We start from the raw sequence: 56,278 nt of genomic DNA, 5'->3' as shown, positions 1-56,278 counted from the left end.
CTGCGGATCGAGGCGTTCGTGATGCGCCAGCCGGACGAGCGCCGCGAGGAGCTCTGGGCCTGGCTGTTGCAGCGCAACGCGCGGATGTACGCCGTCTCCTTCTCCATCGACGCGGTCGGCGACATCTACCTCACCGGCCGGGTCAACCCCGCCGGAGTGGACGCCGACGAGCTGGACCGCATCCTCGGCGCGGTGCTCAGCTACGCCGACGAGTCCTTCGACACGATGCTGGAGATCGGCTTCGGCAGCTCGATCCGGCGGGAATGGGAGTGGCGGGTCAAGCGGGGCGAATCCACCGCGAACCTCGCGGCCTTCGCGCATCTCTTCGAGCCGTCGGGGCAGACCCCTGCCGACACCCCGGCAGCCGACGCTGGCGCGGCTCCGCAGGGTGGCGCAGCTCCGGAGAGTGGCGCGGCGCCGGAAGGTGGCGCAGCTCCGGAGGGCTGCGCGGCGCCGGAAGGTGGCGCGGACCGGCCTTGATCGGGGGTCGCCGCAGGGGAGTTGGCAAACGCGTTCACCGTGACGTGGTTTAGCTCGCCGCTACGGGGTAAGCCGCACCGCGCGGTGCGGCTTTGGGACCCGCCGCGCGCCGAGACTTCAGTGTCGAGGAGCGTGAGCGTCCATGGCTCAGCGAAACAGCGCGGGTCGCGGCGGGACCGCGACCAGGACCAAGCGGCAGGCCAGCAACCAGACCCCGAACACGCCACGGATCTCCGAGTCGGAGATCTCCCGGATGCGGGTGGACGACATCCGTGGCCAACTCCGTCGGTACGGGGTCTCCGGCATCTCCGCCCTACGCAAGCCGGAACTGGTGAAGAGGCTCGCCAGTACGCTGCGTTCGGGTGGGGCGGCGCGCGGCAGCAGCGGACCGGCCGGCCGTGCCAGCAGCACGAAGACCACCGCGACGAAGCAGTCGGCGTCGGCTCGTACCGCCACGGGACGGGCGAAGGCCGCACCCGCCAAGCGGACCGGCCCGGCGCGGACGGCGTCGACGGGCACCGCCCGTACCGCCGGCACGGCCCGCACGGCGAGCACCGCCCGTAAGGCCAGTACCGCCCGTAAGACGACGACGGCGGCGCGCAAGGCCAGCACGGCCCGCAAGACGACAGCGACCGCGCGGACCACCGCCGCCGGGGCCAGGAAGGCGGCCCCTCGCAAGACGGCGTCGGCCGCGAAGACCGCGCCGGCCGGCAAGACCACCGCCGCCCGCAAGACCGCGCCAGCCCGCACGGCGACGTCGACGGCGCGGACGACAGCGGCCGGGGCCAGGAAGGCGGCTCCCCGCAAGACCGCAGCGGGCAGCACCGCCAAGACGGGTACGACGACGCGCGCGGCCACCCGGCAGGCACCCGCCCGTGGCACGGCGAAGACGGCACCCGCCTCCCGTGGCGCGGCGAAGACTGCACCAGCTCGTGGCGCGGCGAAGACGGTATCCGCCTCCCGTGGTGCGGCGAAGACGGGCGCAGCGGGTGGCGGGGTGCGGACCGGGAGATCGACGGCCCGTTCGACGCGGTCGTCGCAGATGATCTCGTCGTTGCAGGACCGGCCGGAGCGCCCAGGGCGGAGCCTGGTCACCACCAACCACGACGTGATCCAGCGGTGGGCCCGGGAGCGTGGCGCGAAGCCGGCGACGATCAGCGGGACCGAGCGGGACGGCCGGGCCGGTGTGCTGACCTTCAACATCCCGGGTTACCGGGAGAGCAGCCGGATCCGCGAGATCACCTGGGACGAGTGGTTCCACACCTTCGACCTGCGCCGGCTGAACCTGATTTACCAGGAACAGCTGCGGGACGGTCGGCAGAGCAACTTCTTCCGTACCGAGTCACCCGATCGGGAGGACGCGTGAGGGTTTGCGGGAATCGCCGTCGGGTATGCGCTGTTAGCCGTGAACGAAGCCCCATCAAGCAGCCCAACGGGACACGGGCGCGCTGTGACGGGCGAGACAGCCAACCAGGTTGAATCCGTCCCATGGGGCGAACTAGCGTTATTGCACCGCGCCACGCTTGGAACCGTTCGGGGGAGCGGCGGATCGATCAGATCTGTGCACCAAGCGAGGTGTCGGGGGACGGGTGGATCCACCGTTGGGGGACGGTGCCCGCCTGTTTGGACCGGCGGCGCGAGCGGGCGTCGCTTACGGGGGTGAGTGCCGCCCGCCGCCGCCGGTCGTAGCGATGAACCGATGTGCCCGGTGCCCACGTGCCGGGCACATCGTCTTATCCGGCGCGACCCATCGCCGTTACGCCGAAATGGTGGTTACCGGGGTATCCGGTATCCGGTAACCACCATTTCGCCGAAACCGTGTTGATCATCCGGCAGGGCGGCCCGAGCGGGCTGGGGTCTTCAGTTGGGCGCTGGGTGGAGGGTGGGTCCGAGTGGCCTCGTCCGCGGCCGGGGTCGCGGAGGTGCGGCGCAGGGCGGCGACCCGCCGCTCGCGGGGTGGCCCGGCGAGCAGATGGCCACCGGCGGCCAGCAGGCCCAACGCGCCCATGATCAGCCAGTGGCCGTCGCCCCACGATTGCAGGCTGAATCCGCCGAGCGTGGGCGCAATGAATGACGCCGCCGGGAAGGCCAGGTAGAACACCGACTGGTAGCGCGCCCGCAGGGCCGGTGGGGCCAAGTCCGCGTTGATCTGCGCGTTGGGGGGCGCGGCCAGCATCGAGCCGACCGTCCAGACCACGCAGGCCCCGAGGTAGAGGACGAGGTCGTCGGCGACGGCCAGGGCGCCGAAGCCGACCGCGAGCAGCGCGGTGGAGACGGCGAGTACGGTCCCCCTGCGCCGCCGGTCGATGAGTCGGGGTACGAAGAGTTGCCCCAGCACGATCAGCACCCCGCCCAGGGCCACCACCGTCCCGTACGCCGACGGGCCGAGCCCGTCCGCGCGCATCGCCAGCGGCATGATCGTCGACGCCTGCATGGTCAGCACGGCCAGCACGAAGGTCAGCCCGACGAAGACCATGAAGTGCCGATCGGTCAGCGCGGTGTGCAGCCCGGGCCGGCGGCCGGCGGGAGACGGTTTCGGCTGCCCGTACGCCCGCAGGGTGGGTAGGGTCTCCGGCACCTTCCACGCGATCAGCACCGCGGTGGCCAGGGTGGCGCCGGCGTCCACCAGGAAGAGCGCGACGTAGCTCGCCTCGGCCAACAGGCCGGCCAGCAGCGAGGCCACCGCCATGCCCAGGTTGAACGCCCAGAACTGGAGGTTGAACGCGCGGGACCGGCGTTCTTCGGGCACCACGTCGACGATCGCCGCGACGAAGGCCGGGCTCGGCATCGAGTGGGTGACGCCGACCAGCAGGGCGAGCGTCGCGATCACGCCGAGGTGCTGACTCAGCGCCAGCGCGACCATCAGCGCGGCGGTGACCAGGTGCGCCGCCACCAGGGTCGAGCGTCGTCCCCAGCGGTCGGCAAGCACGCCGCCGAGCAGCACCCCGGCCGCTCCGCCCGCGCCGTAGGCGCCGACCACCACCCCGGCCAGGGACTCGCTGGCACCCCGGGCTGCGGTCAGGTAGAGCGACAGGAAGAGCATCGCGAACGCGCCGGCCCGGTTGATCAGCAACCCGGCCCAGAGGTACCAGAAGGTGGCGGGCAGCCCGCCGGCGGTGTCGGCGAACCACCCGCGTACGGCTGTGGCCACCCGACGCTCGCGCACCCCGCCCTCCGGATCTGTTCGGTTACCTAACAGATCTTGCCTGACCGGAGTTCGGGCTTCTCTGCGGGCCTACCCGCCGGTGGTCGCGACCGGCTCGGCCGCCTTCGGCGCGGCCGGCTGGGGTGCGGTCGACTGGGGCGTGACCACGGGCGGGGCCCCGGCGGTGCGCAGCGCGAGGGCCCGCCGCTCCCGGGCGGGACCGGAGAGCAGATGGCCCACCGCCATCACCAGACCGATGACGGCACAGCCGAGCCAGAGCGCGGCGTTGCCGGCCTGTTCCCGGACCAGGCCGCCGAGGATCGGCGCGGCGGCGCCGGCCAACTGCCAGGACAGCGAGAAGACCCCCTGGTAGCTGCCGCGCAGTTCACTCGGGGAGAGTTCGGCGATGAGGGTGGCGTTGGACGGCGAGTTGAGCATCTCGCCGAGCGTCCAGATCAACACCGTCAACCCGTAGAACCAGGCCACGTCGGCGAACGCGGTCAGCCCGAAGCCGACGCCCACCACCACCGCCGCCAGCGCGAGGACGTGCGACCGGCTGCGCCCCCGGATCAGTCGGGGTACGAAGAGCTGGCCGATCACGATGAGGACGCCGTTGAGGGCGATCACCGAGCCGTACGTGGCGGGGCTCAGCCCGGAGTCGGCCATCGCGATCGGCAGCATCGAGATGTGCTGGAGGAAGACCAGCGCGCCGAGCAGGTTCAGCGCCACGAACCCCAGGTAGACCCGGTCGTTCAGGATCGTGCGGAGCGCGCCGACGGAAGCGGCGCCGACCCGCGTGCTGACCGTGATCGTCCGGGTCTCCTTCACCTTGACGAAGATGATCACGGCGGTGACCAGCGTGGTGCTCGCGTTGACCGCGAAGAGCAGGAGATAGCCGGCCTGGGCGGCGAAGCCGGCGAGCACCGCGGCGCAGGCGAAGCCGAGGTTGACCGCCCAGTAGTTGAGCGAGAAGGCGCGCAGCCGATCCCGTTCGGGCACCACGTCGATCATCATCGCGCCGAACGCGGGGCGGGCCGCCTCGGCGAACAGGCCGAGCAGCAGGGCGCCCAGCCCGACCGCCCACAGTTCGTGGGCGAAGCCCAGCGCGAGCATCATGACCGCGCCGCCCAGATGGGCGGTGAGCAGGGTCGGTCGCCGCCCCCACCGGTCGGTCAGGGTGCCGCCGACGGTGGTGCCGACCGCGCCGCCGGCACCCCAGAGGCCGAGCACGAGGCCGGCCTGGGTGGCGGAGAATCCGCGCTCCTGGGTCAGGTAGATGGCGAGGAAGACGAGGACGAACGAGCCGAGCCGATTGATCAGCGTGCCGGTCCAGAGGTACCAGAAGGTCCTGGGTAGACCGCCGGTGGTGTCCCGGAACCAGCCCCGTATCGCGTGCACTCCGGCGTCCCCGTCCGTAATGAGTGATGATCTAGCCGACCCTTACAACCTAGTGGCGCGCCGAGAGCAAGGTCATCCCGTTTTCCACGTGGTGGTCGTCACCACCCTTCCCGCGCGAGCGATCCCGGGTTACGGCAGGATGATCGGCATGACAGCTAGCGAGGGACCCACCGTCGGGACGCTGGTCCTGTTGCGGCACGGCGAGAGCGACTGGAACGCCAAGAACCTCTTCACCGGCTGGGTCGACGTGGACCTGACCGAGAAGGGTGAGAACGAGGCGCGCCGCGGCGGCGAGCTGCTGCGCGAACACAACCTGCTGCCGGACGTGGTGCACACCAGCGTGATGCGCCGCGCCATCCGTACCGCCGAGCTGGCGTTGAACGCCGCCGACCGGCACTGGATCGCGGTGCGTCGGTCGTGGCGGCTCAACGAGCGGCACTACGGCGCCCTGCAGGGCAAGAACAAGAAGCAGACCCTGGAGGAGTACGGCGAGGAGCAGTTCATGCTCTGGCGCCGCTCGTACGACACCCCGCCCCCTCCCATCGCCGACGATGACGAGTGGTCCCAGGTGGGCGACCCGCGGTACGCGCTGCTGCCGACCGAGCTGATGCCCCGTACGGAGTGCCTCAAGGACGTCGTCGAGCGGATGCTGCCGTACTGGTACGACTCGATCGTGCCGGACATCCTGGCCGGCCGGACGGTGCTGGTGGCGGCGCACGGCAACTCGCTGCGCGCCCTGGTCAAGCACCTGGACCAGATCAGCGACGAGGCGATCGCCAAGCTGAACATCCCGACCGGGATCCCGCTGCGCTACGACCTCGACCCGCTGCTGCGTCCGCAGACCCTGGGCGGCACCTACCTCGACCCGGAGGCGGCCAAGGCGGCCGCCGCCGCCGTCGCCAACCAGGGCCGCTGACCCGGCCGTCGTTCTGTTGTTAAGAAGGGCCCCCTGCTATACGCGAGGCGTTAACAGAGGGCCCTTCCTTGCGCCTCAGACGGTTTCGCCGGTGATCAGGTAGACGACGTGCTCAGCGCTGTTGACCGCGTGGTCGGCGAACCGTTCGTAGAAGCGGCCGAGCAGGGTGGCGTCGATGGCGGTCTCCACCCCGTACGGCCAGTCCGCGCCGAGCAGCACCCCGAACAGGCCCTTGTGCAGCTCGTCCATCGCGTCGTCGTCGCGGTCCAGCTCGGCGGCGAGGTCGGCGTCCGGGCGGGCCAGCACCGCCGCGATCTTCTCCGCCATCCGGTCGGCGATACCCGCCATGTCGGTGAAGACCGGCCGCAGCTCCGCGGGCACGGCGGGCGAGGGGTGCCGGCGCAACGCGGTCTTGGCGACGTGGTCCGCGAGATCACCCATCCGCTCCAGATCCGCTGCCACGTGCAGCGCGGTGATCATGGCTCGCAGGTCGGAGGCGACCGGCGCCTGGCGGGCCAGCACGTCACACACCCGCTCCTCGACCTGCCGGTAGAGCGCGTCGATCCGGGCGTCCTGCTCGATGACGGTCTCGGCGGCCTGTCGGTCGGCGGTGAGCAGGGCCCGGGTGGCCTGTCGTAGTGCCGCCCGTACGCCTTCGGCCATCTCCACCAGCAGCTGGCTGACGGCCTGCAGTTCGGCCCGGAACTCGTCGCGCATACTCACGTCCTGTCGATCGTCGGTGCGCCCGCGCCGTTCGGTTGCATCAGCGCAGGTCGCCGCCAAAGTAGGGCGGGCGGGAGGCGCGGAGGTGAACGCCGGTGAACTAAGCCGGACGCGAAAGTGAACTTTCCCGGAAGTGAGCGTGCTTCGTCCTATTTTCGCCCGGTAGTCGAGCGAGGATTGACCCTACGATCACCGAGTGACATGGGCGGTGGCGGTGAGCGTGGCCGGGGCTCTGGCGGCCGGAGTGGTCGTCGGGTTGTGGCTGGCCCGGCTCGTTCCCGACGCACGTCGTACGGGCAGTTCCCGCCGGAGCGGGTCAAGCCGGCTCCGGTTCGGCAAGGGGAGGCACACGATCGTCGAGGATGTGCAGGTCGGGCTCGGCCGACGAGCGATCGACTCGCTGCGCGTGGGGGTCGTGGTGCTCGACGCCGAGGACGTGCCGGTGCTCGTCAACCCCGCAGCGCGGGCCCTGGGTCTGCTGCGTACCGGCGCTCGGCCGGGTTCGGTCATCGCCCATCCGTTGGTCCGTACCCTGGCCGGGCAGGTCCGGCGCACCGGCGTGCGTCGCGAGATCGAGCTCGACCTGCCCCGGGGCCGCGACAACGGCGGGGAGAACCCGCTGGGCGTGCACCTGCGGGCGATGGGGCTGGGCAACGACCACGTGGCGGTGGAGGCGGTCGACGTGACCGAGTCCCACCGTCTCGCCCGGGTCCGCCGCGACTTCGTCGCCAACGTCAGTCACGAGTTGAAGACGCCGATCGGTGCGCTGCAACTGCTCGCCGAGGCGCTGCTCGACGCCACCGAGCCGGCCGGGGCGGGGCCGCCGGACCGTTCCGAGGACCTGGTCGCCGCCCGACGGTTCGCCGAGCGGATCCAGCACGAGTCGACCCGGCTGGGACGGCTGGTGCAGGAGTTGCTGGAGCTGACCCGGTTGCAGGGCGCCGAACCACAGCCCGCCCCGGAGCCGGTCGCGGTGGACTGGGTGATCTCCGAGGTGATCGACCGCACCCGGACCGCGGCGACGGCCCGACGGGTCACCGTGACGGTGGACGCGAAGCGCGGGCTGACCGTGTACGGCAGCGACAGTCAGTTGGCCACGGCAGTGGCGAATCTGGTGGAGAACGCCGTCAACTACTCGAGCGAGGACACCACGGTCCTGGTCACCGCGCGGGCCACGCCGGAGCATGTCGAGATCGCCGTCACCGACCAGGGCATCGGCATCGCCCCCACCGACGTGGACCGGATCTTCGAGCGGTTCTACCGCGCCGACCAGGCGCGTTCCCGCGCGACCGGCGGCACCGGGCTCGGGTTGGCGATCGTCAAGCACATCGCCAGCAACCATGGCGGACGGGTCGAGGTGACGAGCACTCTTGGTGGTGGGTCGACGTTCACCCTCCGGCTGCCGGCCCGTCCTCCGGACGACCTGCTGTCGACACTGCCGTCGGTTGGTATCGAGCCTGGTCCGGCCGAGGCCCGGCAGAGCTGAGTGGAAAGGAAAGGCCGTTGAGCCGCGTACTGGTGGTCGAGGACGAGGAGTCGTTCTCCGACGCCCTGTCGTACATGCTTCGCAAAGAGGGCTTCGAGGTCTCCGTGGCCGCCACGGGCACCTCGGCGCTCACCGAGTTCGACCGGGCGGGCGCCGACATCGTGCTGCTCGACCTGATGCTGCCCGAGATGTCCGGCACCGAGGTCTGCCGCCAGCTGCGCCAGCGCTCGCACGTGCCGATCATCATGGTCACCGCCCGGGACAGCGAGATCGACAAGGTGGTCGGCCTGGAGATCGGTGCCGACGACTACGTCACCAAGCCGTACTCACCCCGTGAGCTGGTCGCTCGGATCCGGGCGGTGCTGCGCCGGCAGAGTCCCGAGACCGTCGAGTCGGGCACGGCGGCGTTGGCTGCCGGGCCGGTCCGGATGGACATCGAGCGGCACGTGGTGACCGTCGACGGGAGCACGGTGCAGCTGCCGCTCAAGGAGTTCGAGCTGCTGGAGCTGCTGCTGCGCAACGCCGGTCGGGTGCTCACCCGGGGGCAGTTGATCGACCGCGTCTGGGGCGCCGACTACGTGGGCGACACCAAGACCCTGGACGTGCACGTCAAGCGTCTGCGCTCCAAGATCGAACCGGAGCCGTCCTCGCCGCGGCACATCGTCACCGTGCGTGGTCTCGGCTACAAGTTCGAGCCCTGATCCCAGCGGCCCGGCCGGTCAGGCCGGGTCGGCGGGGTGCGGGGCGACCATGCCCTGCCGCAGCCGCGTCGCGCACAACTCGGCCAGCTTCGCGTACGCGGGCGCGCCGATCAGCGCGGTCAATTCCGGGCCGTACGACAGGTACATCGGCTCGGTCCCGACGTGCGCGTCCGTCGACGAGGTGCACCACCAGTCGAGGTCGTGGCCGCCGGCACCCCAGCCCCGGCGGTCGAACTCGGCCAGCGTGGAGACCAGCACCTTGGTGTTGTCCGGCCGCTTGACCCAGTCCTGGTCCCGGCGGATGGGCAACTGCCAGCACACGTCCGGCTTGTACTCCAGCGGATGCACCCCGTCGCGCAGCGCCTGGGCGTGCAGCGCACAGCCACCACCACCGGGGAAGTCCGCGTCGTTGAGGAAGACGCAGGGCCCTTCCGCGTCCTGGGTGGCGGTCCGCCGGGCCGGGTTCTTGCCGTCCACGGTGTCGTTCTCGGTCCAGTTCTTGAACCCCCGGCGGAAGTGCTGCCAGGTCGCCGGGGTGAGCCGCTTCACCGCCGCGCGGACCCGCTTCTCGTCGTCGGAGTCGGTGAAGAACGCGCCGTGCGAGCAGCAGCCGTCGGCGGCCCGCCCGGCGATGATGCCGTGGCAGCCCTGACCGAAGATGCACGTCCACCGGGAGAGCAACCAGGTGAGGTCGGCGCGCACCACGTGCCGCTCGTCCGCCGGATCGACGAATTCGATCCACTCGCGGGGAAAGTCCAGCGGCACCTCACGGCTGCGCGGGTCCGCCGGGTCGTCCACCAGCACGTGAAGCTCGATCTGCCCTGTCACCCGGCCCAGCGTACGCGTGGTGCGCCCGGCAGGCCGGGCAGTGACGCGAACGGGTTGCCCTAGGGTTCTCCCATGCGACTGGGTGTCCTCGACGTCGGTTCCAACACGGTGCACCTGCTGGTGGTCGACGCCCATCGCGGCGCACATCCGTGGCCGGCGCACTCCGAGAAGGCGGTGTTGCGGCTCGCCGAGCAACTCGGGCCGGACGGTGAGCTGCCCGAGGCAAGCGCGGACGCCCTGGTCGAGGCGGTCGGCGCGGCCCGCACCTCGGCCACCGCGCTCGAGGTCGACGAACTGCTCGCCTTCGCCACCTCCGCGGTACGCGACGCGACGAACAGCGCCGAGGTGCTCGCCCGGGTCCAGCAGACCACCGGCGTACGCCTGGAGGTGCTCTCGGGGGTCGACGAGGCGCGGATGACCTTCCTCGCGGTCCGACGGTGGTTCGGCTGGTCGGCGGGGCGGCTGCTGGTGCTGGACATCGGCGGCGGCTCGTTGGAGATCGCGGCCGGTGTCGACGAGGATCCGGACGTGGCGGTCTCCCTGCCGCTCGGCGCGGGGCGGTTGACCCGGGACCGGCTCGTCGTCGATCCGCAGAGCGCGGCCCCGCCCGGCCCGCAGGTGGTGGAGGAGCTTCGGGAGTACGTCGACAGCCTCCTCGACCCGGTGGTCGAGCAGATGGCCGAGGTGAGCTGGGAACGCGCGGTGGCGACCTCCAAGACGTTCCGTACCCTCGCCCGGTTGGCCGGGGCCGCGCCCAGCGGCGCCGGGATCTGGGCCCGTCGCCGGCTCACCCGGGGCGGGCTGCGCCAGGTGTTGGGGTTCATCCGGCACATCGCCCCCGCGCAGCTGGCCGAGCTGGAGGGGGTCAGTGCCGCGCGGGCGCACCAACTGCTGGCCGGTGCGGTGGTCGCCGAGTCGGTGATGCGGCGGCTCGGCGTCGACTCGTTGGACATCTGCCCGTGGGCGCTGCGGGAGGGCGTGATCCTCGACCGGCTGGATCGGTTGGCTCCGGAGTGACATCGGATGCCAGTTTTGCCCGCTTTGTGGAGTTCTCGTCACATTGGTTCAATCGACGGCGGCTACCCTCGGTGGTGTGACTTCCCGCGTTCCGGTGCTCCTGTCCACGTCCTCGGTCTTCCCTGAGCGGACTGCGGCGGCGTTCCAGCTGGCCGCCGAACTCGGCTACGACGGGATCGAGGTGATGGTCTGGACCGACGCCGTCAGCCAGGACGCCGGTGCGCTGCGCGGGCTGGCCGAGCACTACGGCGTGCCAGTGCTCTCCGTGCACGCCCCCTGCCTGCTGGTCACGCAGCGGGTCTGGAGCCCGGACCCGTGGGAGCGGCTGCGTCGTTCGGCCGTCCTCGCCGAGACCCTGCAGGCGCCGACGGTGGTGGTGCACCCGCCGTTCACCTGGCAGCGGGACTACGCGCGTACCTTCGCCGACGGGCTGGACAAGGTGACAGGCGAGTTCGGCGGACTGCACATCGCGGTGGAGAACATGTACCCGGTCCGGATGGCCGGCCGGCAGTTCGTGCCGTACGCGCCCGGATGGGATCCGACGGAGGTCGGTTACCCCTCGTACACCCTCGACCTGTCACACTGCGCCGCCTCGCACACCGACGCGCTGGCGATGGCCGACCGGATGGGTGCCGGCCTGGCGCACGTGCATCTCGGCGACGGCACCGGCGAGGGCCGCGACGAGCATCTGGTGCCCGGTCGGGGCGGCCAGCCCTGCGCCGAGCTGCTGCGTTCGCTTGCCGGTCGGGGCTTCACCGGCTCGGTCGCGGTGGAGGTGACCACCCGGGGCGCGAAGAGCCGGCAGGTCCGCGAGGCGGACCTGCGCCAGTCCCTCGCCTTCGCCCGCGAGCACCTCAGCGCCGCGTCGCCGGTCGACGCCTGAGGGCAGGTCAGGAGACGGGCGTCAGCGGGTCGGTCTGCGTCGGCACGGCGGCCCGCTTGCGGGCCCGGTGCGCGGCCACGTGGGAGCGGGTGGCGCACCGCTCCGAGCAGAAACGGCGGCAGCAGTTCGAGGACGTGTCCAGGTAGACGTTGCCGCAGCGGTCGTCCGCGCAGACGCCGAAGCGGGCGCTGCCGTACTCGCAGAGCCAGACCGACAACCCCCACACCGCTCCGGCGAGAAATTCCGAACTCACCGAGGCGCCCCGGCTGGTCACGTGCATGTGCCAGTCGCTGGAGTCGTGGCCCGAGATGCGTGGCTGCACCGGGAACGCCTCCAGCAGCGAGTTCAACTCGGCCACCGCCTCGGCATCGCGCCCGGACGTGCCGTACTCGAAGACGTCGCGCAACCGCTTCTGCGCCCGCCGGAACACTGCCAGGTCGCGTTCCACGACCTCGTCGCGCATCCAGGCGTTGTCGTCAGGGAAGATGGACCGCAGGTCGTCGAGGCCGTCCAGACGGGCGTTGACAAGGTCAACTCCGGTCCGGGCGTACGCGTCGAAGTTCACCCCTCCAACGGTAGACGACTCACCCGCCTCGCGGCGCGTCGATGTAGTGCGGCAGGAACCGCGCATAGCCGTCGGTGATCAGGCTCGCGCTCTCCCGCAGCCCGGTGCCGGCCGACTCGCCGTCGACGATCCAGCTGCCCAGCACCAGCCGGCTGCCGGCGAACTCGGGCAGCGCCCGGAACTGCTGGTAGCAGAAGCCCTCCTCACCGTAGTCGCCCGGATTGTTGATCTCACCGGTCGCGGTGACGATCCGTACCGACGCGCCTTCCCGGCCGAGCAGCGGCTTGGCGACGTACTCCGACATGCCGCGCGGCGAGTCGAGGTACGCCGGCAGCAGCAGTTCGTGGTCGGGGTACAGCTCCCAGAGCACCGCCAGCAACGCCTTGTTGGACAGCAGCAGCTTCCACGCCGGCTCGATCCAGGTGGTCGGCGTGCCCGGCTGAAGGGCCAGCGGCCCGTACGGCTCGGCGAGCATCCACTCCCAGGGATACAGCTTGAAACAGGTGGTGATCGGCTGGTCGGCGCGGTCGACGAAGCGGCGGCCGTCCCAACCGACCTCCTGGATCGGCAGCAGTTCGACGTCCAGCCCGGCCTGGCGGGCGGTCTCGGCCAGATAGCCGGCGGTCATGTGGTCCTCGCCGGTCTCCTCCTCGTTCGACCAGACCACGTGCACCCGCCGGTCGTGCAGGCCGGCGCCGATCTTCGCCCAGGCCCCGACGAGTCGCTCGTGCAGGCTGTTCCACTGGTCCAGCTCCGGCCGGGTGTGCTCCAGCCAGTACCACTGGATGATGCTCGCCTCGACAAGCGCGGTCGGGGTGTCGGCGTTGTACTCCAGCATCTTCGGCGGCCAACTGCCGTCGTACCAGAGATCGAACCGGCCGTAGAGCGTGGGCGGGGACTCACGCAGCGACCGGGCCACCGCCTCGGCCGCCCACCGGGGGATGCCGAACTCGGCGTACCGGTTGCGGGCCACCACGTGCTCGGCGGCGGCCACCGACATCCGGTGCAGCTCCTCGGTGGCCTCCTCCAGCCGCAGCACCTCCGCCAGGTCGAAGGCGTAGGCGGCGGTCTCGTCCCAGTACGACATCACCCCGCCGTCGGGCAGTTCGGTGTCCACGTACACCAGGCCCTGGGCGCGGATGGTGGCGTCCCAGTCGGGGCGCGGGTCGACCCGCTCGCGGCGCATCTCAGCCCCCGCAGGAGGCCTGGTGGGAGCCGAACCCACCGCGGTCGGGCACGGCCGTGGCCACCGGCTCCGTGATCGGGCTGCCGACGCCCATCTCGGGTACGGGTGCCGGAGTCCGCAGCGTCATCGCCACGGTGTCACCACCCCCGCCCGGACCCATCGCGCAGTCGTCATCGTCGTCGTCGGAGACCAGGTTGCAACCGGAGAGAGCGAGCGCCAAGGCGGTGAGCGCGCCAAGTTGCACGGAGGTCGAGCGGAGGCGGCGTCGGGGGTGTGATTTCACGCCATCGTTGTAACCGATGAACGCCAGGCTCGTCGCCCCGGGCTCGGTGGTAAGGAAGGGCCCCTTGTTAACGCCTGCGGTATAGGAAGGGTCCCCTTCTCACACTCAAGTGTTAAAAGGGGGCCCTTCCTTACAACGCGGGCGGGGTGGGCCGGGGCCGCAATTGCGCGGTGGGGTGGGCGTTACGCTCGGCTCATGCTCCGTTCCGTCATCCTCGCCGCCTCCCGGTCATCCCGGGTCGAGCGGCTCGTCGCGACGGCCCCGTTCTCCCGGGACGTCGTACGCCGGTTCGTCGCCGGCGCGCAGACCGACGACGCGTTGCGCGCAACCCGCGAACTCGTCGACGGCGGCCTCGCGGTCACGCTCGACCACCTCGGCGAAGACACGGTCAGCCCCGAACAGGCCACCGCCGTACGCGACGAGTACCTCACCCTGCTGGGGCGGCTCGCCGAGGCGGGACTGACCCCTGCCGCCGAGGTGAGCGTCAAGCTCTCCGCGCTCGGTCAAGCCTTCGACGAGCAGCTGGCCTACGACAACGCCCGGGCGATCTGCGCTGCCGCCGAGGCCGCGCAGACCACTGTCACCCTGGACATGGAAGACCACACCACCACCGACTCGACCCTGGACATCCTGGCCAAGCTGCGCAAGGACTACCCGTCGACCGGAGCGGTGCTCCAGGCGTACCTGCGGCGTACCGAGTCGGACTGCCGTGATCTGGCCACGGCCGGGTCGCGGGTGCGGTTGTGCAAGGGGGCGTACAAGGAGCCCGAGTCGGTGGCCTACCAGTCGCCTCGTGAGGTGGACAAGTCGTACGTCCGGTGCCTGAACATCCTGATGTCGGGTGACGGCTTTCCCATGCTGGCCACCCACGACCCGCGGCTGATCGCCATCGCCGAGGACCGGGCCCGCTGGTTCGACCGTGCGCCGGACCGGTTCGAGTTCCAGATGCTCTACGGCATCCGGCCCGAGGAGCAGGACCGGCTGGTCGGTGACGGCTACACGGTGCGCACCTATGTGCCGTACGGCGACGACTGGTACGGCTACCTGATGCGCCGGCTCGCCGAGCGCCCCGCCAACCTCGCCTTCTTCGCTCGCGCCCTGACCTCGCGCAAGTAGTCGCCGCCCGGGCGTCGGGACTCCCCGCAGGACCTCGCTGTGGGTTCGCCTTGACGCGACTGGCTAATGGCATTAGCTTTATGGCTATGGCAGCTAGCTTTGTGGGGCGCGACGGCGGACGGATCGCGTACGAGGTCCACGGTCAGGGGCCCTTGGTGGTTCTCTCGCACGGCATGGGGGAGAACCGCCACTCCTACCGGCACCTGATTCCGCTGCTGGTGGCAGCCGGCTACCAGGTGGCTTCGGTCGACGTGCGGGGCCACGGCGACTCCACCACCGGCTGGGCGACGTACGCCCCGGCCGAGGTGGGGCGCGATCTGCTGGCGGTGGTCCGTGACCTGGGTGGCCGCCCGGCCACCCTGGTCGGCAACTCCTCCAGCGCCGCGGCCGTGGTCTTCGCCGCCGCCGAGGCACCCGACCTGGTCAGCGGGATCGTGCTGGAAGGCGCGTTCGTCGAGCAGCCGAAGCTCAACCCCGTCATGCGGCTCGGCGTGTGGGCGGTGGTCCGCAGTCCCCGACTGTTCGGCATGTTCCACCGCACCCTGTTCCCGGTCCACCGGCCGTCGGACGACGCCGCGTACCGCAAGAGCCTGGTGACCGCGCTGCGCCGACCGGGCCGGATGCTGCCGGTACGCGAGGTGGCCGCCCCGGTCGACCCGCACTGGACCACCGTCGCCCCGCAGGTGCGTCAGCCGGTGCTGGTGCTGATGGGCACGAAGGACCCGGACTTTCCTGACCCCGGCGCCGAGGCCCGGGCCGCCCGGCGACTCTTCCCGCTCGCCGAGGCGCGGATGGTCACCGACGCCGGGCACTACCCGCACGCCGACCGTCCCGAGGCGACGGCCGCCGCGCTCACCGACTTCCTGGCGGTGACCGATCGTGCCTAGGGCCGGGCTCAACCCGCAGGTCGTGGTGCGCGAGGCGGCCGTGCTGGCCGACGAGGTCGGCTACCAGAAGCTCACCCTCGCCGCGCTGGCCAACCGACTCGGCGTCGCGTTGCCGAGCCTCTACAAGCACATCAAGGGCGCCGACGCGTTGGCCCAGAAGCTCTCCGCGCTGACCACCGCCGAACTCGCCGAGGAGATGACCACGGCCGCCGCCGGTCGCAGCCGCGAGGACGCGCTGCGGGCCGTCGCCACCGCCTACCGGTCGTACGCGCGCCGGCATCCCGGCCGCTACCCGGCTGCCCAGCGGGTGCCGGATCCGACCGACCCGGCGCACGTGGCCGCCAGCGAGCGCGCGGTCGGCGTCGTCTTCGCCATCCTGCGCGGCTACGGCATCGAGGGCGACAGCGCGGTCGACGGGGCCCGCATGTTCCGGGCCGCCGTGCACGGCTTCGTCGCCCTGGAAGCGGCCGGCGACTTCGGCCTGCCCCGCGAGGTCGACCGCTCCTTCGAACAGATGATCACGGCCCTCGGCGTGGCCTTCGCCGCCTGGCCGGGTCGTGGCGACGTCGACTGATCTGCCGTCACTCGGCATGGCGGGTCATCGACGGTTCGCGGCGGGCTCGTAGCATGAGCCGGTGCGCCGCCTCGACCCGCCGCGGCTGCCCGCAGCCACGCGGCCCCGCCTGTTCACCGCCCTGCTCGCCGTCGCCGTCCTGACCCTCACGAGCGCCGCCTCCTGCGGCAGCGACGAGCCACCGATCGCCCTCGCTTCGGCCGTGCTGGCACCGGTGACGGAGGAGATCGACGCCCCGGCCACGGTCGTCGCCCGGGCGGCGGCCACGCTCACCGCCCCCGCCGACGGGACGCTGCGCAGCCTCCGCGTCGAGCCGGGGCAGCGGGTCAAGCGCGGCCAGGTGCTCGCCGTGGTCGACTCGCCGTCGGCACGGGAGCGGCTGCGGCAGGCCCGTGCGGCGCTCGACGCCGCCAAGCGGGCCGGCGGTGGCGGTGGCGGCAACCTCACCGGTTCGCTGCGGGGCACCGACCGGGCCGCCGCGCAGGCGCACGCCGCCGCGCGCGCCGCCGCCGGGAAGATCAGCGATCCGAAGCTGCGCAAGGCACTGCTCGCCCAGGTCGAGGCCGCGCAGCGACAGTACGACGCCGCCGCCCGCGCCGCCGACCGCGCGGTACGCGAGGTGCAGCGCGGCGTACGCAGCCTGAACTCCGCCGTCGGCGCGCTGGCCACCGCCCAACGCCTCCAGGCACAGCAGGCGTACGACCTGGCCAAGGCGACGGTCGACGCGTTGACCCTGCGGGCACCGATCGCCGGCGTCGTGCAGCCGGGCGGCGTCAGCAGCGGCACCGGCTCGACGGGTGCGCTGGCCGGGTTGCTCGACGCCGCCGGTGGTGGCCTGCCACCCGGGATCGACCCGGGCGCGCTCGGCGCCCCGGCAGCCGGCCCGCCCGCCGGGGTGGACACGGCGATTCCGGTGGGTGGTCGGGTCACCGCCGGCACCCCCGTGCTGACCGTGGTCGACACCCGTGAGCTGGGCCTGCTGGCCGAGGTGGACGAGACCGACGTGCTGCTGGTCCAGGTCGGACTCACCGGCACCGTCGAGTTGGACGCGGTCACCGGCGCGACCTACCCGGCGACGGTCCGCTCGATCGACGTGCTGCCCAGCACCTCGGCCCGAGGCGGGGTCAGTTACCGGGTCCGGCTCTCGCTCGGCGCAGGCCGGTACGGCGAGGCGGAACCGGCACCGGCGCCGCGACCCGGGATGAACGCGGTGCTGCGGCTGCGGGTCCGCGAGGCGAGCGACGCGGTGACCGTACCCGCCTCCGCGATCTTCTCCGCCGACGGCCGGGACACCGTCTGGGTGGTACGCGACGGTCGGGTGGGGCGGGCCTCGGTCACCATCGGGGTGCAGGGCCAGGATCTGGTGCAGATCGTCGACGGGGTGCAGCCCGGTGACCGGATCGTGGTCCGCGGCACCGACCAGGTGCGCGACGGCCAGGAGGTCGGGTGAGCGTAGGCGCCGGCCGGGACCGGGACGGCTCGGCGCCCACCCCGGCGATCGAGGCGGTCGACGTGTCGCGGACGTACCAGCTCGACGGGGTCTCCGTACCGGCGCTGCGGCGAGTGTCGTTGACCGTCGCGGCCGGTGACTACGTGGCCCTGATCGGGCCGTCCGGCTCCGGCAAGTCCACCCTCATGCACCTGCTCGGCGGTCTCGACCGGCCGACCGGTGGCCGGTTGGTGATCGGTGGACGGGAGGTGGGCGCGCTCTCCGCGCCCGAGCTGGCCCGACTGCGCAACGAGACCATCGGCTTCGTCTTCCAGGCGTTCCACCTGCTGCCACGGACCACGGCGGTGGACAACGTGGCGCTGCCGCTGGTCTACCGGGGAGTGGGCGCCCGCCAACGGCGGGAACGGGCCGCCGCGATGCTCGGCCGGGTCGGCCTGGGGCACCGCCTGGACCACCGACCCAACCAGCTCTCCGGCGGCGAGCAGCAGCGGGTGGCGATCGCCCGCGCCCTGGTCACCGACCCGACCGTGCTGCTCGCCGACGAGCCGACCGGCAACCTGGACAGCACCACCGGCGCGGCCGTGCTGGAACTGCTGGAGCGGCTCAACGCCGAGTCGGGGGTGGCGCTGGTGATGGTCACCCACGACGCGGAGGTGGCCGCCCGGGCCCGCCGCCGGATCACCATGCGCGACGGCATCGTCGTCGCGGACAGCGCCCAGGACCCGGCCGGTGTGGGTGGGGGCGGGTCGTGAGGCTGGCCGAGGCGTGGCGGGTGGCGGCGGACGCGCTGCGGGCCAACCGGATGCGCAGCCTGCTGACCATGCTCGGGGTGATCATCGGGGTCGCCTCCGTGGTGCTGCTGGTGGCGATCGGCACCGGCACCAAACAGACGGTCGAACAGCAGGTCGAAGGGCTGGGCTCCAACCTGCTGCTGGTCGTGCCGGGTCGGCTGGACGTGGGCTCGGCCCCGGCGGTCTCCCCGCTGACCCTGCAGGACGTGGACGCCGTCGGCCGGGTGGTCGGTGACCCCGCCCGGGTCGCCGTGACGGTCGCCTCGGGTGCGACAGTCCGGGCCGGCAACCGGCAGGACTTCACCACGGTGCAGGGGGTGCTGGAGACCACCCCGACGGTCTTCGCCCGTGACCTGGGCCGGGGCCGCTACCTGACCCGCTCCGACGTGGACACCGGCCGCCGGGTCGCCGTACTGGGCGACTCGGTCGCCCGGGTCCTCTTCCCCGACCGGGAGGCCGTCGGACAGCAGGTGAACGTCGCCGGGGTGCGGTTCCGGGTGATCGGTGTGTTCACCCCGCTCGGGCAGAGCCTCGGCGTCGACCGGGACGACGAGGTGCACATCCCGGTGACCGCGGCCCAGCGGCTGTACGGCACCCAGCGGGTGGACGCGATCGCGGTGCGGGCACCGGATCGGGACCGGATCGACGAACTCGGCCAGCGGATCGTCACCGAGCTGAACGGTCGCCACCCGGGCACCGAGTTCAGCGCCGTCACCCAGGAGCAGATCCTCGGCGTACTGGGCGACATCCTCGGCATCCTGACCGGGGTCCTGGCCGCCATCGCCGGCATCTCGCTGCTGGTCGGCGGGGTGGGCGTCTCCAACATCATGCTCGTCTCGGTGCGCGAACGGACCAGGGAGATCGGGCTGCGCAAGGCGGTCGGGGCCCGTCCCCGGGACATCGGCGTGCAGTTCCTGCTGGAGGCGGTGCTGCTCACCTCGATCGGCGGGCTGACCGGGATGGCCCTCGGGGTGGGCGGCGCGCTGCTGGTGGCCGCGGTCTCACCCATCCCGGCGGCGGTGACCTGGTGGTCGTTGGCGCTGGCGTTCGGCGTCTCGGCAGCGGTGGGGATCATCTTCGGGGTGGTACCCGCCCAGCGGGCCGGTCGGCTCGACCCGGTGGTCGCGCTGCGGGCCGAGTGAAACCGCTGGCACCGATGGCCGAAGATGATCATTGCGGGCGATTCGGCTGCAGGCCACCCGACCAGGGGTTTTTCGTCGGCGACCCGGTTCCGGATCGTGATCAGTTGCAGGAAGGGATCGCGCCGGTCACAGCCGTCCCGCTACCGTACTGGTAACACGCGCGTCGCCGGCCGCGCGGGAGAACCCGTGGGGCGGCACGCGCAGGGCATGGGATGGGTCGGGTGAGCCATGGCCGGGTCACCGTCCGACGGTCGGCTGTCGGATGTCAAGTTCCTGACCGTCGCCGAGGTGGCGACCGTCATGCGGGTGTCGAAGATGACGGTTTACCGCCTCGTGCACAGCGGTGAGCTGGCCGCTGTGCGGGTCGGCAGGTCGTTCCGGGTGCCGGAGCACGCGGTGCACGAGTACCTCCGTGGGGCCTTCCAGGAGACTGCCTGATCCGTGCATCAGGCTGACCGGAGAGGCCCGCCTGACGGGCATCGACCGGGGGCGCGTTGGCCCGGTTGACGCGGTCCCGCTACGCTGGAGCGCGATCGTGACCGCTGGTGCGCCCTGCCGCCCACCCCGCCGGTCCGGTCCGTTGTCCGTAAGCGGTCGCCGACGTCACCGGTTGTGGCGTCTTGCCGGTCGCGCCGCATGTTGCATCGAAAGGCTTTCGTATGGGCTCGGTGGTCAAGAAGCGCCGCAAGCGCATGGCTAAGAAGAAGCACCGCAAGCTGCTGCGCAAGACCCGCGTCCAGCGTCGCCGTCTCGGCAAGTGATTGATGCCGGGCGCTGACCCGGCATTCGTCGCTTGCCCAACTGTCGACCCTCGGAGGCCCAGGTGATCAGGCCGTGGCTGTCCCGGCTCGGTCCCGACCGCCGGGGTGGGTGCGAGACATGACCCCCGGTGACTCGTCGAGTCTCCCGGGGGTTGTCGTCGTGACCGGGGTCAGCCGATACCTCGGTGCCCACGTCGCCGCCCGGCTGGTCACCGATCCCCGCATCGAGCGGGTCATCGGCATCGACCTGCGCGACCCGAGCCCGGAGGTCGCCGGCCTGCTGGACCAGGTCGAACGCATCCGGGTCGACGCCGGCTCGGTCGGCGGGCTCCTCGCCGACCTCGACGTCGACACGGTGGTGCACCTGGCCCTGGCCAGCGCCCCGGATCAGCAGCAGGGTGGCCGGGCGGCGATGAAGGAACAGAACGTCATCGGCACCATGCAGTTGCTCGCCGCCTGCCAGCGGGCACCTCGGCTACGCAAGCTCGTGGTCCGGTCCTCGACCGCGGCGTACGGGGCCTCGTTCCGGGATCCGGCCGTCTTCACCGAGGAGACCGAGCCGCGCGAGGTGCCGCGCGGCGGCTTCGGCCGGGACATCCTCGACATCGAGGGGTACGTCCGGGGCTTCCGACGGCGGCGACCCGACGTCACGGCCACGGTGCTGCGGTTCGCCCCGTTCATCGGGTCCACGGCCGACACGACGCTGACTCGCTACTTCTCGCTGCCGGTGGTGCCCACCATCCTCGGCCGGGACGCCCGGTTGCAGTTCCTGCACTTCGACGACGCGCTGGAGGTCGTACACCGCTCGGTCACCGAGGACCATCCGGGGACGTACAACGTCGCCGGGCCCGGGGTGCTCGCGCTGTCCCAGGCGATCCGTCGGGCCGGCCGGCTGGCCGTGCCGATGCTGGAGCCGGGGCTGTCGGGCGCCGCGGCGCTCGCCCGGACCATGGGACTCGGTCGCTACGGCCTCGACCAGGTCGACCTGCTCGTGCACGGCCGCGTCGTGGACACCACCCGCCTGGAGCGCGAGTACGGCTTCACGCCGCGCTCCACGGCCGCCGCCTTCGACGACTTCATCCGCGCCCACCACGGCCGGTCCGTGGTGACGCGCGAGCAACTGGCCGCCGCCGAGCAGCTCGTGCTCGACCAGATCCGCCGGGTGCGGGCGGCTGTGCGGGAGCAGCCGTGAGCGAGCCGGAGATGCGACGTGACGAGACGCGCCCCGACAACGGGCAGGTGGCGCGGGCGCAGCCCGACCCGGCTCGGCACAATGGGCGGCGACCAGCGGCAGCGGACCAGCCCGTTCTGCCCGCCGAGCCGCATCCGCCGGCCGTGCGGGACCGGCCCGGCGACGTCTGGGATCAGCGGATCGCCGGTGGGTTGGCGTTTCTTCGGCGTAGGCTGGCCGGCGACTACGAGGTGGACGAGTTCGGCTTCGACCCGGAGCTGACCGAGGCGGTGTTCCATCCGCTGCTGCGCCGGCTCTACCGGGACTGGTTCCGTACCGAGGTGACCGGGCTGGAGAACGTGCCCACCGAGGGTGCGGGACTGGTGGTCGGCAACCACTCCGGCACGGTGGCCCTGGACGCGCTGATCCTCTCCACCGCCCTGCACCACGAACACCCCGCCCGGCGTTACCTGCGGCTGCTCGGTGCCGACCTGGTCTTCCGGATGCCGGTGGTCTCCGAGATCGCCCGCAAGACCGGCGGCACCATGGCCTGCAATCCGGACGCCGAGCGGCTGTTGCGCGGCGGCGAACTGGTGGGTGTCTTCCCGGAGGGCTTCAAGGGCGTCGGCAAGTTGTACGCGGAGCGTTACAAGCTGCAACGCTTCGGGCGCGGTGGTTTCGTCTCGGCGGCGCTGCGCACCGGCACCCCGATCATCCCGGTCGCGATCGTCGGTGGCGAGGAGATCTACCCGATGCTCGCCGACATCAAGCCGCTCGCCCGGCTGCTCAAGCTGCCCTACTTCCCCGTGACGCCGACCTTCCCCTGGCTCGGGCCGCTGGGCATGGTGCCGCTGCCGAGCAAGTGGCTGATCGAGTTCTGCCCGCCGATCCCGACGGCACACCTGGTCGACTCCGCGGACGACCCGCTTGTCGTGTTCAACCTCGCCGACCAGGTCCGCGAGACCATCCAGCAGACGCTGCACGAACTCCTGGAACGGCGTCCGGACCCGTTCGGTCCCTAGGCTCACCGAAGCGCCGACACCGCCTCAGCGGGTGGCGCGCCGTTCTGCGGCGGCCCGGCTGTCGCGGCGGCGACGCTGCAACGCCATGCCGGCGGTGACCGCTCCCGCCACCAGCCCGGCGGCGGCCGTCGACGGTACGGCGATCTTGACGGCGCGACGGCCGGTACGGAAGTCGCGTACCTCCCAGCCGTGCTGGCGTGCCTGACGCAGCAGGGCGGCATCCGGATTCACCGCCACCGCCCGGCCCACCGCCGACAGCATCGGCAGGTCGTTCGCGGAGTCGCTGTAGGCGCTGCACCGACCCAGGTCCAACCCTTCCACCGCGGCGAGCGAGGTGATCGCCTCGGCCTTGGCCGGCCCGTGCATGAGGTCACCGACCAACCGACCGGTGTACGCCCCGTCGACGACCTCGGCGACGGTGCCGATCGCGCCGGTCAGCTTGAGTCGAGCGGCGATCACCCGGCCGATCTCCACCGGGGCGGCGCTGACCAGCCAGACCCGCTCACCGGCGTCGAGGTGTCCCTGCGCCAGCCGCCTCGTTCCCGCCCAGATCCGCGGCGCCATCAACTCGTCGAAGATCTCCTCCGCGAGGACTTCGATGTCGTCGACGCGCCAGCCCTCGATGAAGGCGAGGGCGGCCTCCTTGGCCTGCGACATGTCCCCGGTGTGCTCGCGGGCGAGCAGCCGGTAGCGCAGCTGTTGCCAGGCGAAGCGGGCCAGGTCGGTGGTGGTGAAGTAGTTGCGTGCGGCGAGGCCGCGAGCGAACCAGTAGATGGAGGCGCCCTGCATCATCGTGTTGTCCACGTCGAAGAAGGCGGCAGCCCGGGGATCCGGGGCGACCGGGGGAGCGGGCTCGGTCTGTGCCCAACCTGCGGTGTGCCCGTGCACATCGGTGCTGACGGTCACCTTCTGGCTGCGCGCCACCGGCGCTCCCCTCACATCGCCCGCATCTCTGCTGCCCCTCCGCGAGGGTAACCGCCGCCCGGCCCGCGAACCGGGCCGGCGGTCTGGTTACGCACCGTCAGGTGCAGGTGCCCGGCAGAGGGCCGAGGCTGTCGCTGGCGGAACCGACCGGCTGGCCGCAGGCGATCGTGGTCCGCAGGGCGTCGGCACGTTCGGTCACCGATGCCAGCAGCTTCAGCGACTGGGCGGTTCGCTCCCGGTCGGTGCGGGAGCCGCTGTCGCGCAGCGCGTCGAGGGTCCGGCGTTGCGGGACGAGGAAGGCGTCGACCGCATCGAGCGCCGCCGGGTCCGAACGCTGCACCGCCGCTGCGGTCAGCAGGCGTACGCCCTGACGGGTGTCGGCGTCCATGTCGTCGAGCACCGCGCCGTAGCCGGAGCGACTGCCGTGCAGCGCGGACGCTTCGGCCAGTCGGGTACGCGCGAAGTCGAGGAAGAGCTGCCCGCGGCTGATCTCGGAGCTGGCGAGCGCGAGCTGGGCCCGTTCGGTACCGCGCTTCATTCCGTACAGCGCGTCGCCGGGAACCGCGTTCTCGCTGGCGGCCGAGATGCCGGAGACGGCGATGGCACCCGCCGCGATGCCGACCAGGATGGCGCCCCGGGCACGGGCCCGGCGCGCGGTGACGGCCGGCAGCAGTGCACCCCGACCGGTGCCGACCTTCTCGGTCGAGGCGGGGGCGGCGATGCCCTCGCGCTCGGCGGTGGCCAGCAACATGGCCCGCAGGCCGGCCCGGAACTCCGGATCCACCTCGGGCTCGGGCGGGCTGGCCGTCAACTGCCGGCCGAGCCCGACCAGCGGCGTGAGCTGGTCGTCGACTCGGGAGCGGACGTGATGGCGTCGGCCACCGTTCGCTTCGTCGAGAAGCTGCGCGAAGCGCTCGGCGCGCCGACGGGAGAAGAGGGCGTTGTCCACCGCGGCACCTCCTCTCGCTGGGCGCGGCCGGTCGGCCGCGATCACCGCCAGCGACCGATGACCGCAGAACGCGAGGCGGACGCCGTTGGCGTCGTTGCCCGTCGTCCGTAGCCCGGGGCCGGGCTGTCGCCGGTCGCACCCGGAGAAACGCGCCGTGCCGGGATCGGGTTACGGGCCTGCCGGGGTCGGAAATCACGCAAAGTGATCGCTGTGACTGCCCCGCACGGACGCGCAGCTACCGACGACGACCGTACGGACGGCGTGGAGAGTTACGCCTGGAAACCGTCGGGCAGCAGCCGGGCCAGGGCGCGGACCGCACGGTACTGGAGGGCCTTGATCGCGCCTTCGTTCTTGCCCATCGCCCGCGCGGTCTCGGCCACTGAGAAGCCCTGGAGGAAGCGGAGCACGATGCACTCCTGCTGTTCGGGGTTGAGGCGTTTGACGGCGGTCAGCAGCGCGACGTTGGTGATGTGTTCCACCACGGCCGCCTCCGGGCTGCCCTCCGGGCCGCGGTCCTCGCGATCGGCGTCGAGCACGTCACCGGTGGTCACCTCCAGCCGGTAGCGACCCGACTTGAAATGGTCAGCGACCAGGTTGCGGGCGATGGTGACCAGCCAGGCGCCGAGGTCACGGCCCTGCCAGGTGAAGCTGCCGATGCGCTTGAGCGCTCGCAGGAACGTGTCGGAGGTGAGGTCTTCGGCGAGTTGCCGGTTGCCGACCCGGAAGTAGACGAAGCGGAACACGGTGTCGACGTAGCGGTCGTAGATCAGCCCGAACGCCTCGGCCTCACCGGCCTGGGCGCGTTCGACCAGGGCCCACACCTCGGTGGCCGGATCGGACGGGTCCGGGCGGCTCGGGTAGCCGGTGGAGGTGTTGATCGGGGCGGTGACCGCGGGGATCACCGCGGTCTCGGCCGCCGGCACGTCGGTAACCGGCGCGTCGCCGCCGCTGCGTCGGGCCTGGGCCGGCATCGTCGGCCGGCTCGGCGTGGCGACCCCGCCGCCGGCCGGCATCGCGTTCGCGCCCGGCACCGCTGGTCGGTGTGGTGGCTCGTTCGGATGTGGTCGGTTGCCGGCCCGCGTGCTGCTCTCACCCCGGTTGACCAGGTTGCCCGCCGCGTTCTGCTGGGCATGGGCGCCGCCGCGTTCGTTGACCGGGGTGCGCGCCGCCGGGCCGGTCAGGCCCGTCGGGCGGTGCGTGAAGCCGAAGGTGGTCATCGGGACACCTCCGATTCATCACTGGCGCACGCGCCGGCGGTGGCCGGGTGACCGGCCAGATCACCGCCGGGCAGGGCGGCTCCGGGGTGTGCCGGCGGGCGGCAGTTCCCCTTGAGGTGCTGGTCCAATGCGCTGACGGGCACGGGGGCCTCCTCGGGCTGAGGGGTGTCGACTCACGGCAAATGGGGTGAGCCGACCCGAGTGATGATAGGGCCAACGTCACCCGCGCGTGGCAAGTCCGTTACACAGGGCCGAAGTATTTCCCGACGTGTCGCACCGGTGCCGGACCGGTTGTCCGTCGAGTGTGGTTGACAATCGCCGGTCCACCTGATCTGAGACAGATGAGCAGGTCAGATCGATGATAGTGATCGCTGTGAAGATACCTCGCGAGTCCGGTCGTGGTCGACAGGCGTCCCCGTCCGGACAGTGTGGACCGGTGGTGATCCGTACCCACGGTGACGCTGCGTGGTCCCGTTGACGGGACTGGGCGCTGCGGGCGGTGGCGGAGTCGGCGGTAGTGGGCGTGCCGCATCCGCGTACCGGGGAGACTGTTCGGGCGTACGTGGGGTCGGGGTCGGGCAGCCAGGTGGCCGGTGTCGCACTGATCGCCCACTGCGCGCGTAACCTGGCGAGGTTCAAGTGCCCGACCAGCCGGCACCACTCGGCACGACGGAGGAGACCGATGCGTGAGCCCCGCCTGACCCTGATCACCCGCCCCGGCTGTCACCTGTGCGAGGACGCCAAGGCGGCGCTCGACCGGGTGGTCGCGGTCACCGGCGACCGGTGGACCGAGCGGGACGTCAGCGGTGACATCGAGATGGAGCGCGAGTACGGCGACCGGCTACCGGTGGTACTGCTCGACGGCAAGGAGCACGGCTACTGGCGGGTCGAGGAGGAACGGCTGCTGCGTGACCTGACCACGCCGCAGCTCTAGGGCGCTCCGGCGCGCCCCACCGATACCCGGCGTCGCCGATAGAGTGCGCCGATGACCCCTTCGAAACCCCATCTGGTCTGGGACTGGAACGGGACGCTGCTCGACGATCTGAGCCTGGTGGTGGCCTGCACGAACGCCGTGTTCAGCCGCGAGGGTGGGCCGACGGTGACCGCGGAGGAGCACCGGGTCCGGTTCCGCCGGCCGATCGCCGCCTATTACGCGGAAGTGCTCGGCCGGGCGGTGGACGACGAGGCGTTCGGCCGGCTCGACCGGATCTTCCATGACGCGTACCGGCTGGGTCTGACCAGTTGTGAGCTCGCCCACGACGCGGTGGACGCGATGGCGGCCTGGCCGGGCAGCCAGTCGCTGCTGTCCATGTGGTTCCACGACGAGTTGGTACCGGCGATCCAGACGTACGGCCTGACCGGCCGGTTCGCCCGGGTCGACGGGCTGCGGGCCACGGTCGGCGGTGATCGCAAGGCCGAGTCGCTGGTCCGGCACCTGGCCGAGTTGGGCGTCGACGGCCGCTCGGTGGTGCTGATCGGCGACTCGCTGGACGACGCCGACGCGGCCCGCGCCGTCGGCGGACGTGCTGTGCTCTACGCCGGCGGCTTCACCGACCGCGCCCGCCTGATCGCCTCCGGTCACCCGGTCGCCGACACCCTCACCGAAGCGGTGACGCTCGCCACCACCCTCGCCGAGCCGGCGCAGTGATCGCGAAATCGCCGTATCGAGCATTAACGTCATGATCAACAAATTGGGATGGACCGATGGTGCGCGTGTGATTGGTCAGAGAAGTCGGAATTGAGCAATAATCGCGCGGGCGGTCCCGGGAAGTGGGCGCGCGTCGATCTTGTTGGACGGAGGGGCTGGTGGGGGCAGGGGGCGGGACAGCAAGATCGCGATTTGTGCACGTCTTCACAAGCGCCTACTCTGTAATTCCGACGCGCCCTGCTAGCACAGCCGGCAATTTCGGTCGCCAGCGGGAGTCCCGAACGGCCGGCCGGTGGAGTTGGTCAAGGATCGCACCGCACGGAGTCTCATGAGTCAGCACCGTCACCCTGGCACGCCCGGTCGCGCCGGTGGCGTCCCGGCGCTCCCGGACCTACCCGAGGCGACGGTGGCGCGGCTCCCCGAATACCTCCGTGCCCTGCACAATCTCGCCGAAACCGATAACGAGACGGTGTCCAGCGAAGGGCTGGCCAACGCCGCCGGGGTCAACTCCGCGAAGCTCCGCAAGGACCTGTCCCACCTCGGCTCGTACGGCACCCGGGGCGTCGGCTACGACGTGGCGCTGTTGATAGAGCAGATCGAGTACGTGCTCGGGCTCACTCAACGTCGGGCGGTCGCCCTGGTCGGCGTGGGTAATCTCGGTCACGCGCTGGCCGGCTACGACGGCTTCGCCAGCCGTGGCTTCCGGATCGCCGCCCTGCTCGACGCCGACCCGGCCCGGGTCGGTGAGGAGATCCACGGGATGGTCGTGCGGCACGTCGACGAACTGCCCCAGGTGGCGGCCGAGGAGTCGATCGCGATCGGCGTCATCGCCACCCCCGCGTCGGCCGCTCAACGGGTCGCCGATCAACTCGTCGCCGTCGGCGTGACGAGCATCCTGAACTTCGCGCCCTGCGTACTCTCGGTTCCGGACGGAGTCGACGTACGCAAGGTCGACCTCGCCATCGAGCTGCAGATTCTGTCGTTCCACGAGCACCGCAAGGCATCCCTGACCGGGCTGCCCCGCACCGGCGGATCCGCCCTGACCGCCCTGCCCGGCGGTCTCGCGGTCACTGAGGGTCAGGAGGCGATCGGAACGTGAAACTCCTCGTCGTGGGTGCCTCCTACCGCACCGCGCCGGTCGCCACCCTGGAGCGGCTCGCGGTCGCCCCGGAGAGCCTCACCCGCATCCTGAACCGCCTGGTCGCCCAGCCGTACGTCAGCGAGGCCGCGCTGGTCTCCACCTGCAACCGGGTGGAGGTCTACGCGGCGGTCTCCGGTTTCCACGGCGGCCTCGGCGACATCTGCGCCGTCCTCGCCGAACAGGCCGACTGCCAGCCGTCCGCGCTGGCCAACAACCTCTACGTGCACTTCGACTCCGCCGCGGTCGACCACGTCTTCCGGGTCGCCGCCGGCCTGGACTCGATGGTGATCGGCGAGGCGCAGATCCTCGGTCAGCTCCGGGACGCCTACCACGGTGCCACCGGCGCGGACACCACCGGCCGGCTGCTGCACGAGCTGATGCAGCAGGCGCTGCGGGTGGGCAAGCGGGCCCACTCCGAGACCGGCATCGACCGGGCCGGCCAGAGCGTGGTCACCGCGGCGCTGGGACTGGCCGCACGTCATCTCGGCGACGAACTCGCCGGTCGGCCCGCACTCGTCGTCGGCGCCGGCGCGATGGGCTCGCTGGGCGTGGCGACGCTGTCCCGGCTCGGCGCCGGCCCGTTGACCGTGACCAACCGCAGCGCCGAGCGGGCGGTACGGCTGGCCGAGTCGTACGGCGCTGCCGCGCGACCGATGGCCGAGCTGGCCGACACGCTCTCCACAGTGGACATCGTAGTGGCCGCCACCGCGGCCAGCGAGCCGGTCCTCACCCGCGACGTCGTCGCCGGTGCGCTGGCCGGCCGGGACCCGGAGCGCGGGCCGCTGGTCCTGCTCGACCTGGCCGTACCCCGTGACGTCGGGTCCGGTGTGGCCGAGCTGCCCGGCGTCGAGGTGATCGACATCGACCGGATGGCCGAGCTGCTCGCCGACGGCCCGGCCGCCGCCGACGCCGCCGCCGTCGAACGGATCGTGGCCGGCGAGGTGGAGTCCTTCCTCACCTGGCTGCGCGGCGCGGACGTGGCACCGACCGTGGCCGCCCTGCGGGGGCGGGCCGAGGACGTGGTCAGCGCCGAACTGCGCCGCCTCGCCCAGCGCCGCCCCGACCTCAGCGACGACCAGCGTGCCGAGGTGGCCCGCACCGTGCACCGGGTGGTCCAGCGGTTGCTGCACCAGCCGACCGTACGGGTCCGCCAACTCGCCGCCGAGCCCGGCGGTGACCAGTACGCCGCGCTGCTGCGCGAACTGTTCGACCTGGAGGTCCCGCAGACCTCCCAGGTGGACACGGTCCCCGACATCACCCCGACCAGTGGAGGTGAACGATGAGCCAGCGGCAACCGAGTGGCCCGCTGCGTCTCGGCACCCGGGGAAGCAAGCTGGCGATGGCCCAGTCCGGGCACGTCGCCGAGGCCCTGACCGCCCGCACCGGACGCCCGGTCGAGTTGGTCGAGGTGATCACCGCAGGTGACCAGTCCAGCGCGCCGGTGCACCGCCTCGGCGTCGGGGTGTTCGTCTCCGCGCTGCGCGACGCGCTGGTCGCCCGGGAGATCGACTTCGCGGTCCACTCGTACAAGGACCTGCCGACCGCGATGCCGGCCGGGCTGCACATCGCCGCGGTACCCCCGCGCGAGGACCCGCGTGACGCGCTCGTCGCCCGCGACGGCAGGACGCTGGCCGAGCTCGCCCCCGGCGCGTCCGTCGGCACCGGCGCGCTGCGCCGGATCGCCCAACTGCACGCCCTGGGCATGCAACTGTCGGTCGGCCCGATCCGCGGCAACATCGACACCCGGCTGGGCCGGGTGCTCGGCCCGGACGCCGACCTCGACGCGATCGTCCTCGCCCGGGCCGGGCTGGCCAGGATCGGCCGGCTCGACGTCATCACCGAGACGCTCGATCCGATGTTGATGCTGCCGGCCCCCGCACAGGGCGCGCTGGCGGTGGAGTGCCGGGTCGACGACCCGGAGATGGTCGAACTGCTAGGTACGCTTGACCACGCAGCGTCACGCGCCACGGTCACCGCGGAGCGGGCAATGCTGGCCACCCTGGAGGCCGGATGCTCCGCTCCGGTCGCCGCCTATGCCGTCGTCGCCGAAGGCGAGCCAACCGGCTCCGGTGTCGAAGGTGATGTTGTCCAGGAGATCTACCTGCGCGGGGCGGTGATCAGCCCGGACGGCAGTCGCGACATCCGGCTGTCCCGCACCGGAACGCTCGCCGATGCGGCGGAGATCGGTAAGGCCCTCGCCACCGAACTCCTCGACCTCGGCGCCGACTCGATCCTCGGCCCGCAAGGACACAACGGCCCGGGGACCCAGCAATTTGGGAGCACAGAATGACCCGCACCCGTAAGCCCGTAGGCCGGATCGCGTTCGTCGGGGCTGGACCCGGCGACCCGGGCCTGCTGACCCGCCGGGCGCACGACGCCCTGGTCGACGCCGACCAGGTGGTGTACGACCGGGGAGTCCCCGAGTCGTTGCTCGACGTCGTCCGGGCCGAGGCCAAGGCCGAGACCGAGTTCACCCCGGCCGAAGGCGTGCCGGGCGATGTGGCGAAGGTGCTCATCTCGGCGGCCCGCGCCGGGCAGAACGCGGTGCACCTGGTGGCGGGCGACCCGTTCGGCCACGACTCGGTGGTCAAGGAGGTGCAGGCGGTGGCGCGTACCGCCGCGCACTTCGAGGTGGTGCCGGGCGTCAGCCAGGCCGAGGGTGTGGCCACCTACGCCGGTGTGCCGCTGCCCGGCGTACGCACCACCGCCGACGTCGAGGACGTCAGCACCCTGGACTTCGACGCGCTGGCCGCGGCGGTGCAGCGCGGATCGCTGGCGCTCGCCGTGGACGCCGGTGACCTGGCCGCGATCCGTGACGGTTTGCTCGCCGCCGGGGTGGACGGCGGGACCGCCGTCGGAGTCACCGGTGACGGCACGGGTGAGACGCAGTACACCACCACGTCGAGCGTGGACTCGTTCGTCGCGGCGGCACTCGGCTTCACCGGCCGGGTGGTGCTGACCGTCGGTGAGGGTGTGAGCCAGCGGGACAAGCTCAGCTGGTGGGAGAACCGCCCGCTGTACGGCTGGAAGGTGCTGGTTCCCCGGACCAAGGAGCAGGCCGGGGTGATGAGTGCCCGGCTGCGCGCGTACGGTGCGATTCCGTGCGAGGTGCCGACCATCGCGGTCGAGCCGCCGCGTACCCCCGCCCAGATGGAGCGGGCGGTCAAGGGCCTGGTCGACGGCCGGTACGCCTGGGTGATCTTCACCTCGGTCAACGCGGTCCGCGCGGTCTGGGAGAAGTTCGCCGAGCACGGCCTGGACGCCCGGCACTTCGGCGGCGTGAAGATCGCCTGCATCGGTGAGGCCACCGCCGAGGCGGTCCGCGCCTTCGGCATCCAGCCGGAACTGATCCCCACCGGGGAGCAGTCCTCCGAAGGGCTGCTGGCCGAGTTCTCGCCGCACGACGAGGTGCTCGACCCGGTCGGCCGGGTGCTGCTGCCGCGCGCCGACATCGCCACCGAGACCCTCGCCGCCGGGCTCACCGAGCGCGGCTGGGAGGTCGACGACGTGACCGCCTACCGTACGGTCCGGGCCGCCCCGCCGCCCGCCGAGATCCGGGACGCGATCAAGTCCGGTGGGTTCGACGCCGTTCTCTTCACGTCAAGCTCGACGGTGCGCAATCTCGTCGGTATCGCCGGCAAGCCGCACGCGCGTACCGTTGTCGCAGTGATCGGGCCCAAGACCGCGGAGACCGCCACAGAGTTCGGCCTGCGGGTCGACGTCCAGCCGCCGCACGCCTCCGTGCCCGACCTGGTGGAGGCGCTCGCCGGCTACGCCGTCGAGCTGCGGGAGAAGCTCGCCGCGATGCCGGCGAAGCAGCGCCGTGGCTCGAAGGTGCAGGGGCCGACCGCGCTGAGGTTCCGGTAGTCGTCTAGGAGAGCCGCCATGCCGTACCCCGAGCACCGGCCCCGCCGGCTGCGTCGCAACGCAGCCGTGCGGCGGCTGGTCGCCGAGACTCGTCCCGCCCCGGCCGAACTGGTCGTACCGATGTTCGTCAAGGAAGGGCTGACCGAGCCCCGCCCGATCGGCTCGCTGCCGGGCGTGCTTCAGCACACCCGGGACTCGCTGCGCAAGGCCGCGGTGGAGGCGGTCCAGGCCGGGGTCGGCGGGATCATGCTCTTCGGGGTGCCGGCGGAGCGGGACGAGTGCGGGGCCGGCGGCATCGACCCCAACGGCATCCTCAACGTGGCCATCCGGGACGTGGTCTCCGAGGTCGGCGACGCGACAGTGGTGATGAGCGACCTCTGCCTGGACGAGTTCACCTCGCACGGGCACTGTGGGGTGCTCACCCCCGACGGCTCGGTGGACAACGACGCCACCCTGGCCGCGTACGCCGAGATGGCGGTGGCCCAGGCCGCCGCCGGGGTGTCGGTGGTCGGGCCGTCCGGGATGATGGACGGCCAGGTCGGCGTGGTACGCCGGGCCCTGGACGCGGCCGGGTACACCGACGTGGGGGTGCTGGCCTACGCGGTCAAGTACGCCTCCGCGTTCTACGGCCCGTTCCGCGAGGCGGTCGAGTCCTCGCTGGAGGGGGACCGGCGCACCTACCAGCAGGATCCGGCGAACCTGCGCGAGTCGCTGCGTGAGGTCGAGCTGGACGTGGCCGAGGGCGCCGACATGGTGATGGTCAAGCCGGCCCTGCCCTACCTCGACGTGGTCTCGGCGGTCCGGGCCGCGGTGCAGGTCCCGGTCGCCGCCTACCAGGTCTCCGGCGAGTACGCGATGGTCGAGGCGGCCGCCGCGAACGGCTGGATCGACCGCGAGCAGGTGATGCTGGAAACCCTCACCTCGATCCGGCGCGCGGGCGCGCAGATCATCCTCACCTACTGGGCCGTCGAAGCCGCCGAACTCCTCCGCCAGCGCTACTGACCCACACCGCGCCCCTAGCCCAGCCGGACCTGCCTTCGGTCGCCCGGCCGCCACGGCACCCCCCAAGCCTGCCGCGGCAGCCGTCGAGCCGGCCAAACCCGAAGCCGGCCAGCACCCATCCGGCAGCTTCGGCAGCACCCGTTCGGCAGGCGGCCACCGGGCTCGTGGGTCACCGTGATCACCGTCTGCCTGGCCTGTCGGGGTAGCCGATACCCCTGCGGGCCCCCTTTGCTCTGCTTCACTCCACGCACAGGTCTGGAGCCGAAACCTGTGCGTGGGTTGAAGCAGAGCAAAGGGCCCTCAGCGCAGGTGGTCGGGTGGGGGATCGGGCTGGACGGGCGCGCCAAAGGCCACGACGCACGCACGCACCCACGCGCACGTGCACGGCGGTGAGCGGCTGACCCTGTCGGTTGACCGAGTTGTCCACAGGCTTGTCCACAGGGGTCGCTCTGGTGGGGACGGGGTGGGCAGGGTGGGGGCATGGCTTCCGTCTTCGAACCTCCGGATCTGGGTCCTACGCTCGGGTCGTTTCCCATTGCCGGTCTGGTGCGTCGGGCCCGGCGCATCGTCGGGCTCAGCCAGTTGCGGATGGCCCGCTTCGCGAAGGTTGCCCCGTCGACCGTCGCGCGGGTCGAGGCGGGGACTCTGACGCCGAGTCTGGCGGTGCTGGAGCGTCTGCTCGGCTCAGCGGGGCTCTACCTCGTGGCGGTCGACCAGGACGGGCGGATCGTGTACCCGATGGAGGTCTGGGACGACACCCGCGACGGCGCGGACCGTCGCTATCCGGCGCACCTGAACACCATTCTCGATCCCGAGCCGGGCGAGTGGTGGGCGGACATCTACGGGCTGGCCCGCCCGCCGGAGACGTTCCATCGCTGCCCCGCCGATCGAGAGGCCCGGCGGCGGCGCAGCCAGTGGGAGGTACGGGTGGCGAAGTACCGCAACGTGCCCCCGCCACCGGACCCTGGAAGCGGGCGCTACTACTGACCCCGCTCAGCGGGAGCTGTCGAGGCGGTGCACCAGGTCGGCCACGTCCACGCTGTATTCACACCACTCGCGGTCCGGTCGGTATCCCAGCTCGGCGTTGACCTTGAGCATCGTCTCGTTGGCCTGGGCGTTCCAGGTCTGCACCTCGGTCAGCTGCGGCTCGGTCGAGCGCAGTTCCAGCAGCATCCGGGCCTTGATCGCCCGGTCGATGCCGTAGCCACGGTGGTCCTGCACCACGATCGTGTCGTACTGGTCGGCACGGGTGGGGTGCTGCACCGGCACCACCACCTCGGTCAGCCCCGCCACCTCGCCGGTCTGCTCGTGCAGGGCGAGCACGATGTAGGGCTTCATGCCGCGCCGGTGCAGGCAGTCCAGGCTGTCACGGAGCCGCTGCGGATCGTACGAACTCGGCCGCAGCTCGCCGTCCTCGATGTCCCGGATCTCGGCCTTGGCCCGCGCGTACGCCTCGATCAGCTCGTCCGGTGGCCCACCCGGGTGGAACTGGACGTGGTAGCCCGCCCCGACCCCGGTGGACATCTCGGCCAGCTCGGCCCAGTCGACGCCGGAGAGGTCGAGCACGCTGCGAGTCTCGACGTACTCCCGGGCGAAGCCCAGCGACTCGTAGAAGGCGATGGCGGGCGTGCCGCCGACCACCTCCACCCCGATCGACTCGAAGCCCTCCTGGTAGACCCGACGGGCGGCGCGCAGGACGAGCTCCCGGCCGAGCCCGCCGCGCCGGACGGAGGGGTGCACCAGCACTTCCAGCACACCGATGCTGCCGAGCAGCAGCACGTGCACATGCCCCAGGATCGGCCCCGGGGTGCCGTCGGCGGCCGGCTCGGCCTGGGCCACCCAGGAAATCCGCCGCTCGCCCGGCATCACCTCGGCGAGATATTCCCGCAGGCAGGTCTCGCGCCATGGCGGATCCTGCGGGAGATCGGTCGCCAGGACCGCGTTCAACGTGTCCAGCAGCGACGCGATCTCGGCGGACGACGCGTTCCTGGGGTCCCACTCGCGCACCATCACCCGTCTAGCTTGCCGTCAAGAGCAGCCTGGGGGAAGTGTCCAGTTCTCCAATGTATGGGGACGATCACTTCACGTACGACTGGCCTGTCCGTACCTGTTGGCAGTGTTGAACACGTCCTGGGCGTACGGCCGGACGTTGTTGTACGACAGGATGGCGTTCCACCAGTCGCCCGGGATCGTCAGGTTGCGGTTGCCTTTGCACAGGTAGATCCCGGCGGCCAGGGCCGCGTCGTGGATGTTGTGCGGGTCCTTGCGGCCGTCGTTGTCCGCGTCCGTGCCGACCTCCTGCCAGGTGGTCGGGATGAACTGCATCGGCCCGACGGCCCGGTCGTAGGTGGTGTCCCGGTCCAGTTCACCCCGGTCGGTGTCGGCGATCCGCATCCGACCACCCTGGCCGTCCAACGGCAGACCGATGATCTCCGGTACGGCTCGACCGTCCGCGCCCAGGGTTGCGTTGTTGGCCTGCCCGTGGCGTGATTCGACGAAGCCGATCGCGGCCAGGGTCGTCCAGCTCAGACCGCAGCTGCGGTTGGTCTCGGCGAGGACCAGCTCGGCATAGCCGTACGCCTGCATGGCGATCGGGTCGATGCCGGCCTTGGCGCCGACCTCCCGGGCCCAACCGGCGAGTGCGTCGGAGGGTCGTCCCCCCACCGGCAGGCCACCGGGTGTCGCGGTGGCGCCCGGTGCGTTCGGCGGCACCACGCCCGGCGGTAGCGTCGCGTCGGGCGGCGGGAACGCACCGGTCGGTGGCGCCTCGTTCGTCGGCGGCAGGTCGCCGACGGTCCCGCCCGCGGTGGCGTCGGCGGCGACCGGCCGCTGTGCGCCGATGGTCGCCGGCACCAGCATCGCGCCGACCGTGGCGGTAGCCGCCACCAGCGCGAGGAGGAACACCCCGGGCAGGGTCAGCCGGCCACTCGGCCGCCGCGACCAGTCCCGGGTCGCTTGAGCCGCGGCGCGCGGACCCGGCAGGCGTACGGCGTGCGCGAACCGCGTCCGCCGACGTCGAGCACCCGACGCCCCACCCTCCGGCGTGGACGCCACCGCCCCACCCTCACCAGCCGGCTTGCTCTCGGCCTTGTCGGCCGGCTCGTCCACAGCCTTGCCTGCGGCGGTGGTGCTCTGTGGAGTGTCGCTGTCGGACTTGTCGGGTGCGGCCGGTTGCCGAGTCGTGGGCGCGACGTCGACAGCTTCGGGCCCGGCGTCAGCGCTGGGCGTCGCGGGTGCCTCGCTCACCGGCTCGCTCGCCGGCTCGGTGGCGCGTAGCCAGGGCCGGCGAGGTCGCGGCAGCCTGCGGGTCGGCCGGTCCGCTGCGACGTCGGATCCGGCGCGCGGCGTGGCCGGCCGGAGGGGGCGTAGGGGGGTGCTCTCGTCGCCGTCTGCCACCCGTCGAGTATCACCCATGTTCCGGTGGACGTCAGGTCCGGTCGTACCCTGATGTCATGCCCCGGTACGAGTTCCGTTGCCGCGCCTGCGGCGACACCTTCGAGGTCAACCGCCCGATGGCCCAGGCCGGTGAGCCGGCGTCCTGCCCTGCGGGGCACACCGACACGGTCAAGCTGCTCTCCACCATCGCCGTCACCGGCCGTGGTGCGGGTGCTGCCGGTGCCGCGCCGGCGCCGTCCGGTGGTGGTTGCTGCGGTGGCAGCTGCGGATGTTAGCCCGCTTCCGTACGGTTTTTTGCAGCGTCAGTTGCTGATAAGGATGATGACTGTCTTGCCCGGACGCCCGGTCTGATGGCACCTTGGGGCGGAGCCTCGGCCGACCGTTCTCGCGATGCGTGACGATTCGGCTTCGTGAAGTATGAGGTCGAGGCCAGGGGGGAGGTGCCACGGGTGTCGTCACGGATCCACCTCCCGAGCGGCTGGGTGACGTTCGTCTTCACCGACATCGAGGGTTCCACCCGACTGGCACAGCTGCTCGGCCCCGGATACCGGCCGGTGCTGGCGGAACACCGCCGGCTGCTGCGCCGCACCATCGCCGCCACCGAGGGGGCGGAACTGCTGACCGAGGGTGACTCGTTCTTCCTGGCCTTCGGCGACGCCGGTGCCGCCCTGACCGCGTGCCTGACCGCCCAACGTGCGCTGCGCGAACACGAGTGGCCCACCCCGGAGGCGGCGCCCCGGGTACGGATGGGCCTGCACACCGGTTGGGCCGAGCCGCGCGACGGCGAGTACGCCAGCCCTGAGGTGCATCGGGCCGCCCGGGTGGCCGCCGCCGCCCATGGCGGTCAGGTGCTCTGCTCGGCGGCGACCGCGCAGCACGCCGATCCGTTGCCGGCCGGTGCGTCCCTGCTCGACCTCGGGCTGCACCGGTTGCGAGGGTTCGACGACCGGGAGCGCCTCTTCCAACTCGTCGCCGCCGGACTGGAGCTGCAGTTCCCGCGGCCGCGTACCGCCGACGCGGAGGCGCACAACCTGCCCGTCCAGGTCACCTCGTTCATCGGCCGGCAGGCCGAGCGAGCCGAACTCCGACAGCTTGTCGCCCGGCATCGCCTGGTCACCGTGCTCGGCGCCGGTGGCGGTGGCAAGACCCGGCTGGCCGTGGAACTCGCCACCGACCTGGTCGAGGAATACCCGGACGGCGTCTGGTTCGTCGACATCGCCTCGGTCACCGATCCGGGGCTGGTGGCCTTCGCGATCGCCGCCGTCCTCGGGCTGCGTCCGGAGCCGGGCCGCCCGATGGTCGACACGCTCGTGGAGTACGCGGCCAACCGTCGGATGCTGATCGTGCTGGACACCTGCGACGCCCAACCGGCGGCCTGCGCGGACGTGGTGACCCGGTTGCTGGCCGGCGGGGGTGGGGTTCGCGTGCTGGCGACCACCCGGGAACCGCTGGCGCTGCCCGGTGAGGTGGTGTGGCGGATTCCGCCGCTCTCCGTCGACCCGTCCCCCGACGGTACCGAGAGCGACGCGGTCGCGTTGCTGCTGGACCGTACGGCGGCGGCCCGGGGTGGCCGACAGCCGGATCCGGCGGAGTCTGCCGACCTGCGTCGGGTGGTACGGCGGCTGGACGGTCTGCCGCTGGCCATAGAGCTGGCCGCCGCCCGACTGCGGGTGCTCTCGGTCGGGCAGCTCGCCGAACGGCTCGACGATGTGCTCGGCACCCTCGACGCCGGTCGGGACGACCCACCGTCGTCGGCCGCCGGTGTGCCGGTCGGCAGCTGGGGTGACGGTGCCGGAGCGGCCGAACACGACCGGCCGGAGCGGTCGGCGCGGACGGCGGTCGAACGGCACCTGACCATGCAGGCGACCGTGACCTGGTCGTACCGGACGCTCGGCCCACGCGCCGCGCGGCTGCTGCGCTGGCTGGCGGTCTTCGCCGGCCCGGTGGATCTCGACACCGTGGAGTGGCTGCTCGGCGACGATCCACTGGACCCGCTCTCGGTGCTGGTGGACAAGTCCCTGGTCCTGGCCGAGCCGCACGCCTCGGGCTACACCTACCGGATGCTCGATCCGATCCGGGCGTACGCGGCCCGCCGGCTGATCGAGGCGGGCGAGGAGCAGGACGCCCGGAACCGGCACGTGGCCTGGTCCGTGCACGCTCTGGAGCAGGCCCATCTCGGCACCGACGGGCAACCGGTGACCCTGTCGCTGTACTCGCTGGATCCCCTGGCCGGTGAGTTGCGCGCCGCCCTGCGCTGGTGCGCCACCGGTGGCAGCGCGCGGATCGGGCTGCGGTTGGCCGGTGGCCTGGAGCAGTGGTGGCGTGAGCGTGGGCTGGCGCGGGAGGGCCGGCTCTGGCTGTTCCGCCTGTACAGCCGGATCGCGGAAACCGGCGAGGTGATCCCGGAGGGGGAGCTGGCGGCGGCGTACCACCTGCACTCACTGCATGCCGGCGCCGACGGCGAGTACGCCGAGGAGCTGCGGTACTCGCAGCGGGCGGAGGCGGCGGCCCGGCAGGCCGGCGACGTCGGCCTGCTGGCCCGGGTGCTCGCCGGGCGGGCCGCCGCGCTCGTCGACATGGGGCAGTTCGCCGAGGCCGAGCGGATCTGCCGGGAGGTCATCGACTGGGCGCACGACCAGGGGGTGGAATCCGAGGCGTTGTTCGCCGTGTGTCGGCTCGCCGAGTTGCTGTGGCTGCGCGGCGCGTTGGACGAGGCGGCGGAGCTGCTCGGCGCAGCCCGACCGGTCGAGGCGGCCCGGCCGGTCGAGCGGGGCCGCCGGTCGGTGGACATGCTCCTTGGCATGGTCGCGTTGGCCCGCGGTGACCTGGTGGCCGCGCACGAGCACCTGCTGGCGGCGTTGCGTTCCCGGATGAACCACGGCTTCCACGGCCGCGCCTGCGACACGTTGAACGCCATCGCCGTACGGTGTGCCGTCGGGGGTGCGCCACTGACCGCGGCCCGTCTGTTCGGTGCGGCGCAGGCGACCCGCGCGAGTCTGCGCTCGACGCCCGGGATCTACGACGCCTACTGGACGCAGCAGCAGGTCGCGCTGCGACGTGTCCTGGGCGACGCCACCTTCGACGAGGCGTACGGCGAAGGTGCCGAGTTCGGCCTCGACGAGGCGGTCGCGTTGGCGCTCGGTGTCGAGCATCCGGATCTGGCGGCCGATTCGGCGCGCTTCGCGAGACGGGCCGGGGCCGGTGTGCCCCGCCAGTCGGCTGCCACTGCCGATCGCCACAGCGAACACGCCTGAAGCGGTTCGTCGACGCGGGCCCACCGGCTCACACCGGTGCCGGGCCCCCGGTCGGGGACCCGGCACCGGTACGCGGTCAGAGTCGGGCGCGGCGCTCGGCGTCGGCCTTCATCCGGGCGGCCCGGTCGATGTCGGCCTGTTCGACGGCGGCAACCGAGCCGAAGATGGAGACGGCCTGGTAGTAGGTCCAGGCGAGGCTGGTGCAGGCCGGCCGGACGACGGAGTTGTAGGTGGCGCAGACCCGCTTCAGGTCCTCGTAGAAGGCGCTGTCCAGGCGGGACTTGTTGGCGCTGAACTGGCCGACCGCCTTGTAGTTGCGGTAGCCGAAGTCGTGCCGGAAGCAGGAGAGGGAGAAGTTGAATCCGAGCGGGTTGTCCGGGCTGGACGAGCAGTAGTCGGTGGACCAGTCGAACTTGTACTCCGCCCAGGCGGCGCGGTTCTGCCGGGCCGAGTTCCAGGCGTTGTAGCTGCTGACGCTGGTCTGTGTCCAACTCGACAGCACGGACAGCTTCTGTGCCGCGGTGGGGGCCGCTGCCGCGGGGGAGGCGGTGGCGAACGCGGTGAGCAGCGCGAGAATGCCCGAGGTGAGGAGGGTGGCGAGTCGTTTGAGCACGAGGGGGACCTCCGCTGGGGGTGTGCGGTGGACGGGTGGTTACCGGCGAGTCACCGGCTTCATCAGTGTCGATCAATGCGCTGACGGCTGGGTGTTACTCGCGGGAAATATTGATGACCTGCGCTGAAACAGACGAATGCCCCGGGAGTCAGGTGCTCCCGGGGCATTCGCCACCTGCGTGGCGTACCGACCTAGTCGAAGAAACGAGCCATATGGGTGGGGGAAGGGCCGTCGTCGTCGGGCCCGAGCGGGGTCAGGTCCGCGAAGATCGAGGCGCCGTCGGTGCCGGCGTGCAGCGGATACCAGCGGGGTGTGCCCGGCGGGCGCATGACGCAGACACCCTTGATCGTCTGTACGTCCAGCAGGCGGACATGGGTCGGATCGGCCACCGCGTTCACGTGGCCCCACCACGGGCTCATCACGTGCAGTACGCCGCCCGGGCGGAGCACCCGGTGGCACTCGTCCAGCAGTGGCAGGAAATCGATCAGGTGCTCCAGGATGTGCACCGCGAAGAGCACGTCCACGGAGTCGTCGGCGAGCGGGAGCGAACCCGACAGGTCGGCCACCGCATCCACCCCGGGCGCCGGGAAGATGTCCAGCCCAAGGTTGCCCGGCCACTGCTTGGTGGCCCCGCACCCGAGGTCCACCACCACCGGATCGCGCCCGCCCACCCGTACCCGGCACCAGATGCCGAAGACTCCGGCCAGCCGGCCGACCTGGTCGCGTACCAGCCGTAGCTGCGCCGGCTCGTCGACCTCGCCGGTCAGGTGGGCGACGCCCCGGTCGAAGCGCACCTCGACCCGCAGCGAGCGCAGTCGATCGTCGTGACCGACCTGGTCCGCCCACGCCTCGGTGAGGAATCCGTCCACCGCCCGCAGCCGCTCGGCCGAGGGCGGAGTGTGTGCCAACGCCACCATCCAGGCCACCTCCGGCCGCCCGTTACCCGGATCTGTGACCGGTATGCGTCGGATGTCCCAGAAGATCCGCGCGCCTCGGCTCAGGACTCCACGATCCGCCCGGCGGACACCTCCAGCCGGCGGTCGAGGCGTACCGCGTCGAGCATCCGTCGATCGTGGGTCACCAGCAGCAACGTGCCCGGGTAGCTGTCCAGCGCCGATTCCAGTTGCTCGATGGCCGGCAGATCCAGATGGTTGGTCGGCTCGTCCAGCACCAGCAGGTTGACCCCGCGCCCCTGCAACAACGCCAGGGCGGCCCGGGTGCGTTCACCGGGCGACAACGTCGCGGCCGGACGCAGCACGTGCTGCGCCCGCAGACCGAACTTGGCCAGCAGCGTCCGCGCGTCGGCGGGCGACAGATCCGGTACGGCCGCCCGGAAGGCCTCCAACAGGGGTACGTCCCCGAGGAACAGCCCTCGCGCCTGGTCCACCTCGCCGACGACCACCCCCGGGCCGAGCGCGGCCTGACCGCCGGTCAGCGGCAGCCGGCCGAGCAGGGCGCCCAGCAGGGTCGACTTGCCGGACCCGTTCGCCCCGGTCACCGCCACCCGGTCCGCCCAGTCGATCTGGAGGTTCACCGGCCCGAGAGTGAACTCGCCCCGGCGTACGACGGCGTCGCGGAGGGTGGCCACCACGGCGCCGGCGCGGGGTGCGGCGGCGATCTCCATCCGCAGTTCCCACTCCTTGCGCGGCTCCTCCACCACGTCCAGCCGTTCGATCAGCCGCTCGGTCTGCCGGGCCTTCGCGGCCTGCTTCTCGCTCGCCTCGGAGCGGAACTTGCGGCCGATCTTGTCGTTGTCGGTGGCCTTACGCCGGGCGTTACGGACACCCTTGTCCATCCACGACCGCTGGGTCCGGGCACGCGCCTCCAACGACGCCTTCGTGTCGGCGTACTCCTCGAACTCGGCGCGTGCCTGGCGGCGCGCCACCTCCCGCTCCTCCAGGTACGCCCCGTACCCGCCGCCGAACTGGTTGACCTGCTGCTGATGCAGGTCCAACTCCAGCACCCGGGTCACCGTCCGGGACAGGAACTCCCGGTCGTGACTGACCAGCACCGTGCCGGCCCGCAACCCGGTGACGAACTGCTCCAACCGGTCCAGACCGGCCAGATCCAGGTCGTTGGTGGGCTCGTCGAGCAGGAACACGTCGTACCGGCTGAGCAGCAGTGAGGCCAGCCCGGCGCGGGCCGCCTGACCACCGGAGAGGCCGGTCATCTCCTGATCGAGGTCGACGGTCAGCCCCAACTCGGCGGCCACCTCCTCGGCCCGCTCGTCCAGATCCGCCCCGCCCAGGCCGAGCCAGCGCTCCAGGGCGTCCGCGTAGGCGTCGTCCGCGCCCGGCGTACCGGCGGTCAGCGCCTCGGTCGCCGCGTCCAGAGCGGCCTGCGCGCCGGTCACCCCGGTGCGCCGGGCCAGGAACGCCCGTACCGTCTCGCCGGGTCGCCGATCCGGCTCCTGCGGCAGGTGCCCGATGCTCGCGCCGGGCGGGCTCACCGTGACGCTGCCGGCCTCCACCGGCAACAACCCGGCAAGGGTACGCAGCAAGGTCGACTTGCCCGCACCATTCGGCCCGACCAGGCCGATCACGTCGCCCGGAGCCACCACCAGGTCCAACCCGGTGAACAGACTCCGGTCCCCGTGGCCAGCGGCAAGGTCCTTGACGATCAGCGTTGCGCTCACAAGCAGCCGAGCCTACCCGTGGACCCGTCAGCGGTCGGCGGATTAACCGTCCGGCCCGTCCCTCGTCGCCCACCTGCCGCCGGTTCGCGGGTCGGTCGAGGGTGGTTGCGGTGACCTGCCGTGCCAGCCGGCGGTGCACGAGGCAGACTCACGGTCGTGCAGACCACTCTGGCGATCGACTGCGGCGGCGGTGGGATCAAGGCGTCCGTGCTCGACGGCGCGGGCACCATGCGAGCGCAACCGCTACGGGTGCCCACGCCGTACCCGCTGCCGCCGGAACTGTTCGTCAAGACCCTGCTCGACCTGGGGACCCGGCTGCCGTCGGCGGACCGGGTCACGGTCGGGATGCCGGGCATGATCCGCCACGGCGTGGTGGTGGCCACCCCGCACTACGTGACCCGCTCCGGCCCTCGCAGCCGCGTCGACCCGACACTGCTCGCCGAGTGGTCCGGGTACGACGCGCGCACCGCCCTCGCCGGCGCGTTCGGGCTGCCCACCCTGGTGCTCAACGACGCCGAGGTGCACGGTGCCGGGGTGGTTGCGGGTACCGGCTGCGAACTGGTGCTGACCCTGGGCACCGGGCTGGGCAGCGCGCTGTTCGACGGCGGGCGGCTCGCACCGCACCTGGAGCTGTCGCACGCCCCGGTGCGCTGGGGCACGACGTACGACACGTACGTCGGCGAACCGGAACGCCGTCGCCTGGGCGACGCGTTCTGGTCCCGGCGGATCCGGCAGGTGGTCGACGGGTTGCGCCCGGTGTTCCGCTGGGACCGGCTCTACCTCGGCGGCGGCAACTCCCGACTGATCCGCCCCGAACAGCTCGCCCGGATGGGCGACGACGTGGTCGTGGTCCCCAACAGCGCCGGCATCGTCGGCGGCGTCCGCGCCTGGGACCTCGCCCCCGTGTAAGGGCCCCTCGCCCGCCGCCGGGCGCGCAAGGAGCGGCCGGGGAACACTCGCGGTACGTCCGGTGTTGTGCCAGCGTCGGGACAGTGCTGCGGCACGGAAGGGGTGGTCGGAGTGGATCTTTTGACCGAGTACCGGCGGGCGACCCTGTTCTTCGAGTCGGGCGACCCGACCGGAGCGGCCCGGCTGCTCGAACCGATCATCGAGGCCGAGCCGGACAACGCGGCGGTACGGCAGCTGCTGGCCCGGGCGTACTTCCAGTCCGCCCAGCTCGGCCGCGCCGAGGAGCACCTGCGGGAGCTGGTCGACCGCAACCCCAGCGACCACTACGCCCACCACGTGCTGGGCCGGACGCTGGAACGGCTCAACCGGCACACCGACGCGCTGCGCCACCTGCGCATCGCGGCGGCCATGCACAACGCCAACAACGACTACACGACCGCCCTGCGGCGGGTCGAGACCCGGCTCGGCGCACGCGCCCGCTGAGCACCGGCACATCCGAAGGGGCAGCCCGCACGGGCTGCCCCTTCGGCGCGTCCGGACCGGCCACCGCCCTGCCTACCATGGCTCCCAAGGGAACCGACCGGACGGTGGACGCGGCATGAAACTGAAGCTGGACCTGCACGAGATCTTCAACAAGGGCCACGACATCGACCGCGCGCTGCGCGGGATCATGGACGAGGCGGTGGCGAAGAAGGCCACCCTCGTCGAGATCATCCCCGGCAAGGGCTCCGGCCAACTCAAGAAGCGGGTGCTGCGCTTTCTCGACCAGAAGGACGTCAAGCAGCTCTACCACCGGGTCGAAAAGGACTCCAAGAATTTCGGCCGCCTCTTCGTCCACTTCCGCTGGAAATAAAGCTGGTCAGTACTGTTCGATGCTGAGCCTCGACGTGGGGGCCAGGTCGGTGCCCTGGCCGGCTCGTACGTAGTCCCAGGCAGCCAGTGCGATCATCGCGGCGTTGTCCGTCGACCACTTCAGTGGCGGCAGGCACAGCTTGACGTCAAGGGATTCGCAGAGCTTGCCGGCGACCTCTCGCAATTGCGGGCTGGCCGCGACACCGCCGACGATGACCAGGGACTCGGAGGGGTATTCGACAAGCGCGCGCTCGCATTTCTGGGTGAGCACGTCGAGGCAGGCGGCCACGAAGGACGCCGCGACATCCGCGGCTTCGAGGTTTGGATCGCTTTCGAGCAGCCGGCGTACCGCCGTCTTGAGCCCGGAGAACGAGAAGTTGAGGCCGTCGCCGAGCATGGGACGGGGCAGCCCGAAACGGTCCTTGCCCTGCAGCGCCAGGCGGTCGATGACCGGGCCGCCCGGATAGCCCAGGCCCAGCATCCGCGCCACCTTGTCGTACGCCTCGCCGACCGAGTCGTCGCGGGTGGAGCCGACCAGGGAGATCGTGTCCTGATCGCGCATGTGGGCCAGCAGGGTGTGGCCGCCGGAGACGAGCAGGATCAGCGCCGGGTAGGAGACCCGGCGCTCGTTCAGGTCGGCGCTGCGCAGGTGACCGCGCAGGTGGTTGATGCCCAGGACCGGAAGTCCCCAGCCCTGTCCGAGCCCGCGTGCGGTGTCCACGCCCACCATCAGCGAACCGATGAGGCCCGGGCCCCGGGTGACACCGATGGCCCGCAGATCCTTGGGCCGGATGCCTGCGTCCTCGATCGCCATGCGTACCGCGGGGATCGCCTTGTCGACGTGGGCGCGGCTCGCCACTTCCGGATAGACCCCGCCGTAACGATCGTGGAGGCTGGCCTGCGACACGATGACCGACGACAATACCGTGCCGTCCTCCGCGACCACGGCAGCCGCCGTGTCGTCGCACGAGGATTCAATTCCCAGAATCAACTCACCGGTCGACATTCAGCATCCTCAGGATTTCGGTCTCGGACACCACCCCAACCCGCTCCACGACAGGTGGATCTTTTCGGCAGTTCACCAGTGTGGAAGGCACCTTGGACAGCGGCCCTCGGTCAACTGTCACATCGGGTTCGAACAGCAGTGAAGACAGGATGGATGGCACGTTTTCGTGGGTCGGGCCCCCGCTGATGTTAGCGCTGGTGACCAGGAGCGGCCCGGTCTGCGCCAGGATGGTGAGCATCGCCGGATGCGCCGGTATGCGAACCGCCACCTCGTCCCGCCCCACCAGCCAGGCCGGGCGCCGGCCGTCATCGACGAAGCCGACGGCCAGCGTGAGCGGGCCAGGCATGTACGGCGACTCAAGGCAGCGCGAGCATGCCTCGTTGATGTCGACTCCCAGCTCGCTCAACTGCTCGCCGGAGCCGACCATGACGGGAAGGTTCTTCTCCCGAGGGCGGCCTTTCATGGCGAACAGCCGGTCGATCGCCGTCGGGCTGTCCGGGCGTACCGCGAGCCCGTAGACGGTGTCCGTCGGCAGGAGGGCGACCCCTTCCGCCAGGATGATCTCCGCCGCCCTGGTCAACTCGTCGGGGTCACTCATAGGAACACGTCCGATTCCTCGGTCAGCGGACCCACCGGGCCGGGCGACATGCGCTCCTCGCCCGCCTGTGCCATCGCGAGAAGCGTGCTGGCGTCAGGTGCTGCCGGACCGCCGTCCTGCACCTTCAGGCTGGTCGATACGTCCGTCATCTCGGGCCGGTACGCGCCGACCACGGTCAACGCGTCGAAGCCCTGCGCGGTCAGGGAGTTGGCCAGCTCGTCGACGATGACCCAGTAGTCGCCTCGCCTGAGCGTGGCCGGTCGGCCGGGGACGTAGATGCCGGCGTAGACCTCGCTGCTGGCGACACCGCGGGCCGGGCGCAGCGCCAGCACGGGCGAATCCGCCGGTACGGAATGGGCCATCACGCTCAGCGAATCCGTGGCGAACATCGGCAAATCCAATGCGTACGCCAGACCGTTGGCGTACGCGACACCCGCACGAACCGACGTGAGGTTTCCCGGGCCGATGTCCACCGCGATCGCGGCGAGGTCGCTGCTGCGGATGCCGGCCTCGGCGAGAGCCTTGTCCACGAGTCCGGCGATGCCGTCGAAATCCGGCTCGAAGCGGGTGGTCGTCAGCCTGACGCTGGCCGCACTGTCGGTGCCGATGGCGACGGAGTAATCCTTGGTGGACGTCTCGATCGCAAGAATGGCTTTCACTTTACCGCCTGGGTGATTCGACGCTCTAGCTCTTGCAGGACCGGCTGCCAGCGCTGGCATTCCGACGACAGGGTGAAAGTCCGAACCTCAGAACCGGGTTGGGACGCGATTTCCACCTGGAGATGACACGGGAACTCCCCGGAGACCAGGTCGCCCCATTCGACGAGCGTCACGCACTCGTCGGCGTAATCGGCCAACCCCAGATCGCGGTATTCGGCGACGCTGGAGAGTCGGTAGGTGTCGACGTGGAGGACCGTTGTCTCGGTGCCTCGGTAGAAGTTCGCGAGCGTGAAGGTCGGGCTGGTGACCTCGTCGGTGCAGCCGAGTGAATCGGCCAGTGCCTGCACGAAGGCGGTCTTTCCCGCACCGAGATCCCCCCGAAGCAGCACCACGTCCCCGGCGGAGAGACATGGTGCGAGGGCAGCCGCCAAGGCATGAGTCTCCGACAGACTCTTGGCGACATACTCCAAGCTATCCATCATCACCCCAAATTCTCCGGGTCGCGGTTCCAGACCATTTCGATCTTTGATCTTTCAAGCTTGCGGCTACACATGTTACCCGGCTAAGGACTGGATACCTCTGGGCAGGATCGCCGGGCGGTAGGCCCAGGTGAGTACGTTGCGCTTCCCCGCACTCGCCGTAGCGGTCGACGTCACAGGGCATAGGTGCGGGCCACGGCGAGCATCTCGGAGCTGTGCGAGCCGACCACGCCGACGCCCGCAGGGCGAGGGCGGAAACCGGGCAGCGCGTCGAGGCCGTCGCTGACGTCCGTCGCCCGCAGCGCGACCTGCGCTGCCGACGGTACGACGGTCAGGACGACCTCGAACCCCTCCGTCGGTGGGGCGTGGAAGACCACGCCGAAGCCCCACCGACCCTCGCGCTGCTCGACCGGCACCGGGCGACCGGCCACCTGAGCGCTGCGGACCACCGCCGTCGAGGTGTCCACGTGCAGGGTGGCCAGGCGTACCTGCCGTTGGGGGGTGAACCGCAACCGCAGGGTGCGCTCCCCGGCCGTGCCGGTGTCGGACAGCACCTCCAGCCGGGGCGCGGGCAGGTCGGCGGCCTGCGCCGGACCGCCGAGCAGCTCGTCGCGGCCGAGGCCGGGAAAGTCGTCGGCGATGGAGACCGTGGTGTCGACGTACTCCGAGGTCCAGGGTTGTGGGTCGGATTCGAGGCTGAGCCAGCGGGCCTGGCCGGTGCCGGCGTCCAGGGCGTACATCAGGTGGGTGGGTGCGGGATGCGCGGCGTCGAACCGGTCGGCGGCGACCCCTACCCCGGCGAGCACCGCCGCCGCCAGCGCGGCGGCGCCGGCGGGCAGCGCACCGCGACGGCGGGCCCGCAACGCGTCCATGCCCCGCTGACCACCGGCCTCCGGATGCAGCAGGTCCACCACCGGCAGCGCGGCCAGACCGAGCAGTACCGCGAACAACGCCGCGACACCGCCCATCGCCATGCCCAGCGCCGGGAAGAGCAGCACCACGGTCGGTAGCAGGATGACCACCGCCACCGCACCGGCCAGGGTCACCGCGATCACCGGCAGCGGGCCGTCGATGCGGGCGGCCACCGCGACCAGCCCGGCGAGCACGCCGGCCAGGGCAGGCAGAGTCGCCAGGTACGCCCCACCCGGCACCAGCACCGCGAGCAGTACGCCGAGCAGCGCCAGCCAGCCCAGTCCGCCGATGGCCAGCGCGGCGGGACCGATCCGACGGCGGGTCAGCGCGTACCAGGCGAACAGCACGGCGGCGGCGAGCGCCAGCACGGCCAGCCGGTACCAGATCGGCCGGTACGGGTCGAGCAGCATGGCGTTGCCGGGCCGGATGACGCTGATCGCGGCCCAGAGCAGCTGAGCGCCCAGCGGGGCGACCACGATCGGTACGAGGGCCAGCCCGAACCCGGCGGCCAACCGACCACCGGTGACCCGACCTCGACGCCGCGCCCACCAGCCGAGGACGATCACCCCGGCGAGCGCGAGCAGCGCCAACGGCAGCACCAGCGGCCCGGGGTAGCGGGCCAGACCACCGGGGATGGGGAAGTAGGTGGCGTCGTGGTCGGCGGCCAGGTCGGCCAGGTCGATCCGGCCGAACTCGCGGGCCAGGCCGAGCGCGTTGGCGCCGTGGTGCTGGAGGCTGGCCCGGTCCATCGACTCGGGGGTGTCCAGCGGGGTGTGGTAGATCGCGCCGCCGTCGAGGTAGGCCGAGTTCAGCCCGACGAATCCATGGTCGAGGAAGGCGGTGAAGTCGGTGTCGTTGGGCAGCGCGCGGTAGACCTCCACGGCGAACGAGGTGCCGACGGGATGCGGCGCGGCCCGGCCGAAGACGTCGACCAGCGCGGCGTTCTCCGGCGAGGTCTCGAACATGATCACCGGCCCGGTGCTGCCGCGGGCCTCCAGGTTGAGCACGACGCCCTTGCCGGCGGCCAGCGGATGGTCGGCGGCGAACACCGACGCACCGCACAGGCACGCCTCCTCGGCGTCGGTGAAGACGAATACGAGATCGTTTCGGGGGCGCGGGCCGCTGGTCAGCGCCCGGGCCACCTCCAGGATGGCGGCGACGCCCGCCGCGTTGTCGTTGCCGCCCGGCCCGGTCTGCACCGCGTCGTAGTGGGCCACCAGGAACACCGTGCCGGTCGGGTCGGTGCCGGCCAACCGGGCCGTCACGTTGCGTACGCGGGCCAGCGTGGCGCCACCCGCGGCTCCGCTGAGTTGACCGGCCTCTTCGGCGACGGTGTCCTGCACCTCGGGGGTCAGCCCCAGCGCGCGTAGTCGGGCTTCCAGATAGGCCCGCACCTCGTCGTTGGCGGCGCTGCCGGCGGGGTGCCGCTGGCGCGCGACGACCGACACGTGCTCGTACGCCCGATCGGCGCTGAACTCGTCGCGCGGTGCGTCGGCCGGGCGGGGTGCGGGGGGACGGATGGCGAGCAGCGCGAGCGTGCCGACGGCGGCGAGGGCGACCAGGGCGGCGAGCGCGGCGACCAGGCGGTGACGCGGTCGGGACAGGGCACGATCGGCGGCGGGGGGTGCGCCCACGACAGGCTCCTCGGGGGGTGGGGTGGGTGCACATCATCCTCTATGTCGCCCCAGGGCGCTCCGTCGTGTTGTGTGCGAACGTTGTCTAATACAGGATCAGCAGGGCACTCGGAAGGAGCCCGACATCAGCAGCGATCTCCCGCCCGTCGCGGCGGTGGGCCGGCCGCACCGAGGGACCGCCAAGACCGGTCCCTCAGTCGTGTCATGGCCATATCCGCAAGGTGGCCTGGGCGGCAATCCCAACCTGCCGCCCGGCGAACGGCTGCGGGTGCTGCTGGTCGAGGACGACGAGGGCGACGCCTTCCTCGTCGGCGAGTTGCTGGCCGAGACGAACTCCGGGATCGACCTGCTGGTCGCCACCAGTCTCAGCGAAGCCCGTCGACGGATGGCGGGGGTGGACTGCGTCCTGCTGGACCTGGGTCTGCCCGACGCGCAGGGGCTGGACGGCCTGCGGCAGGTGTTGGAGATGTCCGGCAGCGCCGCCGTCTGCGTGTTGACCGGCCGCAGCGACGAGCACCTGGGCATCGTCGCGGTCGCCGAGGGCGCGCAGGACTACCTGGTCAAAGGCCAGGTCGACGGGGTGCTGCTGACCCGGGCGCTGCGCTACGCGGTGGAGCGCAAACGCGCCGACGAGAATGCCCGCCGGCTGCGCGAGGTGGAGCTGCGGCAGGCCGAGTCCGCTCGGTTGGAGCGAGGTCTGCTGCCCCAGCCACTGATGTCGACCGACAAGATCGCCGTGCACACCTTCTATCGACCCGGTCGGCATGCCGCCCTGATCGGGGGTGATTTCTTCGATGTTGTGCAGACCCGTCCCGATCAGGTCGACCTGATCGTCGGCGACGTGTGCGGGCACGGGGTGGACGAGGCGGCGCTCGGGGTCGAGCTTCGGGTCGCCTGGCGGGCGCTGATCCTGGCCGGGGTGCCGGACGACGAGGTGCTGCCCGCGCTGGAGCAGGTGCTGATGAGCGAACGCCGGCTCCAGGAGATCTTTGCCACGGTCGCGACGGTACGCCTCGACCTCGACGGCAACCGGGGGACCGTACGGCTGGCCGGCCACCCTCCGCCGGTCCTGCTCGCCGGGGGCAAGGTGGCGCCGGTGCCCGCGCCGGGCGGACTGCTGCTCGGCGTACGACCCCGGCGTCCGGTCGCCTTCGATCTGGAGTTCGACACCGAGGACTGGTCACTGCTGATGTACACCGATGGTCTGATCGAGGGCCGGGTGGGCGAGGGCGACGAGCGCCTTGACGTGCCCGGACTGACCCGACTGTTGCAGGAACCGGACAGCCGCCACGTCGCGCTGCCCGCGCTACCGGCCTGGCTGGTCGGGCGCGCCGAGCAGCTCAACGGCGGCCCGTTCGCCGACGACGTGGCGATGCTGCTGGTCACCCGGGGCGGTGGCCGATGAGCGTCGACGTCAGCTGGTGGACGCTGCGCCGCCGGGTGCTGGCGCTGCTCGGGGTGGCCGGCGTGCTGCTGCTCAGCGTCGCCGTGGCCGAGGCGGTCGTCGCCACCAAGAACCGCGAGTACACCGACGTGCTCCTGGTGGAGGTCGGCCCGCTGCGGGTGCAGGGCCAGGAGATGCTCAACGCCCTGCTCGACCAGGAGACCGCCGTACGCGGCTATGCGGTGACCGCCGATCCGGAGGACCTCGCCCCGTACGAGCAGGGTCTGGCTCAGGAACGGGCGACCGCGCAGGAGATCCGGAAGCTGTCCGCCAAGTACCCCGCGATCGTGGCGGACCTTGAGGCGGTGCAGCAGCAGGCGGACGAGTGGCGGCGCGGCGTGGCCCAGCCGGTGATCGAGACGACCCGGACCGAGGGCACCGACGCCGGCCAGGCGCTGCTGACCGACGAGGCGCGACAGCGGTTCGACGAGGTGCGTGGTGCGGTCTCCGCGCTCCAGGACGAGATCCTCACCGCCCGGGAGGCCACCGCCGACAACGTGGAGCGGACCGGCAACCTCCTGGTCATCCTGCTCATCGTCGCCGCGCTCGTGGTGGCCACGGCCGGCATCGCCCTGCTGCTGGCGCTGGACCGGATGGTGCTGCGCCCGCTGACCGGCCTGGCCGGGCAGGTCAGAGAGGTAGTTACGGGTGACTACGCGCACCGGATCGTCGGCACCGGGCCGCCGGAGTTCCAGACCCTCGGCGCGGACGTGGACGCCATGCGCCAGCGGATCGCGGCCGACCTCGCCGAGGTACGCGAGGCACGGGAGCGCATCGAGTGGGTCAACGCCCAGTTGCAGAAGCAGGCCGAGGAGTTGACCCGGTCCAACCGTGACCTGGAGCAGTTCGCCTACGTCGCCTCGCACGACCTCCAGGAGCCGCTGCGCAAGGTGGCGAGCTTCTGCCAGCTGCTGCAACGCCGGTACGCGGGCCGCCTCGACGAGCGGGCCGACCAGTACATCGCCTTCGCCGTGGACGGCGCCCAGCGGATGCAGCGGCTGATCAACGACCTGCTGGCGTTCTCCCGGATCGGTCGGCTCACCGCAGGCTTCACCGAGGTCGACCTGAACAGCCTGATGGCCGACGTCGCCGCGCAGACCGAACCGGCCCGGCAGTACGCCGACGCCGAGCTGACCTGGGGCAACCTGCCGGTGATCCGGGGCGAGGAACCACTGCTGACCAACCTGCTGGTCAACCTGGTCAGCAACTCGGTCAAGTTCCGTCGACCCGACGTACCGCCGAAGGTGCATGTCTCGGCCCGGCTGGTCGGCGAGGAATGGGAGATCAGCTGCCAGGACAACGGCATCGGGATCGAGCCGGAGTTCGCCGACAAGATCTTCGTGATCTTCCAGCGGCTGCACGCCAAGGACGCCTATCCGGGGACCGGCATCGGGCTGGCCATCGTCAAGAAGATCGTGGAGTACCACGGCGGTCGGGTCTGGGTGGACACCGACGTACCCGAGGGCACGGCGATCCGGTTCACCCTGCCGGCCATGCCCGGCGACGTCGAGGCCGCCCGGCAGAGCGGCCAGCCGACGGGCGCGGCGGAGCCGGATTCGGACCTGGCCGACCGTGACGCATCACCGGCCGTCGGCGAGCAGGCCGGCGGTGACGGTACGGTCAGCGTGGACGCCGACACGGATTCGGCTGCCCGATCGGCCGACGACGCGGCAGCGGACACCGCCGGGGCGCGGCCGGCCGACGTGGCCCGCCAGGGCGGCGCGGACGCAGCCACCGGCGAGGCGCCCGGTAGGGGTGGGCGGTCGGGTAGCGGTGACACAGGTGGGATGAAGGAGGCGGTGGGATGACCGCGCCAGCGGACGGCAACAGCCCGATCGAGGTGCTGCTCGTCGAGGACGACCCGGGTGACGTGCTGATGACCCGGGAGGCTTTCGAGGAGCACAAGCTGCGGAACCGGCTCAACGTCGTCTCCGATGGCGCCGAGGCGCTGGCCTACCTGCGCCGCGAGGGCCAGTACGCCGACGCGGTGCTGCCGGATCTGATCCTGCTCGACCTGAACCTGCCGCGCCGGGACGGCCGGGAGGTGCTGGAGGAGATCAAGAACGACGAGCAGTTCCGCCGGATCCCGGTGGTGGTGCTGACCACCTCCCAGGCCGACGAGGACATCCTGCGCAGCTACCAGCTGCACGCGAACGCGTACGTCACCAAGCCGGTGGACTTCGAGCGGTTCATCTCGGTGGTCCGACAGATCGACGAGTTCTTCGTCAGCGTGGTGAAGCTGCCGCCGCGTGGCTGACACACTGCTCGACGACGTCGCCGGGCTGCTGCGGGAGACCGCCGACCGGATCGTACTTCCGTTGTTCCGTCACCTCGACGACGCCGACGTGACCGAGAAGGCCCCCGGCGAACTGGTCACGGTCGCCGACCAGCGGGCCGAGGAGGCGATCGCCGCCGGGTTGCGTCGACTCCGACCGAACTCGCTCGTGGTGGGCGAGGAGGGCGTGGCGGCGGACCCGAGCCTGCTGCGTCACCTGCGCACCGCCGGAGACGTGTGGCTGGTCGACCCGATCGACGGCACCGCCAACTTCGCGGCCGGACGCCGCCCGTTCGCCCTGATGATCGCCCTGCTCACCGCCGGTGAGCCGGTGGCCGGCTGGATCTTCGACCCGCTGGCGGACACCCTGGCGACGGGCTGGCTGGAGACCGGCGCCTACCTCGACGGCAACCCGCTGCGCCTGCCGACCGACGCGCCGCCGATCGGCGAGCTACGGGGCGCGGCGATGACCAGGTTCCTGCCGCCCTCGTCGCGGCGAACCGTCGAGGCGGGCGGCGCACAGGTCGGCGAGTTGCTGCCCGGCCAACACTGCGCCGGCCGGGAATACCTCGACCTGCTCACCGGTGACCAGCAGTTCGTCGTCTTCTGGCGCACCCTGCCCTGGGACCACGGCCCGGGCACCCTGCTGGTACGGGCCGCCGGCGGGGTGGCCCGCCGCTTCGACGGCACGGACTACCACCCCGCCGACACCACCGAAGGCCTCCTGGTAGCCACCAACGAAGAGATCTGGCACCAGGTCCAATCCACCCTCCTCCCCACTCGCCCCTAACCCACCGGCCCCGCGCCCCGCGCCCTTCGCCCCGCTCTCCGCGTTGATCAAGAAGTTCTGGTCGCCCTCAGCCCGGATCTCGACCAAAACCTCTTGATCACGCGGCAGGTCGGGCCGCGGGCGGGCCGGCGGGCCACCAGGGTTCGGGCCGGCGGGTCGGTCAGCGCAGCAGGTTGCCTGATGGGCCGCCCGCGGGGTGGTAGTGCGGGGGTGTGGTGGGCGGAGGGTTAGGTGGCCGTTGCGGTGGGTGGGTAATTGACGGGTGTGGGGGTCGGGGGACTGGTCGGGCAGGGCGGTTCCGGTATTCTGACCGGCGGTCTACCACCAGCAGGCCGCCGATCGGCGCCGGCGGGGGCCGCCGCCGCGCAGTGATCTCACCGGGGGGCCGGCGGACGACGAAAGGATGCTTTCGTGCGCAGGTCCATGCCCGTGCGGCGGCGCTTACATCGGCCGCTGATCACCCTGCTCGCCGCCGTGGCGTTGCTGCTCGGCGTCGGTGCCGTCCCGGCGTACGCCGAGCCCAACGAGGGGGGCAGCAAGAAGCTGCGGGACACCTTGGAGGCCACCGCCAAGGCGCACATCGAGGCCAAGCGCAAGCTCGACGGCTCCAAGAAGCGTCAGAAGAAGATGGCCAAGGAGCTGTCCGAGCTGGAGGGGCGGCTGTCCGAGCTGAGCGTGATGGTCGGTGAGGTGGCCGCACAGTCGTACCGGATCGGTCGGCTCAGTGCCGCCGCCGCGCTGCTGGACAGCGGCACCCCGGAGGCCTTCGTGCAGCGGGCCGCCAGCCTCGACATGATGGCCCAGCGGGACGGCCGTCGGGTGCGCGAGCTGACCGAGGCCCGCGAGCAGACCCGGCAGGCCAAGCTCGCGATCAACGCCGAGGTGCGGGAGCAGACCAAGCAGCTCGCCGTGATCGCGAAGAAGAAGAAGGAGACCGAGGCGGCGCTGGCCGCGGTCAGCTCGGGTACCAGCGGCGGCTTCAGCGGCGGCAGCGCCACGTCGGCCAAGCCGGCGCCGCGCAACGCCAACGGCTCCTGGCCGTCCGAGTCCTGCTCGGTGAACGACCCGACCACCTCCGGCTGCATCACGCCACGCACCCTGCACGCGCTCCAGCAGACCAAGGCCGCCGGATACAAGCGGTACGTCTCCTGCTACCGCAGCGGTGGTTCCGGTGAGCACCCCAAGGGTCGGGCCTGTGACTTCTCCGCCGCCACCAACGGCTTCGAGAACCGCACGGCCACCGGCGGGGACAAGGCGTACGGGGACAGCCTGGCCGCCTGGCACGTACGCAACGCCGACCGGCTCGGTGTGCTGTACGTCATCTGGTACCGGCAGATCTGGCATCCGGGCACCGGCTGGCGAGCGTACGGCGGCAGCGGCAGTCCCGCCGCAGACCACACGAACCATGTTCATCTCTCGATGTACTGACCCGCGGCCGGTTACGGGCTGCGTACCATCGCCACGATGAACTCTCCATCACCTGACGTCGCGGCACCCACCGCGTCGGCCGAACCGGCGACCCCACGGGCGCTGCCCAACGGGCTCGCCG

Annotated in this window: 55 protein-coding genes and 3 pseudogenes (2 of these 58 running past the window's edge); 37 read left to right on the top strand and 21 right to left on the bottom strand. The window is 71.5% G+C overall.

All coding sequences use genetic code 11. The annotated features are described in order from the left end of the window. Window positions 1–480 carry the 3' portion of a type III secretion system chaperone family protein gene (locus JMF97_RS20305; protein WP_203222980.1) on the top strand. Its footprint begins 147 nt before the window's first position, so 480 of the gene's 627 nt are visible here — the last part of the coding sequence; its start codon lies beyond the left edge, outside the window; the stop codon is at window positions 478–480. A gap of 147 nt (window positions 481–627) precedes the next feature. Here the strand turns inward: JMF97_RS20305 and JMF97_RS32385 are convergent, their stop codons facing one another. Continuing rightward, the gene (locus JMF97_RS32385) at window positions 628–1,575 is read right to left on the bottom strand and encodes a hypothetical protein (RefSeq protein ID WP_238359744.1); all 948 of its coding nucleotides are present in this window, start codon (window positions 1,573–1,575) and stop codon (window positions 628–630) included. Here JMF97_RS32385 and JMF97_RS32045 point away from each other — a divergent pair. After that, window positions 1,469–1,846 (top strand): annotated as a pseudogene (locus tag JMF97_RS32045) (hypothetical protein); the annotation flags it as partial. The gene JMF97_RS32385 and the pseudogene JMF97_RS32045 overlap by 107 nt on opposite strands. Before the next feature lie 459 nt (window positions 1,847–2,305). Here the strand turns inward: JMF97_RS32045 and JMF97_RS20295 are convergent. Then, window positions 2,306–3,646: an MFS transporter gene (locus tag JMF97_RS20295; protein WP_307817018.1), complete on the bottom strand. Its 1,341-nt coding sequence runs from the start codon at window positions 3,644–3,646 to the stop codon at window positions 2,306–2,308. A gap of 69 nt (window positions 3,647–3,715) precedes the next feature. Then, window positions 3,716–5,023, bottom strand: coding sequence for an MDR family MFS transporter (locus tag JMF97_RS20290; protein ID WP_203222978.1), 1,308 nt, complete (start codon window positions 5,021–5,023; stop codon window positions 3,716–3,718). 148 nt (window positions 5,024–5,171) lie between these two features. On the opposite strand from JMF97_RS20290, the gene JMF97_RS20285 reads away from it, so the two are divergent. After that, entirely contained in the window at window positions 5,172–5,939 is a 768-nt protein-coding gene (locus JMF97_RS20285) for a phosphoglyceromutase (protein WP_102658196.1), read from the top strand. Between the two features lie 75 nt (window positions 5,940–6,014). On the opposite strand, the gene phoU is transcribed toward JMF97_RS20285, so the two are convergent. After that, window positions 6,015–6,656, bottom strand: coding sequence for a phosphate signaling complex protein PhoU (gene phoU, locus JMF97_RS20280; RefSeq protein WP_203223222.1), 642 nt, complete (start codon window positions 6,654–6,656; stop codon window positions 6,015–6,017). A gap of 202 nt (window positions 6,657–6,858) precedes the next feature. Here phoU and JMF97_RS20275 point away from each other — a divergent pair, with 202 nt between their 5' ends. Together JMF97_RS20275 and JMF97_RS20270 are read left to right on the top strand one after the other, a co-directional pair. Further along, window positions 6,859–8,148 carry an ATP-binding protein gene (locus JMF97_RS20275; protein ID WP_307817017.1) on the top strand — a complete coding sequence of 430 codons (1,290 nt, stop codon included), beginning with the start codon at window positions 6,859–6,861 and terminating at the stop codon, window positions 8,146–8,148. A gap of 17 nt (window positions 8,149–8,165) precedes the next feature. Beyond that, window positions 8,166–8,849, top strand: a complete 684-nt coding sequence (locus JMF97_RS20270; RefSeq protein ID WP_203222977.1) for a response regulator transcription factor — start codon at window positions 8,166–8,168, stop codon at window positions 8,847–8,849. 18 nt (window positions 8,850–8,867) lie between these two features. Here JMF97_RS20270 and JMF97_RS20265 read toward each other — a convergent pair whose 3' ends face one another. Continuing rightward, a complete protein-coding gene (locus JMF97_RS20265) occupies window positions 8,868–9,677 on the bottom strand; it encodes a DUF3109 family protein (RefSeq protein ID WP_203222976.1) in 810 nt (269 codons plus the stop codon). Between the two features lie 72 nt (window positions 9,678–9,749). Here JMF97_RS20265 and JMF97_RS20260 point away from each other — a divergent pair, with 72 nt between their 5' ends. Continuing rightward, a complete protein-coding gene (locus JMF97_RS20260) occupies window positions 9,750–10,694 on the top strand; it encodes a Ppx/GppA phosphatase family protein (protein ID WP_203222975.1) in 945 nt (314 codons plus the stop codon). 76 nt (window positions 10,695–10,770) lie between these two features. Beyond that, the gene (locus JMF97_RS20255; protein WP_193386277.1) at window positions 10,771–11,577 is read left to right on the top strand and encodes a sugar phosphate isomerase/epimerase family protein; all 807 of its coding nucleotides are present in this window, start codon (window positions 10,771–10,773) and stop codon (window positions 11,575–11,577) included. Window positions 11,578–11,584: 7 nt separating this feature from the next. Here JMF97_RS20255 and JMF97_RS20250 read toward each other — a convergent pair whose 3' ends face one another. From JMF97_RS20250 to JMF97_RS20240, 3 genes are read right to left on the bottom strand one after another with little or no spacing between them, the layout of a single operon-like run. Next, window positions 11,585–12,142, bottom strand: a complete 558-nt coding sequence (locus JMF97_RS20250; protein ID WP_013736091.1) for a CGNR zinc finger domain-containing protein — start codon at window positions 12,140–12,142, stop codon at window positions 11,585–11,587. Window positions 12,143–12,161: 19 nt separating this feature from the next. Further along, entirely contained in the window at window positions 12,162–13,328 is a 1,167-nt protein-coding gene (locus tag JMF97_RS20245; RefSeq protein WP_013736090.1) for a glutathionylspermidine synthase family protein, read from the bottom strand. 1 nt (window position 13,329) lies between these two features. After that, complete coding sequence (locus tag JMF97_RS20240; protein WP_307817016.1) at window positions 13,330–13,611, bottom strand: hypothetical protein; 282 nt, start codon at window positions 13,609–13,611, stop codon at window positions 13,330–13,332. Window positions 13,612–13,806: 195 nt separating this feature from the next. Between JMF97_RS20240 and JMF97_RS20235 the strand changes: the two genes are divergently transcribed. The 10 genes and pseudogenes from JMF97_RS20235 (at window position 13,807) to JMF97_RS20190 (ending at window position 22,525) form a co-directional block, all read left to right on the top strand. Further along, window positions 13,807–14,727, top strand: coding sequence for a proline dehydrogenase family protein (locus JMF97_RS20235; protein ID WP_013736088.1), 921 nt, complete (start codon window positions 13,807–13,809; stop codon window positions 14,725–14,727). Window positions 14,728–14,813: 86 nt separating this feature from the next. Then, the gene (locus JMF97_RS20230) at window positions 14,814–15,614 is read left to right on the top strand and encodes an alpha/beta fold hydrolase (RefSeq protein ID WP_199743831.1); all 801 of its coding nucleotides are present in this window, start codon (window positions 14,814–14,816) and stop codon (window positions 15,612–15,614) included. Beyond that, a complete protein-coding gene (locus tag JMF97_RS20225) occupies window positions 15,607–16,188 on the top strand; it encodes a TetR/AcrR family transcriptional regulator (RefSeq protein ID WP_043722012.1) in 582 nt (193 codons plus the stop codon). The genes JMF97_RS20230 and JMF97_RS20225 overlap by 8 nt, the downstream gene beginning before the upstream one ends. A 61-nt stretch (window positions 16,189–16,249) precedes the next feature. Next, on the top strand, window positions 16,250–17,638 hold the full coding sequence (locus JMF97_RS20220; RefSeq protein ID WP_203222973.1) for an efflux RND transporter periplasmic adaptor subunit: 1,389 nt from the start codon (window positions 16,250–16,252) through the stop codon (window positions 17,636–17,638). Beyond that, window positions 17,635–18,360 (top strand): annotated as a pseudogene (locus tag JMF97_RS20215) (ABC transporter ATP-binding protein); the annotation flags it as partial. The gene JMF97_RS20220 and the pseudogene JMF97_RS20215, both read left to right, overlap by 4 nt. A 26-nt stretch (window positions 18,361–18,386) precedes the next feature. Then, window positions 18,387–19,571: an ABC transporter permease gene (locus JMF97_RS20210; protein WP_013736083.1), complete on the top strand. Its 1,185-nt coding sequence runs from the start codon at window positions 18,387–18,389 to the stop codon at window positions 19,569–19,571. Window positions 19,572–19,799: 228 nt separating this feature from the next. Beyond that, window positions 19,800–20,009: a helix-turn-helix domain-containing protein gene (locus JMF97_RS20205; protein ID WP_013736082.1), complete on the top strand. Its 210-nt coding sequence runs from the start codon at window positions 19,800–19,802 to the stop codon at window positions 20,007–20,009. Window positions 20,010–20,230: 221 nt separating this feature from the next. Continuing rightward, entirely contained in the window at window positions 20,231–20,332 is a 102-nt protein-coding gene (locus JMF97_RS20200; protein WP_007465623.1) for a 30S ribosomal protein bS22, read from the top strand. A 118-nt stretch (window positions 20,333–20,450) separates the two neighbouring features. Then, window positions 20,451–21,524 (top strand): NAD-dependent epimerase/dehydratase family protein, encoded by a 1,074-nt coding sequence (locus JMF97_RS20195; protein WP_203222971.1) that lies wholly within the window; start codon window positions 20,451–20,453, stop codon window positions 21,522–21,524. Then, the gene (locus JMF97_RS20190; protein WP_307817014.1) at window positions 21,521–22,525 is read left to right on the top strand and encodes a lysophospholipid acyltransferase family protein; all 1,005 of its coding nucleotides are present in this window, start codon (window positions 21,521–21,523) and stop codon (window positions 22,523–22,525) included. Before JMF97_RS20195 ends, JMF97_RS20190 begins: the two co-directional genes overlap by 4 nt. 24 nt (window positions 22,526–22,549) lie before the next feature. On the opposite strand, the gene JMF97_RS20185 is transcribed toward JMF97_RS20190, so the two are convergent. The 3 genes from JMF97_RS20185 to JMF97_RS20175 all read right to left on the bottom strand — a co-directional run bounded on the left by JMF97_RS20185 (window position 22,550) and on the right by JMF97_RS20175 (window position 25,615). Then, complete coding sequence (locus JMF97_RS20185; RefSeq protein WP_203222970.1) at window positions 22,550–23,449, bottom strand: HAD family hydrolase; 900 nt, start codon at window positions 23,447–23,449, stop codon at window positions 22,550–22,552. 97 nt (window positions 23,450–23,546) lie between these two features. Then, window positions 23,547–24,398, bottom strand: a complete 852-nt coding sequence (locus tag JMF97_RS20180; RefSeq protein WP_203222969.1) for a DUF5667 domain-containing protein — start codon at window positions 24,396–24,398, stop codon at window positions 23,547–23,549. A gap of 269 nt (window positions 24,399–24,667) precedes the next feature. Then, complete coding sequence (locus tag JMF97_RS20175; protein ID WP_203222968.1) at window positions 24,668–25,615, bottom strand: ECF subfamily RNA polymerase sigma factor, BldN family; 948 nt, start codon at window positions 25,613–25,615, stop codon at window positions 24,668–24,670. 499 nt (window positions 25,616–26,114) lie between these two features. Between JMF97_RS20175 and JMF97_RS31420 the strand changes: the two are divergent. The 9 genes and pseudogenes from JMF97_RS31420 to JMF97_RS20130 all read left to right on the top strand — a co-directional run. Next, window positions 26,115–26,252 (top strand): annotated as a pseudogene (locus tag JMF97_RS31420) (AMP-binding enzyme); the annotation flags it as partial. 45 nt (window positions 26,253–26,297) lie between these two features. After that, the gene (locus tag JMF97_RS20165) at window positions 26,298–26,549 is read left to right on the top strand and encodes a glutaredoxin family protein (protein WP_203222967.1); all 252 of its coding nucleotides are present in this window, start codon (window positions 26,298–26,300) and stop codon (window positions 26,547–26,549) included. A 51-nt stretch (window positions 26,550–26,600) separates the two neighbouring features. Continuing rightward, complete coding sequence (locus JMF97_RS20160; RefSeq protein WP_203222966.1) at window positions 26,601–27,263, top strand: HAD family hydrolase; 663 nt, start codon at window positions 26,601–26,603, stop codon at window positions 27,261–27,263. Between the two features lie 328 nt (window positions 27,264–27,591). Next, on the top strand, window positions 27,592–28,362 hold the full coding sequence (locus JMF97_RS20155) for a redox-sensing transcriptional repressor Rex (RefSeq protein ID WP_203222965.1): 771 nt from the start codon (window positions 27,592–27,594) through the stop codon (window positions 28,360–28,362). Beyond that, complete coding sequence (locus JMF97_RS20150; protein WP_013736073.1) at window positions 28,359–29,687, top strand: glutamyl-tRNA reductase; 1,329 nt, start codon at window positions 28,359–28,361, stop codon at window positions 29,685–29,687. Before JMF97_RS20155 ends, JMF97_RS20150 begins: the two co-directional genes overlap by 4 nt. Next, window positions 29,684–30,694: a hydroxymethylbilane synthase gene (gene hemC / locus JMF97_RS20145; RefSeq protein WP_203222964.1), complete on the top strand. Its 1,011-nt coding sequence runs from the start codon at window positions 29,684–29,686 to the stop codon at window positions 30,692–30,694. The genes JMF97_RS20150 and hemC overlap by 4 nt, the downstream gene beginning before the upstream one ends. Continuing rightward, window positions 30,691–32,271 (top strand): bifunctional uroporphyrinogen-III C-methyltransferase/uroporphyrinogen-III synthase, encoded by a 1,581-nt coding sequence (locus JMF97_RS20140; RefSeq protein WP_013736071.1) that lies wholly within the window; start codon window positions 30,691–30,693, stop codon window positions 32,269–32,271. Before hemC ends, JMF97_RS20140 begins: the two co-directional genes overlap by 4 nt. A gap of 18 nt (window positions 32,272–32,289) precedes the next feature. Beyond that, window positions 32,290–33,273, top strand: coding sequence for a porphobilinogen synthase (gene hemB / locus JMF97_RS20135; protein ID WP_203222963.1), 984 nt, complete (start codon window positions 32,290–32,292; stop codon window positions 33,271–33,273). 480 nt (window positions 33,274–33,753) lie between these two features. Continuing rightward, complete coding sequence (locus tag JMF97_RS20130; protein ID WP_203222962.1) at window positions 33,754–34,260, top strand: helix-turn-helix domain-containing protein; 507 nt, start codon at window positions 33,754–33,756, stop codon at window positions 34,258–34,260. 6 nt (window positions 34,261–34,266) lie between these two features. Here the strand turns inward: JMF97_RS20130 and JMF97_RS20125 are convergent, their stop codons facing one another. Together JMF97_RS20125 and JMF97_RS20120 are read right to left on the bottom strand one after the other, a co-directional pair. Continuing rightward, complete coding sequence (locus tag JMF97_RS20125; protein WP_043722003.1) at window positions 34,267–35,283, bottom strand: GNAT family N-acetyltransferase; 1,017 nt, start codon at window positions 35,281–35,283, stop codon at window positions 34,267–34,269. Window positions 35,284–35,355: 72 nt separating this feature from the next. Next, window positions 35,356–36,669, bottom strand: coding sequence for a lytic transglycosylase domain-containing protein (locus JMF97_RS20120; RefSeq protein WP_203222961.1), 1,314 nt, complete (start codon window positions 36,667–36,669; stop codon window positions 35,356–35,358). 56 nt (window positions 36,670–36,725) lie between these two features. Between JMF97_RS20120 and JMF97_RS20115 the strand changes: the two genes are divergently transcribed. Together JMF97_RS20115 and JMF97_RS20110 are read left to right on the top strand one after the other, a co-directional pair. Then, complete coding sequence (locus JMF97_RS20115; protein ID WP_013736067.1) at window positions 36,726–36,944, top strand: FmdB family zinc ribbon protein; 219 nt, start codon at window positions 36,726–36,728, stop codon at window positions 36,942–36,944. A gap of 174 nt (window positions 36,945–37,118) precedes the next feature. Continuing rightward, window positions 37,119–39,923 (top strand): ATP-binding protein, encoded by a 2,805-nt coding sequence (locus JMF97_RS20110; RefSeq protein ID WP_203222960.1) that lies wholly within the window; start codon window positions 37,119–37,121, stop codon window positions 39,921–39,923. Window positions 39,924–39,999: 76 nt separating this feature from the next. Here the strand turns inward: JMF97_RS20110 and JMF97_RS20105 are convergent, their stop codons facing one another. The 3 genes from JMF97_RS20105 to JMF97_RS20095 form a co-directional block, all read right to left on the bottom strand. Further along, window positions 40,000–40,536: a phospholipase gene (locus JMF97_RS20105; RefSeq protein WP_203222959.1), complete on the bottom strand. Its 537-nt coding sequence runs from the start codon at window positions 40,534–40,536 to the stop codon at window positions 40,000–40,002. A 191-nt stretch (window positions 40,537–40,727) separates the two neighbouring features. Continuing rightward, window positions 40,728–41,453: a methyltransferase domain-containing protein gene (locus JMF97_RS20100; RefSeq protein ID WP_203222958.1), complete on the bottom strand. Its 726-nt coding sequence runs from the start codon at window positions 41,451–41,453 to the stop codon at window positions 40,728–40,730. An 80-nt stretch (window positions 41,454–41,533) separates the two neighbouring features. After that, the gene (locus JMF97_RS20095; RefSeq protein ID WP_203222957.1) at window positions 41,534–43,171 is read right to left on the bottom strand and encodes an ABC-F family ATP-binding cassette domain-containing protein; all 1,638 of its coding nucleotides are present in this window, start codon (window positions 43,169–43,171) and stop codon (window positions 41,534–41,536) included. 156 nt (window positions 43,172–43,327) lie between these two features. Here JMF97_RS20095 and JMF97_RS20090 point away from each other — a divergent pair, with 156 nt between their 5' ends. The 3 genes from JMF97_RS20090 to JMF97_RS20080 all read left to right on the top strand — a co-directional run bounded on the left by JMF97_RS20090 (window position 43,328) and on the right by JMF97_RS20080 (window position 44,933). Then, the gene (locus JMF97_RS20090) at window positions 43,328–44,080 is read left to right on the top strand and encodes an ROK family protein (RefSeq protein ID WP_203222956.1); all 753 of its coding nucleotides are present in this window, start codon (window positions 43,328–43,330) and stop codon (window positions 44,078–44,080) included. A 111-nt stretch (window positions 44,081–44,191) separates the two neighbouring features. Beyond that, window positions 44,192–44,563: a tetratricopeptide repeat protein gene (locus tag JMF97_RS20085; protein WP_013736061.1), complete on the top strand. Its 372-nt coding sequence runs from the start codon at window positions 44,192–44,194 to the stop codon at window positions 44,561–44,563. A 115-nt stretch (window positions 44,564–44,678) separates the two neighbouring features. Then, window positions 44,679–44,933 (top strand): Smr/MutS family protein, encoded by a 255-nt coding sequence (locus JMF97_RS20080; protein ID WP_030329768.1) that lies wholly within the window; start codon window positions 44,679–44,681, stop codon window positions 44,931–44,933. A 6-nt stretch (window positions 44,934–44,939) separates the two neighbouring features. Here the strand turns inward: JMF97_RS20080 and tsaD are convergent, their stop codons facing one another. The 5 genes from tsaD to JMF97_RS20055 all read right to left on the bottom strand — a co-directional run bounded on the left by tsaD (window position 44,940) and on the right by JMF97_RS20055 (window position 50,220). Further along, complete coding sequence (tsaD, locus tag JMF97_RS20075; RefSeq protein ID WP_203222955.1) at window positions 44,940–45,938, bottom strand: tRNA (adenosine(37)-N6)-threonylcarbamoyltransferase complex transferase subunit TsaD; 999 nt, start codon at window positions 45,936–45,938, stop codon at window positions 44,940–44,942. Beyond that, window positions 45,925–46,536: an L-threonylcarbamoyladenylate synthase gene (locus tag JMF97_RS20070; protein ID WP_203222954.1), complete on the bottom strand. Its 612-nt coding sequence runs from the start codon at window positions 46,534–46,536 to the stop codon at window positions 45,925–45,927. The genes tsaD and JMF97_RS20070 overlap by 14 nt, the downstream gene beginning before the upstream one ends. Beyond that, entirely contained in the window at window positions 46,533–47,255 is a 723-nt protein-coding gene (gene tsaB, locus JMF97_RS20065) for a tRNA (adenosine(37)-N6)-threonylcarbamoyltransferase complex dimerization subunit type 1 TsaB (RefSeq protein ID WP_203222953.1), read from the bottom strand. The genes JMF97_RS20070 and tsaB overlap by 4 nt, the downstream gene beginning before the upstream one ends. Beyond that, window positions 47,192–47,665 carry a tRNA (adenosine(37)-N6)-threonylcarbamoyltransferase complex ATPase subunit type 1 TsaE gene (gene tsaE, locus JMF97_RS20060; protein WP_203222952.1) on the bottom strand — a complete coding sequence of 158 codons (474 nt, stop codon included), beginning with the start codon at window positions 47,663–47,665 and terminating at the stop codon, window positions 47,192–47,194. The genes tsaB and tsaE overlap by 64 nt, the downstream gene beginning before the upstream one ends. Window positions 47,666–47,847: 182 nt before the next feature. Beyond that, window positions 47,848–50,220 carry a M28 family peptidase gene (locus tag JMF97_RS20055; protein ID WP_203222951.1) on the bottom strand — a complete coding sequence of 791 codons (2,373 nt, stop codon included), beginning with the start codon at window positions 50,218–50,220 and terminating at the stop codon, window positions 47,848–47,850. 199 nt (window positions 50,221–50,419) lie between these two features. On the opposite strand from JMF97_RS20055, the gene JMF97_RS20050 reads away from it, so the two are divergent. From JMF97_RS20050 to JMF97_RS20025, 6 genes are all read left to right on the top strand, one after another. Next, window positions 50,420–51,625: a PP2C family protein-serine/threonine phosphatase gene (locus tag JMF97_RS20050; RefSeq protein ID WP_307817012.1), complete on the top strand. Its 1,206-nt coding sequence runs from the start codon at window positions 50,420–50,422 to the stop codon at window positions 51,623–51,625. After that, the gene (locus JMF97_RS20045) at window positions 51,622–53,472 is read left to right on the top strand and encodes a sensor histidine kinase (RefSeq protein WP_203222950.1); all 1,851 of its coding nucleotides are present in this window, start codon (window positions 51,622–51,624) and stop codon (window positions 53,470–53,472) included. The genes JMF97_RS20050 and JMF97_RS20045 overlap by 4 nt, the downstream gene beginning before the upstream one ends. After that, complete coding sequence (locus tag JMF97_RS20040; protein ID WP_013736029.1) at window positions 53,469–53,921, top strand: response regulator; 453 nt, start codon at window positions 53,469–53,471, stop codon at window positions 53,919–53,921. The genes JMF97_RS20045 and JMF97_RS20040 overlap by 4 nt, the downstream gene beginning before the upstream one ends. Further along, window positions 53,914–54,729 (top strand): inositol monophosphatase family protein, encoded by an 816-nt coding sequence (locus JMF97_RS20035; protein ID WP_203222949.1) that lies wholly within the window; start codon window positions 53,914–53,916, stop codon window positions 54,727–54,729. Before JMF97_RS20040 ends, JMF97_RS20035 begins: the two co-directional genes overlap by 8 nt. Window positions 54,730–55,152: 423 nt before the next feature. Then, complete coding sequence (locus tag JMF97_RS20030) at window positions 55,153–56,157, top strand: coiled-coil domain-containing protein (protein WP_203223218.1); 1,005 nt, start codon at window positions 55,153–55,155, stop codon at window positions 56,155–56,157. Window positions 56,158–56,193: 36 nt separating this feature from the next. Next, window positions 56,194–56,278 carry the 5' portion of a fused MFS/spermidine synthase gene (locus JMF97_RS20025; protein ID WP_203222948.1) on the top strand. It continues 1,469 nt past the right edge of the window, so the window shows 85 of its 1,554 coding nt (coding positions 1–85); it begins with the start codon at window positions 56,194–56,196; its stop codon lies beyond the right edge, outside the window.

Source organism: Micromonospora fiedleri (assembly GCF_016774385.1).
Classification (GTDB): domain Bacteria; phylum Actinomycetota; class Actinomycetes; order Mycobacteriales; family Micromonosporaceae; genus Micromonospora; species Micromonospora gifhornensis.
The sequence above is the reverse complement of the archived record's forward strand: the minus strand, read 5'-3'. Positions and strand labels throughout refer to the sequence as shown.

What these genes read in the sequence shown, in the direction of transcription:
- JMF97_RS20045 (WP_203222950.1), top strand. Translation starts at nt 51,622, where the DNA reads ATGAGCGTCGACGTCAGCTGGTGGACGCTGCGCCGCCGGGTGCTGGCG.
- JMF97_RS20125 (WP_043722003.1), bottom strand. Translation starts at nt 35,283, where the DNA reads ATGGTGCGCGAGTGGGACCCCAGGAACGCGTCGTCCGCCGAGATCGCG.
- JMF97_RS20070 (WP_203222954.1), bottom strand. Translation starts at nt 46,536, where the DNA reads ATGAGTGACCCCGACGAGTTGACCAGGGCGGCGGAGATCATCCTGGCG.
- JMF97_RS20115 (WP_013736067.1), top strand. Translation starts at nt 36,726, where the DNA reads ATGCCCCGGTACGAGTTCCGTTGCCGCGCCTGCGGCGACACCTTCGAG.
- tsaB (WP_203222953.1), bottom strand. Translation starts at nt 47,255, where the DNA reads ATGCCAGCGCTGGCAGCCGGTCCTGCAAGAGCTAGAGCGTCGAATCAC.
- JMF97_RS20100 (WP_203222958.1), bottom strand. Translation starts at nt 41,453, where the DNA reads ATGGTGGCGTTGGCACACACTCCGCCCTCGGCCGAGCGGCTGCGGGCG.
- JMF97_RS20165 (WP_203222967.1), top strand. Translation starts at nt 26,298, where the DNA reads ATGCGTGAGCCCCGCCTGACCCTGATCACCCGCCCCGGCTGTCACCTG.
- JMF97_RS20205 (WP_013736082.1), top strand. Translation starts at nt 19,800, where the DNA reads ATGGCCGGGTCACCGTCCGACGGTCGGCTGTCGGATGTCAAGTTCCTG.
- JMF97_RS20200 (WP_007465623.1), top strand. Translation starts at nt 20,231, where the DNA reads ATGGGCTCGGTGGTCAAGAAGCGCCGCAAGCGCATGGCTAAGAAGAAG.
- JMF97_RS20195 (WP_203222971.1), top strand. Translation starts at nt 20,451, where the DNA reads ATGACCCCCGGTGACTCGTCGAGTCTCCCGGGGGTTGTCGTCGTGACC.
- JMF97_RS20260 (WP_203222975.1), top strand. Translation starts at nt 9,750, where the DNA reads ATGCGACTGGGTGTCCTCGACGTCGGTTCCAACACGGTGCACCTGCTG.
- hemC (WP_203222964.1), top strand. Translation starts at nt 29,684, where the DNA reads ATGAGCCAGCGGCAACCGAGTGGCCCGCTGCGTCTCGGCACCCGGGGA.
- hemB (WP_203222963.1), top strand. Translation starts at nt 32,290, where the DNA reads ATGCCGTACCCCGAGCACCGGCCCCGCCGGCTGCGTCGCAACGCAGCC.
- JMF97_RS20130 (WP_203222962.1), top strand. Translation starts at nt 33,754, where the DNA reads ATGGCTTCCGTCTTCGAACCTCCGGATCTGGGTCCTACGCTCGGGTCG.
- JMF97_RS20235 (WP_013736088.1), top strand. Translation starts at nt 13,807, where the DNA reads ATGCTCCGTTCCGTCATCCTCGCCGCCTCCCGGTCATCCCGGGTCGAG.
- JMF97_RS20160 (WP_203222966.1), top strand. Translation starts at nt 26,601, where the DNA reads ATGACCCCTTCGAAACCCCATCTGGTCTGGGACTGGAACGGGACGCTG.
- phoU (WP_203223222.1), bottom strand. Translation starts at nt 6,656, where the DNA reads ATGCGCGACGAGTTCCGGGCCGAACTGCAGGCCGTCAGCCAGCTGCTG.
- JMF97_RS20080 (WP_030329768.1), top strand. Translation starts at nt 44,679, where the DNA reads ATGAAACTGAAGCTGGACCTGCACGAGATCTTCAACAAGGGCCACGAC.
- JMF97_RS20140 (WP_013736071.1), top strand. Translation starts at nt 30,691, where the DNA reads ATGACCCGCACCCGTAAGCCCGTAGGCCGGATCGCGTTCGTCGGGGCT.
- JMF97_RS20030 (WP_203223218.1), top strand. Translation starts at nt 55,153, where the DNA reads ATGCCCGTGCGGCGGCGCTTACATCGGCCGCTGATCACCCTGCTCGCC.
- tsaD (WP_203222955.1), bottom strand. Translation starts at nt 45,938, where the DNA reads ATGTCGACCGGTGAGTTGATTCTGGGAATTGAATCCTCGTGCGACGAC.
- JMF97_RS20040 (WP_013736029.1), top strand. Translation starts at nt 53,469, where the DNA reads ATGACCGCGCCAGCGGACGGCAACAGCCCGATCGAGGTGCTGCTCGTC.
- JMF97_RS20245 (WP_013736090.1), bottom strand. Translation starts at nt 13,328, where the DNA reads ATGCGCCGCGAGCGGGTCGACCCGCGCCCCGACTGGGACGCCACCATC.
- JMF97_RS20155 (WP_203222965.1), top strand. Translation starts at nt 27,592, where the DNA reads ATGAGTCAGCACCGTCACCCTGGCACGCCCGGTCGCGCCGGTGGCGTC.
- JMF97_RS20230 (WP_199743831.1), top strand. Translation starts at nt 14,814, where the DNA reads ATGGCAGCTAGCTTTGTGGGGCGCGACGGCGGACGGATCGCGTACGAG.
- JMF97_RS20285 (WP_102658196.1), top strand. Translation starts at nt 5,172, where the DNA reads ATGACAGCTAGCGAGGGACCCACCGTCGGGACGCTGGTCCTGTTGCGG.
- JMF97_RS20175 (WP_203222968.1), bottom strand. Translation starts at nt 25,615, where the DNA reads ATGACCACCTTCGGCTTCACGCACCGCCCGACGGGCCTGACCGGCCCG.